This is a genomic window from Hahella sp. HN01, assembly GCF_018986435.1.
In the GTDB taxonomy this organism is placed as follows: domain Bacteria; phylum Pseudomonadota; class Gammaproteobacteria; order Pseudomonadales; family Oleiphilaceae; genus Hahella.
Window position 1 is genome coordinate 288,092 of the sequence record NZ_JAHMIN010000001.1, and the last position, 57,671, is coordinate 345,762.

Genomic DNA, 57,671 nt, shown 5'->3' on the forward strand with positions numbered 1-57,671 from the left:
GCTTTCGGGGCGCTTCGCCCCATCCCTTCCAGGCATGCCAAACAATACAAACCGCTTGAATAAAGTAAGACAATTCCCTGATTTTCCTTAGACTAATTTTCGTCTTAACTTACACTTTATAGTGGGCTCGCTTATACTGGCGCCACAACGGCGCAGAGCCCGTCTCTGTATTTAATCCGGCAAATTCCTCGCTGCCCGTTGCGGGCCGCCCTAAACGCGGATGTATGTCTATGCCTCAAGCGACCGAAAAAAGCACTGCCAAGGTCCGTATGCGCTCCATTGCGGAAGCGCTGGAAAGCGGTTCTTTGCAGCAGGTCGCGCGCATCCTGAACGGCGGCCTCTCCCCCAGCGACATCGCCCACTTGCTGGAATCGTCTCCGCCCAATGAACGGAAGTTACTCTGGCAGTTAGTCGATGACGAACTGGATGGCGAAGTCCTTCAGTACCTGAGCGATGAAATCCGTTCCGACTTCCTGAGTGAGATGAATGCTCAGGATGTTATCGAGATCGCCGAAGACTTCGAAGTCGACGACCTCGCCGACTTGTTACAGCAGTTGCCGGAAGCCGTCATCCAGGAAGTCCTGGAGACCATGGACGCTCAGGATCGACAACGCCTGGAAGAAGTCCTGGCCTACCCAGAGGACTCCGCCGGCGGCCTGATGAACACGGACATGATCACCGTGCGTCCGGACATTACTGTTGATGTTGTACTTCGCTATCTGCGCAGCCACAAAAGCCTGCCTAACATGACCGACAGCTTGCTGGTTGTGAACCGAAAAGATGATTTTATCGGCGTACTCCCCGTCACCACTCTGCTGGTGTCCAGCCTCAGCTCCACCGTACGCGAAATCATGCGCACGGACGTGGAGCCAATTCCTGCGACAGTTCCCGATAAAGAAGTCGCCACGCTGTTCGAACGCCACGACTTGGTGTCAGCCCCTGTTGTCAATGACAAAGGCAAACTCGTAGGCCGTATCACTATCGATGACGTGGTTGACGTTATCCGCGAAAACGCCGACCACGAAATCTTGAGCATGGCGGGTCTGGACGAAGAAGAAGATATGTTCGCCCCCATCATGAAGACGGCTAAAAGTCGCGCTGTCTGGCTGGGGATAAACCTGATCACCGCGTTTCTCGCCTCTGCGGTCATTGGTATTTTTGAAGCGACCATTGCAAAAGTAGTCGCCCTGGCCGTGTTGATGCCCATTGTCGCAAGCATGGGCGGCATTGCAGGCAGTCAGGCGCTCACACTGGTAATTAGAGGGATGGCTACAGGTAAGGTCAGCTCAAGCAATATTCGCTGGCTGATGAACCGTGAGTTTCTGGTGGGAGCCTTCAACGGCTTACTCTGGGCTTTCGTGGTGGCGACCGCCGCCATGGTCTGGTTCAACGACGTCACCATTGGCATTCTGATCGCCTCAGCGATGCTAATCAATCTGACCGTAGCCGCCATCGCCGGCACCGCTTTACCTCTGATACTAAAAACCCTGAAAATAGACCCCGCTCTGGCCGGAGGCGTTATCCTGACAACTGTTACGGACGTGGTTGGGTTCATGTCATTTCTGGGACTCGCCACAATCGCCTACGCCTGACTAGGCGCAAGGCGAATGCCTGTCTATTCTTATCTTATTTGAGCGCTGTGTTACCATTTTAGTTTCCGAGAGTTGATTCGAGCATTTCAATGAACCATTCACATCACGACGACGATTTCGAAGACGATTATTACGACGAAGAGGATCTGCCTCCCAGTAAATCCAGCCGCAAACGGGCGATGGAAGCGCTGCAGCAGCTAGGGAAGAGACTGACGGAACTTAAAGCAGACCAACTCAGCCAGCTTTCACTGACTGACCGCCTGCTGGATGCGATCCACACCTATAACAAAATCGGCAGCCATGAAGCCAAACGCCGTCAGCTGCAATTTATCGGCAAGTTGATGCGGGATGTGGACGAGGAGGAGCTTCGCTCATTTCTCGACAAGTTCGACCAGGGCTCCGTACAACAGGCTGCGGAGCATCATCGCCTGGAGCGCTGGCGGGAGTCCCTGATTTCAGAAGGGGATCAAGCGGTGACTGAATTTATGAATCAGTATCCGAATACCGAAGCGCAACACCTGCGTCAGCTGATCCGCGCAGCGCAAAAAGACATTACGGAAAACAAGAATCGCGGCGCCGCCAAAAAGCTGTATCGCTACTTGAAAGAAGTGGTCGACGACGCCTGATTGCAGAGCGCTACTTGAGTCTGCGATGAGTGAGTACGGGCATTCTGGCCCGTACCTCCTGCAGCTCGGCTTTATTCAGTGTGGAGAGAATAACGCCTTCTCCTTCTTCCAGCCCCGCCATAACTTTGCCCCAGGGATCGATAACCATGGAATGCCCGTAGGTGCGTCGGGACTCCGAATGAATTCCCCCCTGATTCGCGGCGGCGATAAACACCTGATTTTCTATCGCCCGGGCCCTCAATAGGGTCTCCCAGTGCGCTTCCCCCGTCACATAGGTAAATGCGGAAGGAACCGTCACCAACTCCGCCCCCTGTTCCGCCATCGCCCGGTATAGTTCGGGAAAGCGCAAATCATAGCAAATCGACAGGCCAACCCTGATCCACGGCGTATCAATCACCACCACCTTTTCACCAGGCTCAAATATGGCGGACTCACGATACGCGCCATAAGCGTCTTTCACATCCACATCAAACAGGTGGATCTTATCGTAACGGGCTACCGTGGCCCCGCTATCGTCGAACACCCAGCAGGCGGAGCGCACGCGCCCATCAATGGGAGCGCCGTCAGGGCGTTGCGCGCAAGGCAATGAGCCAGCAATAATCCAAACCCCGAAACGCTTCGCCAGTCCAGCGATAAATCCTCGTATAGGGCCCTCTGACTCCGCCTCCGCAGCGCCGATATCCAACGAACGCTTGCTTTCGAACAATGCAAAGTTCTCCGGCAGCAACACCAGCTGCGCGCCGCCGCCTGCCGCTTCCGCCACCCAGTGTTCCACTCGGGCCAGGTTCTGCTCTATATCACTGGTGCTGACCAACTGCACTATCGCCAGTGTGAACTCGCTCATCAATCCGCTCTCCTTCTCTGCGAAGCCGAACCGCCGCTGGTGTTATCAAAAATCTGCTGCAGGCTGACTTCAGGGTTTTCCAATGTTCCTTTGATTTTATATGTGGCGCTGGTCATCCGGCTGAGCGGATCGCCCAGTAGCTTGTCGATCAGAAACAATGCGCCTCCCACCTGGGGAGCCCCCACCAAAACCGCCGCCAGCGGCAGGTTTTTCGTTACTGGCAGCACGACCACCATTTGCATATCCAGAGTGTCATCAACCAGGCTGGTCTTGCCGGTAATCTTAAATCCACTGGAAAGAGTCTGGATCGCGAGCGGGCTCTCAAAGTTCATCACCCCCTCTTCAATGCGCGCCTCCCCTTCAATCTGGTCATAGGCCAAGCCTTTACGATACAAATCGGAAAAGTCCAAACGCAAACGCCGGGTAATTGAGTCCGTGTTCAAGATGCCGAACACCCGGAAAATATTGGCCGAGTTGGACGCTTCACGAAATACGCCATTACTCATTTTGAAACTGATTTGCCCCGTCACGTCCTTCCACTGAAATTCAGTAGGGCCGCCTTGCCAGACTATGCCTGTATTGAAGCTGTAATCTTCAGCGGTCAATGGGGCTTCTTCCGCCAGATTTTCATAAAAGCGATCGAAGTTAGCGCCTTTCAGGTCCCCAGTGAGAATCGAAGTCTGGTGACCGGTCTGCGGGTCCATCAGCCAACTTAGTCTTGCCGTCACTGTTGCACCGGCGAGACGCCCAAACATATTGCTGAAAACCACGCCATCTTCCCGAGGCTGCGTTACCCAGGCCCAGCTTCCAAGCTGTCTACCCCCCAAGCGCAGGTCTTCGATATCCACCTGCGCCAGAGGCACATCCGCAGGCGTCATACGCTTTTCCACCGCCGTGGCGGCGCTATCAGAGATATACAAACGCCGAAACTTCGCAAAGGGCGGCTTGCTGGCGTCATCATGGATAGACAACGTCCCCGTCAGCCTCTCACCGTCATCCAGCGAAACATCAAGCCCACCAGAACGACGCTGCAGCCGCACATCCACCTGACTGAACCACTCGCCAGCGACCTCCAGCTTCCCAACCTGCATCGACACGCGATTCAGCCAATCCGGCGCACTTGCTGGCGTATCTCCCATATCAGCGCCGAAGAACTCTTGCAGATAAGTGCGCCACTCTGACACCGATAACCGCGATAGTTGTCCCGACACATTGACGCCACGCGCCGGCAGCTCCAGCCCTTCGGGAGCGCCATCCCCCGTGACGAACGCCAGCGCGCCCCGGCTGACCGTTTCTTCACTGACTTCAAAACGCGCTTTCAGCAGATCTTTCACTGAGACAGACCAGTTTTCACGACTCCCCTCCGTTTCCCAGTCGCGCACGACTGACAGGGGAAAGCTATCCTGTATCGTCTTGCCGAAAGGGGCCGGAGCCCGTATGTCAGCGCCCAGCAGCTCGCTGTCCAGACGCAACCTGAAGCGGCTTTTATCAGTGTGATCGAGATCCAAAGCAAGGCGATAGGGTAGCTGGCCAGACAGCGGAACCTTCCGCTCGATCTTGAGCCAATCCAGCAGCGTAGATGTCTCAATTTTACTCGCCAGCTTTAACGCCAGCGTCTTGCGTTGTTCCGACCAGTTTGATGTCGTCACGTCCAGATTCGCAGGCTGTCCGAATATCGCCCCTTGCATGCCTGTCGCCCGAATGCCATCAACGGTGCTGAATGAAAGGTTGCCCCGTAAATCCGTCAACGCCAGGTCATTGCGCTCAGACTGCAAATTCAATCCAGCCGTTTTCAACTTGAGATCGATACGAGGGGCGCCCACCCCGACTGTGTCTAACGTCAAGTCCAGCACGCCAGAACTGGCGCCGCTGACAGACCAATCTTCCACAACCGGCGCAGTCACATTAGCGATGGGTGACTTCTTCAACCAATAATCCCAGTCGCTTTTCTGAGGCCGAATATTCGCGCTGATATGGAGCAGCGAGTCAGGCCCTTCTCCGCCGTCGCGCTTCACCTTCACCGAGCGAACCCGTGTGCCGGCGATTGTCCCCTCGCCGACAATTGCGCTCAACTCGCCTCCGATAATCGCAAGACGCGCATCAAAGTTTTCCAGCTCAGGCCAGCCGTCTGCGTAATGCAAACGCCCGTCTTTCAAATTGAAAAACATCTGCGAGCGATGATTGGTAGCGGTCGCCAAAGGGCCCACCACACCAGAATAGAAATAGCCGCCGGTCGTCACCTGACCGCCTTTTACCGCCTGCCGCAACCAGCGATTAAGCTCCTGCGGAATGATATGTCCCGGCACCAGCAGAGAAGCTACCCGCGCGTCTGCATTTTCAACGCCGATCGCCAGCTCCAGGTTAAGCTCACGGGTTTTGTCATGAGGCAACAGTATGCTAAAAGCGCCGCTTAGTTCCGCTCGCAGCCCATTAATCTCTTTCAGCCGCAGACCGTTTCCGAAAACATAGACATAATCATCGTTCCCTCGCCATTCAACACGCCCCTCGCCAGTGGTCAATGTCCACCCTGCGTGATACAGCTCTGGAAAGCTCAGCTGCATCTCTGCTCCCTTGAAGATGACCTTGCCGCCATGATTACGCACCTGCAGAAAGCCATCGATACCCGCGCCGCCAGGCGCCCCTCCATGAGCCGCAACCCTGACCTGATCGAGTTGCGCGAGCACCTCAAACTGCCCGTTCGCATCAAGGTTAAAGCCTATGTTGCGCAGCGCGCCCTCCGGCTGGTAACTGGCAAGACGCCTCGACGCATTTTCTGGTAAAACGCCAGCGGCGACGCTCAAACGCCCCAAAAGGCCCAGATTCAAATTATCCATGGCCATCCGGACCGCGCCTTCCGTATCAATATCCAGCAAAGCGCGCGCATCGCGCCAATTGTCACCCGCCCAATCCAGCCCAAGATCATAGGCGGTGACCTTCCAGCCGCCTTGTTCAGTCAGCGCGGCGTTGAATCGCGCCCTGATATTCTGCAGAGGCGCCAGGGTGGTTTGCTCATCCGCCCAAGCTAATCGGGGGATATCCAGATCCCCAGTCATATCGATGAGGCGATTGTCTTCCAGCGTCAGCCAAAGAGCCCCTGACGCTTCGATATCCGTAGCCTGTACGCCATGTTCGGAAATCAGATTTAACAGGGGATCCAACGCCTCCCCCCTACGCCAGCTCAGGTAAGCTTCGCCATTCAGCTTCCCCGAGTTAAGCAAGTCATGCGCATAACCGGAAAACAGCCCCAGATCCGCATGATCCTGCGCCCGTAAAATTCGGCCCGAGGCAGCCACGTCATTTTCCTCGACTTGAATTGTCAGCACCGGAATCAACCAACCCGCCACCTGGCTGTCGCGGTAACGCCAGTGCAAACGGATTTCTCGAAACTCCAGCACCGGCGAAGCCATATAATCCGCCAGTCGCCGCCAATCCAGGGCCCCGCCACTATTTGCTTTCTGATCTAGCCCCGGGAGTCTCCAGCCGCCGCTCAGACTTTGCTCCAGGTTAACGGAGACATCCCCGATTTCCACTCGACTCAAAGCCAGCTTCATCGAGAACAGTGATTTGACCATATCAGGCTGCACAACGAGGGAATCCAGCGTCATTGCGCTGTCGACTTTATTGAGGTCGGTTAGGGTCACGTTTTTGAGGGTAATAACGGGGTCGAAGCCGTCCCAGCTTCCTTCCAGCGCCTCCATTCTGACTGTTGCGCCCAGGGAAGCGGACAGGCGCAATTCAAGATCGTCCTTGAACACTGACACGGCGTCGAAGAAGTTACGCCCGATAGAAAGGTAGGTGGCGACCAGGACCAGCAATGCGATAGCCACATACCATATCCATTGCGTGATCTTGATTAACACGGACTTTATGGTCATGACTGAATCGGGCCGCCGGCGGTATACGTCTATGCTTAATGAGTCGGCGCCAGCGACAAAAACTCAGATTCGCCGCCGGCCGGTAATATCTACGGAAAGTGTGCGCTGCAATCTATTGCAGAACAACATCAAACTGCTCCTGGGTATACATCACCTCCACCTGAAAACGGATACGCTTGCCGATGAAAGTTTCCAGATCGGCGACGCTGTCGGACTGTTCATCCAGCAACAGATCCACCACAGCTTGCGCCGCCAACACCAGATAACCCTGCGCGTCATAGGTGCGGTTAATGCGCAAAATCTCACGAAAGATTTCGTAGCATACGGTTTGCGCCGTTTTGACCGTACCGCGGCCGTCACAGGCGGGACAGGGCTCACACAGCATCTGCCCCAGACTTTCGGTGGTGCGCTTGCGAGTCATTTCCACCAACCCCAGCTCGCTCACGCAGCTGATTTTGGTTTTGGCGTGGTCACGCTCCAGCATTTTTTCCAACATACGCAACACCTGACGCTTATGCTCCTCGTCCTCCATATCAATGAAGTCGATAATGATAATACCGCCCAGGTTTCGTAACCGCAGCTGTCGCGCAATGGCGCGCGCCGCCTCCAAGTTGGTTTTAAAGATGGTTTCTTCGAGGTTGCGATGACCAACAAAGGCCCCCGTATTGACGTCGATGGTCGTCATCGCTTCGGTCTGGTCGATAATCAGGTAGCCGCCAGACTTCAATTGCACCTTGCGACTCAGCGCTTTCTGCAGTTCATCTTCAACGCTGTACAAATCAAAAATCGGCCGCTCGCCGGGATAGTACTCCAGCTTATTGCGAATCTCAGAGACGAATTCATCAACAAACTTCAGCGCCTTATGGAAGCTTTCCCTGGAATCGATGCGTATTTTTTCAGTATAGGGGCGAACAAGATCGCGCAGAGTACGGATGTAGAGGGGCAGATCTTCATATATTGGCCCGGGAGCTGGCGAAGTTTTGATCTTCTCCCGTAAAGACAACCAAAGCTTTTGCAGGAACAGGATATCGGATTTCAACTCTTCCGAACCAACGCCCTCAGCGGCCGTGCGGATGATAAAACCAGCGCCATCAGCGGAACTAGCGTCTTCTGTGGTCACGCAAAGTTGAATGAGCTCCTTGAGGCGGTCACGCTCAGCGTCGTCTTCTATGCGTTGGGATATTCCGATGTGGTTGTTATCGGGCATATAAACCAGATAACGAGATGGTATTGATAACTGGGTGGTAAGACGCGCGCCCTTGGCTCCGATTGGATCTTTGGTGACTTGCACGACCAGAGACTGACCTTCCCGCAGCAAAGAGCTGATATCGGGATGCTTATTGCCGCCGTTGCGATCTTCTCCGGGGTTCACAGTGGTGACGTCCGAAGCATGAATGAAAGCCGCGCGCTCCAATCCGATATCAATAAACGCCGCTTCCATGCCAGGCAATACTCGGATGACTTTGCCTTTATAGATATTGCCGACAATGCCACGCCGCTGACTTCTTTCGATATAAACTTCCTGCAGCATGCCGTTCTCGACGACAGCGACGCGAGTTTCCACCGGAGTCACGTTGATTAAGATTTCTTCACTCATGCAGTTAGTCCGACCAGATCTTGATTCCGAATTCCTTTAACAGCACGACGGTCTCGCAAAGAGGCAACCCAACAATGGATGAATAGCTGCCTTCCACGCGCTCCACGAAACTCCCGGCCACCCCCTGAATGCCGTATGCGCCCGCTTTGTCGGCTGGCTCACCGGAATCCCAATAGCGCTGAATTTCCTGCTCGGACAACTCTCGAAATCGCACCCGACTCAAAGTCGTCGTCACCTTGCAACCTTCCTCCGCGACCAAGGCCACGGAGGTCAGCACCTCATGCCATGTCCCTGACAGCCTGCGCAGCATGGCCTGTGCGTCTTCAAAATCAACCGGTTTGCCGAGAATATCTCCTCCCGCCACAACCGTGGTGTCAGCGCCCAACACCACTATATCCTGTTGATCTTTACGCGCTTCAAATACTGTTTTCGCCTTCTCTCTGGCGAGGCGCTCCACATAATCCGCCGCTGCTTCAGAAGGCAGAACGCTTTCATCAATATCCGCACTGGCGATAGAAAACTCACACCCCAGCCCGGCGATCATTTCACGCCGACGCGGAGATCCCGACGCCAGCACAAGGCGCCGCCCACCAGGGTTACCGTCAAACATTTTCCAGTTTTTCCATTAGTAGCGAAAACAGCGGCCACAGCAGCGCAGAACTCAGAGCGCCCAATAAATACGCCATATCCGTCGCAGGCTGGGCGAGCATGCCATTAATCCAGCGAAACAGCATCAGCACAATGCCGACGATGATGAACACAACAAAAGACTGTTGAATCAAAGGGAACATTTGCAGTCGTTGCAACATCTTCAGCACCAGATAAGCCTGTAGCGCCAACGCCAGGGCATGCACTCCCAGTGTGCTTCCCATCAAGACATCCCACAACAGCCCCACACACCATCCGACCAGAATGCCGCAGGCGCCGGGATGCTTCAACGTCCAGTAAAACATCACCATACATATGGACTCGGGCCTAAAATAAGCAGCGTAACCACCCAGGGGAATCAGACTGACGCAAAACGCCAGGAACAGGGTGAATACGAACAAGACTGGGCGAAACTCATCTCTGGGCATAAGGCCTACTGAGTTTCTTCAGGCGAAGGTTCGTCGGAAACCCTGTCTCCCACCTCCGACGATTTCTTCTTGAATACTAACAAAACGTGTCTGCTGCGGTTTAATTCGGATAACGGATGCGCTTCGATTCGCGCAAAGGGTTCGCCCGGGTCATGCACCACCGCAGTCACTTTCGCAACGGGGTAGCCTGCCGGGAATTTTCCGCCCAAACCGGAACTCACCAACAAGTCGCCAGCAACAATATCAGCTGTATCGGGAACGTTTATCAGTTGTAGCCGGTCCAATACGCCGGAGCCGACGAGAATGCCGCGCACGCCGTTGCGATTAACCTGAATCGGCACGGCATGATTGCTATCGGAAATCAGAAGAACACGGGAGGTCAACGGCGACACTTGCGTCACCTGCCCCATTAACCCCTGCGAATCGAGCATGGGCTGCCCGACATAAACGCCATCGTCAGAACCTTTGTTGACGACCACCTCATGCATGTAAGGATCAGGGTTGATGCCGATGATCTCAGACACCAGCACAGAATCATCCACCACAGACGAAGCATTCAGCAATTCACGCAGACGATTAACTTCCGCAGTCAAAGACGCAAGACGCTGCGACTTTGCCTCAAGTATCAAAAGCCTGTTGCGTAGCGCGTCATTTTCCTGCTGTAAATCGCGGCGCGATTTAACCGCATCTTCAGTCCAGTCGACCACGTCGGAAGGAGCGCTGACAACCCATTGCACGGGGGCGACGAGAGTCGCCAGCGTTTCGCGTAACGAAGATAAGAGATTGAGGTGATAATCCGCAAATCCGATGGCGATGGAGAGCACAGCCACCAATATCATTCGTGCGCCTAAAAATGGGCCTTCAACGAAGATATTTTTAATGTCGCAATCTCCCCAACAGTCCGGAAAGGTATTTATCTACAAACACAGAAAGCTACCATAAAACATGGCGAAAACAAGTGGTCAACTCCGTTAAAGAGTTGTTATTCCATAAAGAATAGACCACTGCCGCGTTTGTCGATAACTTCCAGCGCACGACCGCCGCCCCTTGCGACACAGGTAAGCGGATCGTCAGCAACAATCACCGGCAAGCCGGTTTCTTCTGTCAGCAAACTGTCCAGGCCACGCAATAATGCGCCGCCGCCAGTCAATACAATCCCTCGCTCAGCGATATCAGACGCCAGTTCAGGCGGCGATTGCTCCAATGCGCTCTTAACCGCCTGTACGATGGTCGCCAGGGCTTCCTGCAGCGCTTCGAGGATTTCTTCGCTGTTCAAGGTAAAACTACGGGGAACCCCCTCTGCGAGGTTGCGGCCGCGCACGTCGATTTCACGCAGCTCCAGACCTTCGTATGCGCAGCCGATTTCCTGCTTGATCCGCTCTGCGGTGGCGTCGCCAATCAAACTACCGTAATTGCGACGCACATAAGCGGTAATCGCCTCGTCAAATTTGTCTCCGCCCACTCTTACCGAGTCGGCGTACACAATACCGTTCAGGGAGATAATGGCGATTTCAGTGGTTCCGCCACCGATATCCACCACCATGGAGCCGTTCGCCTCTTCAACAGGCAGACCGGCGCCAATCGCCGCAGCCATAGGCTCTTCAATCAAAAATACTTCTCTGGCGCCCGCGCCAAGGGCGGACTCTCGAATTGCTTTACGCTCAACCTGAGTGGATCGACTGGGGATACAAACCAGTACGCGAGGACTGGGGGTAATGAAACTGTTTTCATGCACTTTGTGGATGAAGTGCTGGAGCATCTTTTCAGTAACGTGAAAATCGGCGATGACGCCGTCTTTCAATGGTCGGATCGCGGTAATGTTGCCCGGCGTCCGTCCCAGCATCCTCTTCGCTTCGGCGCCTACCGCCGCAACGCTTTTCTGTGCGCCCTGGTTACGAATTGCGACCACAGAGGGCTCATTGAGCACAATTCCTCTTCCACGAACATAAATCAGTGTATTGGCGGTCCCCAGATCGATCGAAAGATCGCTGGAAAACAAACCACGTAATCGTTTAAACATTGAACGTTTGAATCCGTATTCTTTTTAGGGTTAGGCATGCTGCGGCAACTTTAACAGTGGCGAGGGGTCAGGGCAAGAATCATTTAGCCCCGCCCGGGCCTAGCCGCAAGCCATTAAAAAATTGTCATCAGAAAGGCCTGTTTTAGGGCGTTTTACAGGGAAAAAATCGCCAATTCATTTACAGACTGTACGCAAACCCTCTTATAATAGCCCTCTTTAGTTTCTGGTGCGATCAGGAGCGCTGCAATGGCGTTCACCAGCCCGGATTCAACATCGAATTATCGGATCAGGTCCGAATCAAGCCAACCGCAACGCCCAGCAGGAGAATAATGTGACTATCCAGTCGAAACAGTTGGAGACCATCGCCAAGCTAGCGAGATTGGAAACGCCCGGCGACCAAGTGGCGAAACTGACCCGCGATCTGGGACAGATTCTGGACTTCGTCGAACAGATGCAGAAAGTGGACACCAGCGCTGTAGAGCCTCTGTCCAACCCGCTGGAAATGACTCAGCGACTGCGTAAAGACGAAGTAACGGAAAGCAATCAGCGTGAAAAGTTTCAGGCCATCGCGCCAGCCACCGAAAATGGCTTGTATCTGGTTCCCAAAGTCATCGATTAAAACGACTGGAACGCCCGCCTCCCCAAGAACTTATTGCGAACGCCGTGCCGGCTATAGAAAAGTAAGAGATACGCATGTTGCCACATACTATTAGCGAGATCATAAGCGGACTCCGGGATAAGCAGTTTTCATCCCGTGAAATCACCCAGGATTACCTGACCAGAATCAAACGCCTCAATCCAGAATTGAATTGCTTCATCACCATTACTGAAGATCTGGCTCTCTCTCAGGCGGAACAAGCCGACGCTCGCCGCAATGCAGGAGAAGCCTCTATTCTGAATGGCGTACCTCTCGCGCACAAAGACGTCTTCTGCACAGAAGGCGTGACGACGACATGCGGCTCCAGAATGCTGGAAAAGTTTGTTCCGCCTTACGAGTCCACTGTCACCCGCAAGTTTATGGAGGCAGGCGCTGTCACATTGGGCAAGACCAACATGGACGAGTTCGCCATGGGCTCATCCAATGAGAACAGCTACTTTGGCCCGGTACGCAACCCTTGGGACACAGAGCGCGCTCCCGGCGGCTCTTCAGGCGGCTCCGCAGCAGCGGTTGCGGCCGGACTTTGCGCGGCGGCAACCGGTACGGACACAGGCGGATCGATTCGTCAGCCTGCCGCATTTTGCGGCCTGACCGGACTCAAGCCAACTTACGGACGCGTATCTCGCCTAGGCATGGTGGCTTTCGCATCGAGCCTGGATCAGGGCGGTCCTTTCGCCCGCACGGCGGAAGATGCGGCGCTGCTAATGAACGTCATGGCCGGACACGACCCCATGGACTCCACCAGCGCCCAGAACCCCACTGAAGATTACACTTCAGCGCTGGCGCAACCGCTGACTGGCTTCACTATCGGCTTGCCAAAAGAATACTTCAGCAGCCAGCTCAACGCCGAGCTTGAAAAAGCGTTGCAGGAAGCAATAAAAGTGTATGAGTCGCTGGGCGCTTCCTTTAAAGAGGTCTCCCTGCCCCATACAGAGCTGTCCGTACCCGCTTACTACGTTATCGCCCCCGCGGAGTGCTCGACCAACCTGTCGCGCTTCGACGGCGTTCGCTACGGCCATCGCTGCGAGAACCCCAAAGACCTCGAAGACCTGTATCAACGTTCTCGATCCGAAGGTTTCGGGGACGAAGTAAAGCGCCGCATTTTAATCGGAACCTATGCACTGTCTGCAGGCTACTACGACGCCTATTATCGACAGGCGCAAAAAATCCGCCGCCTGATCAAAAACGATTTCGTGTCCACGCTGAACGAAGTCGACGCGTTGTTATGCCCAACCACACCCGATGTCGCCTTCAAACTGGGCGAGAAAACGTCAGACCCCGTACAGATGTATCTTGAGGACATCTTTACTATCCCCGCCAGCTTGGCTGGTCTGCCTGCGCTTGGATTGCCTTGCGGCTTCAAGGGCGGCCTGCCTGTTGGAATGCAGTTGATCGGCAACTACTTTACTGAAGCCCGGTTATTGAACCTGGGCCATCAATATCAGTTGAACACTGACTGGCATAAACGCAGTCCGGCCCTGGGCGAATAAGCCCACCCGCACTACATAAAGATTACGCAACCATTAGCGAAGAGGTCAAATCATGGAATGGGAAGCGGTTATCGGGCTGGAAGTTCATGTTCAGCTCGCCACCAAATCCAAAATATTCTCCGGCGCAGCCACTACCTTTGGCGCAGAGCCAAACACTCAGGCTTGCGCTGTAGATCTGGCCATGCCTGGCATGTTGCCAGTCATGAACGAAGAAGCAGTGCGTATGGCGGTGATGTTCGGCCTGGCCATCGGCGCCGAAATCAACACACGCTCGGTCTTCGACCGCAAAAACTATTTCTACCCTGATCTGCCCAAGGGTTATCAAATCAGCCAGCTGGATCACCCTACCGTCAAGCAAGGCAAACTGGACATCCAGCTTGAAAATGGCGAGAAGAAGACAATTAATATCACTCGCGCCCACTTGGAAGAAGACGCCGGAAAAAGTCTGCATGAAGATTTTCATGGCATGACAGGCATCGACTTGAACCGCGCCGGTACGCCCCTGCTGGAAATTGTGTCCGAGCCGGAACTGCGCAGCGCCAAAGAAGCCGTCGCGTACTTGAAGAAGCTGCACTCTATCGTTACCTACCTGGGCATCTCCGACGGCGACATGTCCCAAGGGTCCATGCGCTGCGACTGCAACGTTTCCGTTCGCCCGAAAGGTCAGAAAGAGTTTGGCGTTCGCACCGAAATCAAAAACGTCAACTCCTTCCGTTTTGTCGAAAAGGCTATTCAAGGTGAAATTGAAAGGCAAATCGACTTAATAGAAGGCGGCCTTAAAGTCGAGCAAGAAACACGTCTATATGACGCCGACGATGACGACACCCGCCCCATGCGCAGCAAAGAATTCGCCAACGATTACCGTTACTTCCCCGACCCGGATCTGCTGCCGATTGAAATAGACGACGCCTATATTGAAGCGATCCGCAGCAAGCTTCCAGAGCTACCGGAACAAAAGCTGGCCCGCTTCTGTTCAGAGTACGGTTTGTCTGATTACGACGCTGGTGTGCTCGTCAGCTCCCGCGCGCAAGCGGACTACTTTGAAGTCGCAACAAGAATCGTCGGCGACGCCAAGCTGACAGCCAACTGGGTGATGGGAGAGCTAGCCAAACGCCTGAACCAGAATTCTCTGGATATATCTCAATCTCCCGTCCCGGCTGAAGGGCTTGGCAAGCTGCTGCTGCGCTTGAAAGACAACACTATCAACGGCAAAGCAGCTAAGGATGTGCTCGAGGCCATGTGGAATGGCGAAGGTGAGGCTGATGAGATTATTGAGAAGAAAGGCCTAAAGCAAGTTTCCGACACGGGCGCCATTGAAGCTATTGTTGATGAGGTCTTGGCGAATAACGCGGCTCAAGTCGAACAATATAAAGCCGCAGATGAAGCTAAACGCGGAAAATTGATCAGCTTCCTTGTCGGTCAGGCCATAAAAGCCTCCAAAGGCAAGGCCAACCCACAGCAAGTGAAGGCAATACTCGCCCAAAAGCTGAGCTAACCCCCAAAAAAAGAGCCCTAAACGGGCTCTTTTTCATACTGGCTGCATGCGCTAGTTATACTGGACGCCCCCATAAGTCATACTCATCCGCATCCTCTATCTCCACCGTAACCAGATCGCCCGGCTTCAGATGAGTTTGGTTGTCTAAAAACACTTGTCCGTCAATTTCCGGCGCATCCGCTTTGGAACGACAAACCGCTCCTTCTTCCACCACCTCATCCACGATCACGTCCATACGCTTGCCGATTTTCGCCTGCAAACGACTGGCGCTGATACGCTGCTGCACTTCCATAAAGCGCTCCCAGCGCTCTTGTTTGACCGCTTCTTCAACAGGATCAGGCAGCTCGTTCGCCGTCGCGCCTTCCACCGGAGAGTATTTGAAGCACCCAACACGATCCAACTGCGCCTCTTCAAGAAAGTCGAGCAGTGCCTGAAAGTCTTCTTCGGTTTCTCCGGGAAAGCCGACTATAAAGGTGGAACGCAGGGTGATATCCGGACACTGCTCACGCCATTTGCCAATTCTGTGCAGCACTTTCTCTGCATGGGCTGGACGACGCATATTTTTCAACACAGCAGGAGAGGCGTGCTGAAAAGGAATATCCAGATAAGGAAGAATTTTGCCCTCCGCCATCATCGGAATAACGTCATCGACATGAGGGTAAGGATAAACGTAGTGCAGTCGCACCCAAACGCCCATGCGCCCGAGCTCATCACAAAGCTCCTTCATACGCGTCTTAACCGGACGCCCTTCCCAGAAGCCGGTACGGTATTTGGTGTCTACCCCGTAAGCACTGGTGTCCTGAGAGATCACCAACAACTCTTTGACGCCGTTTTTCACTAGACGTTGCGCCTCGCCCAGCACATCACCGATAGGACGGCTCACCAAATCACCGCGGAAGGACGGAATTATGCAAAACGTACAACGGTGGTTACAGCCTTCAGATATCTTCAGATAGGCATAATGCTTGGGCGTGAGCTTAACCCCAGTATCGGGCACAAGGTTGAGGAAGGGGTTGTATTCAGGCTTCGGAGCCACTTGATGCACTTGGTTCATCACTTCCGAATAAGCGTGCGGGCCGCTTACCGCCAGCACCTTTGGATGCACTTCGCGGATCACATCTTCTTTGGCGCCAAGACACCCGGTCACGATAACTTTGCCGTTCTCACGCAACGCTTCGCCAATGGCGTCCAGGGACTCTTGCACAGCACTGTCGATGAAGCCGCAGGTGTTCACCAAAACGACATCCGCATCTTCATAGCTGGCCGATATCTCGTACCCCTCCGTACGCAGTTGCGTCAGAATACGCTCCGAGTCTACTGTGTTTTTGGGGCAGCCAAGGCTGACGAAACCCACTTTGCCGCTAGAAGAGGACATCTACCATCACCTGTCTATTCAGAAAAAGGCCGCCATTCTACCTAAGCTCAGCTCGAGAAAATAGATCAAATATCGCTCAAACTTCGACCAGCAACATAGATTACACTCCGTAACAAAATACCCACACTGTTACAAAAAAGTCGTGCTCTCTATGCCAAAAAGATTAATTTTAAATCAAATTCAATTTGGTACACTTAGCCTTCCATGTTGAATGTTAGTATCATTACTTAACCGACTATGATTCAAAGCAGTCCAACCGTCATGCAAAGAAATCTGAGGCATCATCTGCGCATTCCAACGGATTTCGTCGCTCATATCACCACACGCGACCAACGGGAATGCGACGCGGCCATCAACAACATTTCCAGAACGGGCCTCATGCTTGAGTGCGACCGCTGCATTCTGGAGACGTTGACGCCAAACGCCTTAAACTTCGCGCCATTACGGCCAGTCTGCATCAATATTCGCTTCACTCTGCCTCTGGGCAAGAAAGATGTTGTTGAAGTAGAGACAGAGATGCTGGTCATTTACACTCGTCGACTGGCTCGCAACGCCTTCCACGTAGGCCTACAATTCAAAGAATTGACGCCAGAGCAAACCCACCAACTTGAGCAGTATATCGCCGAGAATAAGCTGCGTTAGAAAATCGCCGCCGGATTTTCCAGGTTTTCATCTCAAGCTTTCTATTTGCGGCCTACGGCCCAAACAGGATGGAACCCCGGAAAATTCGCCAGAAACAGCCCGCTACAAGCAGCGCCGCTTAACTGCGTATATCAGAAGCTACTAAAAGGCCATAGAAAACTATATCCTCATAATAAAGTCTTCTAAAAGCCATTCTTCTTATAATCACCGAGTGTTTGGTATAGTAAGTGTAGTTTTTTAACCCAATCATCCTCGGACATCAGCCTTACCGGAGACCCCTTACTAAGGAGTGCAGTTGAAAAAATGACTGATTACAACCTCACCCATCTAAAACAGCTGGAAGCTGAAAGTATCCATATAATCAGAGAAGTCGCCGCCGAGTTCGAGCGCCCCGTCATGCTCTACTCCATCGGAAAAGACTCTTCGGTGATGCTGCATTTGGCGCGCAAAGCCTTCTTTCCCGGCAAACCGCCCTTTCCTTTGATGCACGTGGACACGACCTGGAAGTTCAAGGATATGATCACTTTCCGTGATCAGCAGGCGGCGAAATTTGGACTGGACTTGATCGTCCACATAAATGAAGAAGGCGTACGCCAGGGCATCGGCCCTTTCTCTCACGGCAGCGCCAAGCATACCGATGTCATGAAGACCGAGTCTTTGAAACAGGCTCTCAATAAATATAAGTTTGATGCAGCCTTCGGCGGCGCCCGTCGCGACGAGGAGAAATCTCGCGCGAAAGAGCGCGTCTACTCTTTCCGTGACTCCAACCACCGCTGGGACCCGAAAAATCAGCGCCCGGAGTTGTGGAACCTGTACAACGGAAAGATCAATAAAGGCGAGAGCATCCGGGTGTTTCCTCTGTCCAACTGGACCGAGCTGGACATCTGGCAATACATCTATCTGGAGAACATCGAGCTCGTCCCTCTTTACTTCTCCGCCAAGCGCCCAGTTGTCGAGCGCGACGGCACGATGATCATGGTGGACGATGACCGCATGCCTTTAAAGCCGGGCGAAACCCCGATGATAAAAGACGTGCGCTTCCGTACTCTGGGCTGCTACCCGCTGACTGGAGCTATCGAATCTACGGCGACCACATTGCCGGAAATTATTCAGGAAATGCTGCTAACCACCAGCTCTGAGCGTCAAGGTCGCGTTATCGACCACGACCAGGCTGGCTCGATGGAGCAAAAGAAACGCGAAGGCTACTTCTGATCCATTTGGAGAAGAAGCGCCTTCAGGGAAGCATTCATTTAGCAGAATTTAATTGAGTACGGTCCATGTCACATCAATCAAACCTAATCAGCGAAGACATTCTCGAATATCTGAAGCAGCACGAACACAAAGAGCTGCTTCGTCTTTTAACCTGCGGCAGCGTTGACGACGGCAAAAGCACCCTGATCGGTCGATTGCTGCACGACTCCAAGATGATCTATGAAGATCAACTTGAAGCCATCAAGAAAGACAGCGCTAAATCCGGCAATGCGGGCGAAAAGCTCGATTTATCCCTGCTGGTGGACGGTCTTCAGGCGGAGCGCGAGCAAGGCATCACGATTGACGTCGCCTATCGCTATTTCTCCACCGCCAAGAGAAAGTTCATCATCGCCGACACTCCTGGCCATGAGCAATACACGCGCAATATGGCCACCGGCGCCTCCACTGCGCAACTGGCCATCATTCTGATCGACGCACGTCACGGCGTACTGAAACAGACCAAGCGCCACACCTTCATCGCTTCACTGCTGGGCATTCAGCACATTCTGGTGGCGGTGAACAAAATGGACCTGGTGGACTACAGCGAGGAGCGTTACGAAGAGATCAAGCAGGAGTATCTGAGTTTCGCTAAGGGCCTGACTCTACACGACCTGAAGTTCGTACCGATTTCAGCGCTGGATGGCGACAACGTGGTCTCCAACTCACCGGCGATGCCCTGGTACAAAGACAAGCCGCTGATGGAAATCCTGGAGACAGTGGAAATCTCCCGCGACAAGAATCTGTCCGATTTCCGCATGCCCGTGCAGTACGTCAATCGTCCGAACCTGGACTTCCGCGGTTACAGCGGAACCGTGTCCTCGGGGATTATCCGCAAGGGCGATCCAGTCATGGCGCTGCCTTCCCGCAAAACCAGTACAGTCAAGTCCATCGTCACCTTCGAGGGCGAGCAGGAAGAAGCTTTCTCTGACCAGGCCGTGACGCTGACATTAGCCGACGAGATCGATATCAGCCGCGGCGACGTACTGGTTCGCCCAGACAATGTTCCCTGCGTATCCAACCGGATGCGGGCGCATATCGTCTGGATGAGCGAAGCGCCGCTACTACCTGGACGCCAATACTACATCAAGCAGGCTACGCATCTGGCGACCGGTTCTGTCAGCCGCATCCATCATCAGATCGATGTTAATACACTGGAGAAGAGCGAAACCGATACGCTGCAGTTAAATGAAATCGGCTCCTGTGAAGTCACGCTCAACCAGCCTTTGGTGTTTGACCCCTATTCACGCAACCGCACCACCGGCGCGTTTATCATCGTTGACCGATTGACTAACGTGACTATCGGCGCAGGCATGATCGAAAGCGCTGTAGACGATGCAGACATCGCTGCTTTCGCCCCCATTACTGACTCAGAACGTGAAGCCCGTAACGGCCACAAGCCTGGCCTGATTAAAGTCGAAGGCGAATTGGCGGATAAACTGGCTTACGCACTGGAACGCAACTTGTTTGAACGCGGTAAGTCGGTAGTGGTTGTAGAGGAAACTCTGGCTGAAGCCACATTAACCGCTCTGCTGAAAGCCGGTCTGCTGGTCATCGCCACCCAAGGCGTTGAGTCATACGAAGGTGAAGTCGCCGCGACGGTAAGCGCGACAGATGAGAAAGAGCTTTCAACACAGGTTAACCGTGTCATCGGTGAGCTGGTGGAAAAGCACTACTTCGTGTAAGGCTTTCTTAGTCTATTCAAAGGCTCCAGGGTGACTTTCGCCCTGGAGCCTTTTTTATTTCCCGTTACTTCAATGCCTGCAAGCATTCGCCCAAAGCGCTAACCGCGCGATTTGCACATTCTATCGTAGCGTTATTTCCCATTAGCCCAATACGCCAGATTTTCCCTTGCAGCGGCCCAAGCCCAGCGCCAATCTCCATGCTGTAATCCGTCAGCAGCTTAGTGCGCACCGCCGCTTCATCAACACCTTCCGGCACTTTAATCGCATTCAGCATCGGCAGACGGTAAGGCTCTTCCACCAGGAAGGATAGCCCCAGCGACTCCACGCCTCTCACCAAGGCCTCATGCGCAGCCTTATGCCTCGCCCAGCGATTCTCCAGCCCTTCGTCCAAAACCAGGCGCAGCGCCTCATGAATAGCGTACAGAGTATTGACCGGCGCGGTGTGGTGGTACGCCCGCTGCCCGCCTTCAGCCCAGTAAGCCATCACCAGACTCATATCCAGAAACCAGCTCTGCACGGGCTTAGTGCGGGAGCGAATGCGCTCCGCCGCCGCTTCACTGAATGACACTGGCGCAATGCCTGGCACCGCAGAAAGACACTTTTGCGCGCCACTGTATATCGCGTCGGCTTTCCAGCCGTCTACATCCACCTCTATACCGCACCAGGAAGTAACCATATCGACGACGGACAACACGCCACGCTCATGCGCAAGACGACACAAGGTCTCAGCATCGGAACGAGCGCCAGTGGACGTTTCCGCATGCACAAACGCCAATAGCCGCACATTGGGGTGCTCGTTCAGAACCTCCTCAATACGCTGCGGATCAACTGGGCTACCCCACTCAAACTCAACAACAATCGGTACGCCTCCCGCACGAACGACGTTTTCCACCATACGTTTGCCGAACACGCCATTGATCGCGACAATCGCCTGATCCCCCGGCTCCAGCAAATTAACCAGGCAGGTTTCCATACCAGCGGAGCCTGGCGCCGAAACAGGCATCGTCAATCTATTCTGCGCCTTGAATGTCGCCTGCAACATCTGTTTGATCTGATCCATCATATTGATAAAGACAGGGTCCAGATGACCGATGGTCGGTTGCGACATCGCCGCAAGCACACTGGCGGGCGTGTTCGAAGGTCCGGGCCCCAGCAGTAACCGGTTGGGAATAGTAAAGCCTGTACTCATGCTTGGTTCCTTGAATCATTGTTATGGATAAAGGAAGTCTACAAGACAACGCAACATATCTCACGGTTGCTGAGTAAAACTCAGAATGCCCGCACAGCAGCCTTGCACTCTTTACTGGGGCGATTACAATCCGCCTTTAACTAGGACACGGCTTCGTCCGGCGTCTCTCCGCACACTCAGGCTCGATTAAGGCTTACCTACTATGGCGATCAGCGAACTCAGCATTCAGGTACTGGAAAAATTCTCCGAAGACGACGCCAGCCAGACCCGAATTCCGCAACAACTGCCCAAGACAGGTGCGGACAATGAGGCTGTTTTTCATACTTTACGTCGATTGTTCGCAGCTAAGACAGGTAAGGCTTTTGGCCGTATCAACCTCCATGCGGAGGGTCAAAGTTTCGGTCCCAGGTTAAAAGATTGGTACGAAGGGAAAATGTCCTTCCAGCAGTTAACCGAAAAAGGCCTGGCCGATTTCAAAGAAAAACTGGACGTCATCCCCCTCACCACACAGAGCTATTTATTGTGGATTCACGACCAGCAGGGCGACGCCCGCACCCTTTATATTTTTGTCCTGGAAAGCAGCGTCACCAATGTCGTCACCAACGAATTGCAAATCGAGCCCATTGAGCACTTGGACCCGCAAGCCATCACTTTCGCCCTGCGTATCGAGCTAGACCCACTTTTCGCCAGCAATCAGCCTGACTGCGCCACCGTCTATCTACAACGCAACCTGCGCAAGATAGGCGAAGCGGGCTGCCATAGTTTTGGTTTCGCCACCCATGTGGACACCGCCAAAGAAACTGAAGTGGTGTTGAGCGGCCTGGAGCGCTTCGCGGAGTCACTGGACCCGAAAAGCGCAGCCAAGCTGAAGAAAAAGGCGGTTGAGTTCTGCTCAGACCAGGAGAAACTGGGGGAAGCGGTACAAATTGAAGAATTGTCCATCGCTATGGATGAACAAAACCCCGACAAGTTCGCCCACTTTATGCGTGAAGCCATACCAGAAGCTCCAGCCGCGCTGCGCCCTGACAGCCGCAAGCTAAAACAGCTCGTCCGCTTTGCAGGCAGAGGCTCTGGCATGAGCTTGTCGTTCTCTTCCGAAGCAATCAATGAAAGCATTATTTACGACAGCGAGAAAGACGCCCTCATTATCATGGAGATCCCCAAGTCTTTGAAAGCGCAGTTAAAACGCTATTTGAGCCCGCAAGATGAGCAAGAACAGAATCAGGACGACAACGCCGAATAAGCCGGGGATCAATACGCAAGTTTAAGAAGATAGCGGCAGCGCCGGGAATACGGCGCCGCCATCAGAGCTAGCGATCCGTTTTCACTGGGGGACGGGGAAAGCTGGCCACGGTCCCTCCGGACTTGCCGGAGGAGATCTTTGCTGTTCCCTGCTGCTCCACTTCGTCGATACGGATGATGGAGGTCATGGGAATAAAGGAACGGCTTACCCCTGCAAACTCCCCTTTGAGCTTCTCTTCCGCAGGATCGACCAGTAGCTGTGAGCGCTCACCGAACAACCAGTTCTCCACCTCAATAAACCCATACAGCTCGCTGGAATAGACTTTACTCGCGTACAGCTCGAATACCTCATCCTGATTAAAGTAAACGACCCGAAAAACTTTTTTACTCGTCTTATTCGACATAAACACACCTGTAAATTCAATCGCTCAACTATCCGTATCGCCCTCGTAAGCCTTGAGAACAAAGGGGAGACGCTGAAAACCGGCGCAATCATATCACAGCCTCCACCGGGCTCTGGAGTCCATACTGTTAACTTTTTGAACGCCCCCCTACACTAGAGCCCGCCTAAAACGTATAATACGCGGTCCCAATTTTTAAGTTCGCAGATTCTTCGGGTGGTTTTGAATGGCGCAAAAACTCTTTATTAAAACCTATGGCTGTCAGATGAACGAGTATGACTCCTCGCGCATGGCTGACTTATTAGGTGAGAGTCATAGCGTTGAGCTCACCGACAACCCCGATGAGGCGGACATTTTACTGCTGAACACCTGTTCTATCCGGGAAAAAGCCCAGGAGAAAGTGTTTCATCAGTTAGGCCGCTGGAGAACGCTTAAAGAAAAGAACCCTAATCTGCTGATTGGCGTCGGCGGCTGCGTCGCCAGCCAGGAAGGCGACGCCATTCGCGACCGCGCGCCTTACGTGGATATGGTGTTTGGCCCGCAGACCCTGCATCGTCTGCCGGAAATGGTCAACTCCGTCGCCCATCAAAAGATCCCGATGGTGGACGTCACATTCCCCGAGATTGAAAAGTTCGACCGCCTGCCCATGCCCAGCAGCGAGGGCGCCAGCGCCTTCGTCTCCATCATGGAAGGCTGCAGCAAATACTGCACATTCTGCGTAGTGCCCTACACTCGCGGCGAAGAAGTCAGCCGCCCTGTGGACGACGTCATTGCGGAAGTCGCGCATTTGGCCGGACAAGGCGTGCGTGAAGTCAACCTGCTCGGCCAGAACGTCAACGCATACCGGGGGCTGACCCACGACGGCGATTATATGGATCTGGCGGAACTGATCACTTATGTCGCCTCAATCGATGGCATTGATCGCATCCGCTACACCACTTCACACCCGGTCGAATTTTCCGACTCGCTTATCGAAGTCTACGCCAGCGTTCCCAAGCTGGTCAGCCACCTGCACTTACCCGTGCAAAGCGGCTCCGACCGTATACTGAACCTGATGAAGCGCGGCCACACTGTGGCGGAGTACACAGACAAACTGCGTCGCCTGCAAGAGATTCGTCCTGACATCAGCCTGTCCTCTGACTTCATTGTTGGCTTCCCCGGGGAAACTGACGCGGATTTCGAGGAAACCATGAATCTGATCAATGAGATAGGCTTTGACCACTCATTCAGCTTCGTTTACAGCGCTCGCCCGGGCACTCCCGCCGCGAACCTGGAAGACAACGTCTCCGAAGAAGCCAAGAAGCAGCGTCTGGCGATTCTGCAACAGCGCATCTTGCAGTTCGCACAGGACATCAGCCGCAAAATGGTCGGCTCCACCCAGCGTATTTTGGTGACTGGCGTATCCAAGAAAGACCCTGGCGAACTACAGGGACGCACCGAAAACAATCGTGTGGTGAACTTCCGTAGCGGCAGTCATGACATTATCGGGCGTTTTGTCGATGTCACCATCACTGCAGCCTTGCCCAACTCACTGCGCGGCGAACGCGTTGATGGCCTGGACTATTAAGTCACCGGCCCATATCACACTATCAGGCGATATGTTTTGAACGAACCAGCCATCAGCTTTAAGCTGGAACCTGCTGACCCCATCAGACTGCAAGCGCTATGCGGGCAGTTTGACGAGAACCTGCGCTTAATCGAACGCCGCCTGAAGGTGCGCGTCGCCTATCGTGGACATGCCTTCACTCTGTTTGGGGAAGAAAAGAACGCCCAGGCGGCGGCGGAAATCATCCGTCATATTTACCGTGAAACAGAAGCTTCCACGTCCATAGAACCCGATACAGTCCATCTGTTTATTCGTGAGTCCGGAGCAGAGGAAGAAGACGAAACAAGCAGCTCTTCCGGCGGCGTTGTCATCCGCACGCCCAAGCTACATATTCGGCCACGCGGTCAAAACCAGATTCACTATGTGAAGTCCGTCCTGCAGCACGACATCAACTTCGGCGTAGGCCCTGCAGGCACAGGCAAGACTTACTTGGCGGTCGCTTGCGCAGCACAAGCGCTGGCCGACGACCAGGTAAAACGAATTCTGTTGGTGCGCCCAGCGGTTGAAGCGGGAGAAAAACTAGGGTTCCTGCCCGGCGACCTGGCGCAAAAAGTCGACCCCTATCTGCGCCCTCTGTACGACGCGTTATACGAGATGTTTGGTTTCGAGCACGTCAATCGACTGCTGGAGAAAGGGCTGATCGAAATTGCGCCGCTGGCTTTCATGCGCGGCCGCACGCTGAACAACGCTTTTATCATCCTGGACGAAAGTCAGAACACCACGCCAGAGCAGATGAAGATGTTCCTGACCCGGATCGGCTTCGGCTCAACTGCGGTAGTTACTGGAGACCCCACCCAGGTCGACCTGCCGAAAGGCGTCCCATCCGGACTGGTTCAAGCATTGAAAGTACTGGAGGACGTCAAAGGCGTCAGCGTCACCAAATTCCTGAGCAAAGACGTCGTTCGTCACCCGCTTGTACAAAGAATTGTTGATGCGTACGAAGCATTTAACAAAAATTCCATTTGAAAATCGTCGCCGAAGCCCATATAAACGAAGCAAACGCATCTAAATAAAGCAGTTTATGAGTCTCGACGTCGATATCCAGATAGCCTCGGAAGAGGCTGACCTTCCAAGTGAAGAACAGCTGATTCTGTGGGCGCAAGCAGCCCTGCGCGAAACAGGCGACCATGAGGTGACCATCCGCATCGTTGACGCGGAGGAAAGCCAGGAGCTGAACGCGCAGTATCGCGGCAAAGACAAGCCGACCAATGTCCTGTCCTTCCCTTTTGAAAACCCGCCCGGATTAACTTTGCCCCTGCTGGGCGACTTGGTTATTTGCGCGCCGGTAGTGTTCAACGAAGCCGTTGAGCAACAAAAAACCGCCGCTGCGCACTGGGCTCATATGGTCATTCATGGGATGCTGCATTTACAGGGATACGACCATATAATTGACGAGGAAGCAGAGGTTATGGAAAGTCTCGAAACAGAACTGGTGACCAGTCTGGGCTTTCCCCCTCCCTACGCCACCAACAGTTCGTTAGCTGAAGGGTAACACAACATCAATGAGTGACGATCATTCGGGTAGCCAGCAAATCTCTCGCTCATGGCTTGACCGTATAACCCAGGCCTTTTCCGATGAACCGCAAAACAAGGAAGAACTCCTGCAGATTATGCGGGAGGCGGAAAACCGCAACATCATAGATCCCGACTCTCTAAGCCTGATTGAGGGCGCCATGCAGGTCACAGACATGCAGGTCAGGGAAATTATGATTCCTCGCGCTCAAATGAGCGTCGTCAAGGCTTCACAAAGCCCTCAGGAGTACATGGACGAGCTGCTTGAGTCCGCCCATTCCCGCTACCCTGTCATCGGTGAATCCAAAGACGAAGTCGTGGGCATTCTGCTGGCTAAAGACCTGCTTGGACTGGCGCTGAAAAACGAATTAAACAAAAGCAAAGTTCAGGACATTCTGCGTCCCGTATGGTTTATTCCTGAGAGTAAGCGTTTGAATCAGCTGCTGAAAGAGTTCAAGGAAAACCGCAATCACATGGCGATTGTGGTGGACGAATATGGCGGCGTGGCCGGTCTGGTGACCATCGAGGACGTGCTTGAGCAGATTGTTGGCGAAATCGAAGATGAACATGACTTCGATGAAGAAAGCCTCATCAAATGCACTGGCCACAACCAGTATGTCGTCAAAGCGCTGACCCCGGTGGAAGAGTTTAACGAATACTTCACCACCAACCTGGACGAAGAAGAGTTCGACACAATTGGCGGGCTGGTCATCAAGCAGTTTGGGCGCCTGCCCAAACGGGGTGAAACCGTCTCTTTTAACGGCTTCGACATCAAGATACTCAACGCGGACAGCCGCCAGATTCGCCTGATCCAGGTCAGCCGCACGGCATGAAGTCCGCTTTGCTGAGAAACTGGGTGGCTCCGGCCGCCGCAGGCGGGCTGTTCACCCTTGGTTTCGCCCCCTACAACCTGTGGTTCTGCGCCTTTCCCGCCGCCTTGATCCTGCTGAATGTATTTCAATTCGGCAAGATCAAACAGGCTCTGGCGCAAGGCTGGGCGTTTGGCCTCGGACTATTTGGCTCCGGCGCTTCCTGGGTTTACGTCAGCATCCATGAACATGGCAACGCCAGCGCAGTGCTGGCCTTTATCCTGACCGCCGCGTTTGTCGCCGGCATAGCCTTATTCCCCATGCTGCAATTTGCGATAACCGCCCGCCTGACCCGGAGACGCTTATCGCCGGGCCTGGAAGGGCTTGTTTTTATCGCCATGTGGGTTTTGTTCGAATGGGTCAGATCCTGGTTACTGACAGGCTTCCCCTGGCTGTTTCTGGGCGTCGCCTTTATCGAAACGCCATTATCCGGCTGGGCGCCGATACTGGGCGTCTATGGCGTGGCCTTTCTCTTATGGCTGACCTGCCACGCCTTAAACCTCAGCTATCGTAACCGCAAATCTTTGACTGGCCTGGCCTGCGCCGCAACCTTAATCGTCGGAGCCTGGGGCGGAGGGGCCTTATTACAGCAAATTGAATGGACGACTCCACGAGGCGAACCTATTCAGGTCAGCATGGTGCAGGCGAACATCGCACAGGAAGTAAAATGGCTTCGCGAAAATCGTGAGGTTATTACAGAGACTTATCTCACTCTCACCGAACCACTCTGGGACAGCGACCTGATTATCTGGCCGGAAACCGCACTCCCTTATTTCAGCAGTCAGGCGGGACCACTGCTCAAGCAGCTGGACAAGCAAGCAAAAGAAAACAACGCCGCCTTGATGATGGGCATTCTCAGCGCAGATAGAGGTGAAGACGCCAGGATAAATATTTACAACAGCTTTATCGCGCTGGGCCAAGGCGAAGGCTCATACAACAAGCAAAAGCTGGTGCCCTTTGGCGAATACGTGCCCTTGGAGTCATGGCTGCGCGGGCTTATCGACTTCTTTAATCTACCCATGTCCAGCATGCAAAAGGGCTCGCCGACACAAGCCCCAATTCGTTTTCGGGACGCCACCCTGATGCCTTTCATCTGCTACGAAGTCGTGTATCCAGACTTCGTGGCAAAGCTGGCGCAAGAGCCTGAGTTATTGGTGACGGTCAGCAATGATAGCTGGTTCGGGGCCTCTATTGGGCCACACCAGCATCTGCAAATCGCACAAATGAGAGCGCTGGAGAACGATAAGTTTATGCTGCGCTCCACCAATAACGGCATTACCGCCATCATTGACCCGCATGGCCGCATAGCCTCTCGCGCACCGCAGTTTCAAGCGACCACTCTAAGCGGCGAGGTAGAATTACGCCAAGGAACTACGCCCTTCTCACGGCTGGGATCCTGGCCAATTCTGATCATCGCGACGCTGTTACTGGCTGGCGCACTATTACTGGGACGGCGCGAGCAGACGGAAGCTCCCGCCGCCGCATTGGAGCAGGCGGGTTAGTCTTCGCCTTCTGGAGCGCCATCTCCTTCAAGCTCGGGTTCATAGGGCCAACGGGATGTAAGCCGCTGAAAATAGATGCCCTGGCACCGGTGACAGGTGTCGATATGCGACGTTTCCACCAGGCAGACCATTTTGCCGCACTGATCGCATTTAAGTACGCCCGGGCAAGCGACCTCGCCTGCGACATAGGTTCCCGGATCATGGTGCAGCTGGTAATCCAGCTTCTCCAAATCCACCAGGGTTTTATCCGCGATGGACAGTAGCGCGTCGCCGATGCGCTGCTCAATCAGGTCAATGTCCAGCCTCAGCCACTCGCGCAGCCCTTTACCCGTCTCCGCAACAAAGTGGTAAAGCTCTTTCATGTCGCGTTTGACGTAGGCCTCCAGGAGATTCCATTCCTCCTTGGTCAGCTTCGCCAGCCCCTGCTCAAACTCGACAGCCTGATCAATCTCCTGCTTAACGGTCTCCCATGTCTTTACTTCAACATCAGCGAGAGATTTCTCAACGCGCTGCAGAATATTGTTGTACGCCTGTACGACATGTTCAGGCGCTTTATCCTCCTGCTTCATACCTTAACCTCCCGGATATGCGAGATCTTGTTTTCAACCCTACTCCAACCCTATCTGTAGTCAACACTATTAGGTTAGAATAAACGGCTTTCATGGCGGAAAGTCCGCCATTAACCCATTGTGTTTACACGCCCCAGCGCCTTGCCGACGCAAAGTCCATCAGTAAGGATTATGTCACGCTTGCAAGCCGACGTTTTTGATCCGGGGCGATAAACCTTAATTAAAGCGATCAGGCGAAAAAAGACGACCGATGGAAGAACTGTACCACCCAAAAAAAGTTGAGCAGGAAGCGCAAAAGTTCTGGGAAGAAACCGATGCATTCAAAGTGGACGAGGAGCCAGGCAAAGAGAAGTTCTACTGCCTGTCCATGTTCCCCTACCCCAGCGGCAAGCTCCACATGGGCCATGTCCGTAACTACACCATCGGCGACGTCATCTCCCGCTACCAGCGGATGCAGGGTAAGAACGTTCTCCAACCCATGGGCTGGGACGCATTCGGTCTACCGGCGGAAAACGCCGCGTTGAAAAACAACGTTGCGCCGGCCAAGTGGACTTACGAAAACATCGCTTACATGAAAAACCAGTTGAAGCTGCTGGGCTTCGGTTATGACTGGAATCGCGAATTGGCCACTTGCCGCCCTGAATACTACAAATGGGAGCAATGGTTCTTCACCCGCCTTTACGAGAAAGGGCTGGTCTACAAAAAAATGTCCACGGTGAACTGGGACCCGGTGGACGAAACAGTATTAGCCAATGAGCAGGTTATCGACGGCAAGGGCTGGCGCTCCGGCGCGGTTGTGGAGCGTCGCGAAATCCCGCAATGGTTCATTAAGATTACGGACTACGCGGAGCAACTGCTCAATGATCTGGACCAGCTGGAGAATTGGCCTGAACAGGTCAAAACCATGCAGCGCAACTGGATCAACAAGTCTGAAGGGGTTGAGTTCCACTTCAGGCTGAAAGACCACGATGGCGACCTGCTGGTATACACCACGCGCCCTGACACCATCATGGGCGTCACTTACGTCGCTATCGCGCCACAACATCCGTTGGCGCTGGAAGCCGCCACCAATAATCCTGATCTGGCGAAATTCCTGGACGAGTGTAAAAACACCAAAGTCGCAGAAGCGGACATGGCCACGATGGAAAAGCGCGGCATGGACACCGGCTTCTTCGTCATCCACCCGCTTACAAACGAGCCTGCGCCGATCTGGGTCGCCAACTTTGTCCTGATGGACTATGGTTCTGGCGCAGTAATGTCCGTGCCCGGTCACGATGAGCGCGACCACGAGTTTGCGCTGAAGTACGGCTTGCCCGTCAAACAGGTTATTTCCGTCATCGACGCCGATGAGGCGGATATTCAGGAAAAAGCTATTACCGAGAAGGGCATCCTAGTCAACTCTGGCGAATTTACCGGCATGACGTCTCTGGAAGCGTTTGATGCGGTCGCCGAAAAGTTGACCTCAATGGGAATCGGTGAGAAAAAAGTCAACTATCGTCTGCGTGACTGGGGCGTATCCCGCCAACGTTACTGGGGCGCTCCAATCCCCATGATGACGCTGGAAGATGGCTCGGAAGTAACCGTTCCTTTGGCCGACCTCCCCGTGAGGTTACCTGAGGACGTGGAAATGGACGGCGTCAAGTCCCCTATAAAAGCAGATCCTAACTGGAGCAAGCGCAGCTATAACGGCCAGCCAGCCACCCAGGAAACTGACACTTTCGACACCTTCATGGAGTCCTCCTGGTATTACGCGCGCTTCTGCTGCCCTAACCTGGAATCCGCCATGCTGGACCCCGCAGCCGCCAATTACTGGCTGCCCGTAGACTACTACGTAGGCGGGATCGAGCACGCCATTCTGCACTTGTTGTACTCGCGCTTCTTCCACAAATTGCTGCGTGACGAAGGCTTAGTGGATAGCGACGAGCCATTCAAGAAGCTGTTGTGCCAGGGCATGGTGATCGCAGAAACCTTCTACCGCGAAGATCCATCCGGCAAGAAAACCTATTTCAATCCTAAAGACGTTCGCATTGATATTGATGCTCACGGCAACTCACCTAAGGCCTTCCTCAATGAAGATGGTCAGCCCGTTATCATTGGACCCAAGGAGAAAATGTCCAAGTCCAAGAACAACGGCGTTGATCCGCAAGAGCTGATTGACAAGTACGGCGCCGACACTGTTCGCCTGTTCACCATGTTTGCAGCGCCGCCTGAGCAATCACTGGAGTGGTCAGAGTCCGGCGTTGAAGGTCAACATCGTTTCCTGCGCCGCCTGTGGAAACTGGTGCACACGCACGTTGAGAAGAAAGGGGCTGCGCCGCTGAATGTGGCCGAACTGAATGAAGCTCAGCGCACACTGCGTCGCAAAACTCATGAAACCATCAAAAAGATGACGGATGAGTTTAATCAGCGCATGGCGATCAACACTGGCATCGCGATGGTGATGGAGCTGTTGAATGAGTTAAGCCGTTTTGAAGACGATTCGCCCCAAGGTTTGGCGGTTGTACAGGAAGCGCTTGAAACAGCCGTGCTAGTGCTGGCTCCGATTGTTCCCCACATTAGCCACGGACTGTGGCGCGAGCTGGGGCACAAAGACATCGTCATGAACGCTACCTGGCCAAAACTGGATGAAAAAGCGCTTGAGAAAGACAGTATAGAGCTGGTTGTTCAAGTGAACGGAAAATTGCGTGCACGCATCCAGGCGGCGGCAAGCGCCAGCAAAGACGAGCTTGAGAAAATGGCGTTCGATGACGAGAACGTTCAGCGCTTCATGGAAGACAAAACCGTCGTTAAAGTCATCGTTGTACCAGGTAAACTGGTCAACATCGTGGTGAAGTAAAGCGATGCGAATTGCCATAAGACTACTCTTGGCGGGGATGGCTGGCCTCCTCGTCAGCGGTTGCGGTTTTCATCTGCGCGGCCAGATGGAACTCCCCTCTTCTCTCCAGGCGCTCAATTTGAGCTGCCCGGAGGGCGACGCCAGAGTGCTCTGCGGAAAAGTGCGCGAAAGCCTGCAGCAAGCTTCTGTTCAGGTCAGCGAAGGAGGAGCTGATGCTCCCACCTTGGCGATCGGGGGCGTTGAAAACAGCCGCCGCGCCGTAAGTCTGGACAGTAGCGCCAACGCCGCCGAGTATGAGCTTTCCCGCAAAGTCACTTTCAGCCTGACCGACGCGCAGGGCGAGCCATTGATTCAACCAACGTCGCTACAGCAGTTCCAGTCTTATCAATATGACAAGTTCAGCGTGCTTGGCAAAGAGAAGGAAGAGAACAGCATTCGCGATGACCTGGACAAGCTGCTCGCTACAGAAATTCTCAATCGTCTGGCGGTATATAGCGAACGAGCTTCGGCGCCGGCGGCGAACTGAGCCTTTCTCATGCGCATTAAACCGGAGCAGCTGCAAAGCAACCTGAACAAACATCCCCCCGCCGTTTTTGTGGTGAGCGGGGATGAACCGCTGTTGCGCCAGGAAGCCTGTGACGAAATTCGCGCCTACAGCCGTAAGCAGGGGTTTAGCGAACGTATCGTCTTTCACACGCCCAAGAACTTTGACTGGAGCGCTCTTGATGAGCATACCCAGTCTTTCTCTCTCTTCGGCGAAAAGAAGCTACTGGAAATTCATCTGGATAGCCTGCCAAATGATGGCGGTAAAAAACGCCTCGCCGCTTTTAGTGAAAACCCACCCGAAGACTGCCTGATGCTGATCATCAGTGATCGCATTGAATCCTCCACCCTTAATACAAAGTGGTTCAAATCAATTGAGACACACAGCCTTCACGTTCAGGTATGGCCGATCAGCCATGACCAGTTGCCTAACTGGATAAACCAACGCCTACATAAATTAGGGTTCACGCCCACATCCGGCGCAGTGAAAGCATTATGCGATCATGTTGAGGGCAATTTACTGGCGGCCCGACAGGAGATGGAAAAACTGCGTCTATTGTCCGACGACGCCAATCTGGACGAAGAACAAGTCCTGCGCGGCATATCCAACAGCAACAAGTTCACCGTGTTCAATCTGGTGGACGCCTGTCTGGAGCGAAACCCCAAACAGGCGCTGAAAGTGCTGCAAACGCTGCAGGCGGAATCCTTCGAACCCACCATCGTGCTTTGGTCTCTGGCCCGCGAGGTGCGCCTGATCGCCAAACTCTACAAACATTCGCAAACCTCCCAGGGCCTGGAACAGGCGCTGCAAAAGGAAAGAGTTTTCAAGAATCGCTGGGCCTTATACAAACGCTTCATCCCGCGCTTTAACGCCGCACGGCTTCGAGATATTCACCAGGCCTGCCAGACCGCAGACAGATCCATAAAGGGCTTGGATAGCACTCCTGTTTGGTCTACCCTGACTTACGCCGCATTGGAGCTGGCGGGCGCAGGATTATCTACTTCCTAATTGATACCCCGTCACCGAAAAGCCACCTTCAGGTTGATGCAGATCAACCAGTTAACGCTGTTGCTGTCTATGATTAATGGAACTTAAATCATCGGGAGAGATGAAGCATGAGCACACTGCAAGACGAGATCAAAAGACTCAAAGACTCACTTAAACAGGAAAGGGACGAGTTGCGGCTACAGCTGAATCTGGCCAAAGCGGAAGTCCGGGACGAGTGGGAAGATCTTGAAAAAGACTGGGATAAGTTCGTCGGCAAACTGCAGCAGGCAGGCAAGGAAGCAGGTCAAACCGGCAAAGAAGTCAGCGAAACAGCCAAGAAAATGGGCGAAGAGTTACGCTCCGGCTACCAACGCATCAAAGATCGTCTCAAGTAATCCCTGGCCTGGGGTTAACTTCCTACGCTTAGCCGCCACAGCCCTCCTATCATAGGAAGCGGCCCTGTTTACACTGTACTTTGCTGACAATTTGTAATATAGGTGTAAATGGGTCCGCTTAGCCCTGACCATGTCAGCGGCCCTGCGAATCACCGAATAAAAACAATCAGATTACGGATCCGCAAATGAGGAACACAGTCACCGTCCTACTGGGTGTTTTTATGGCGTGCTTGCTTAACGTCACCCATGCCCAAACCAAATTCAACGATCCCAAACAGACACTCAAGGAAGAATTCTGGGGCAAACTGTACGCCAATGGCGGCAAGACGTTCTTTTGCAAAAAAGAGTTCAGCAAGAAAAGCATCCTGGTTACTGAAAGCTATATCTATTCATCGCTTTGGATCAGAGACAACCTGGAGTGCGGCACACCTCGACAATGCAGAGAGAACAACGAGGCATATCGCCGCATGGCGTCCGATTTGCACAACATCTACCCAGAAGACGCCCGTTTTGAACTGGAGCGCCGCGCGGCAAAATTTGAAGAGTTAGGTAATGAAGTCAAAGCCAATGAGTGCGGCATCCGTCAGGTATTCGGCATAATCGATCCTCCTGACGATATAAAAGGCGACATTGCTCGAAGCCTTCTTTACATGCACACCACTTACAACCTGCCTTTGTACGGCAATCTCGACCAATTAAAACGCTGGTCCCGCGCCGACCCTCCCACTCCAGAGGAGATCGCACGCGATGTACAGATTCGCGAGCTGCAGGGCAACAGCAACCCCTTTATCACCCATCCCGAGTCCGCCGACCAAGTCATGCTGAACCGCTGAGGTTTCTTTCAGCCTAGACGCGCATTTGACGTCAGACCGCCACAAAAAAAGCCCGCAATGCGGGCTTTTCAGGCTATTCCTCAGAGCAACTTAGAACTGCTCTACATCCAGCGCCATCATATCGCCGCTGCCGGATTTGATGGACTCAGCCAAAGAGACTGTACGCGGCAGAAGTCGGCGGAAGTAAAAGCGAGCGGTTTTCAGCTTGGCGTCATAGAAACCAGAGCTGTCGCCGACTTGTTTCTCAATCGCCACTTTCGCCATCATCGCCCAAACGTGCGCAAGTGCGACGTAGCCGAACAGATCCAGGTACTCAACACTGGCCGCGCCGACAGCGTTAGGGTCTTGCGTAACCGTCTCCAGCACATACTCCGTCACATCTGATAGACGTTCAAGGACACCCGCCAGCGGCTCTATAAACTCCTGCAGGTCGCTGCGATCGCGGTTAGCTTCAATAAAGTCGGCCACTTCGCCAGCGTACAGCTCGACGAATTTACCGTCGTTCATCGCAACTTTACGCCCCATCAGGTCGAGCGCCTGGATGCCGTTAGTACCCTCGTAGATCTGCGCAATGCGCACATCGCGCACCAGTTGTTCCTGGCCCCACTCGCGAATATAGCCGTGACCGCCAAACACCTGCTGACCAAGTACGGTGCTATCCAGGCCGCGATCCGTCAAAAACGCCTTGGCGACTGGCGTCAACAGAGCCACCATCGCTTCAGCGTGCTGCTTCGCAGCGGCGTCGTCAGAGTACTTGGAGATATCCAGATACTTCGCCACATAGGTGGAGAACGCCCGGCCGCCTTCAATCAGAGCGCGCATGGTCATTAACATCCGACGCACATCTGGATGCACAATAATAGGATCAGCCGCTTTTTCCTTGGCGACCACACCGGTGGCGGCACGTCCCTGAATACGGTCTTTCGCATACTCAACCGCGTTTTGATATGAGCGCTCCGCCGCCGCCAGGCCTTGTACGCCAACACCCAGACGCTCGTAGTTCATCATGGTGAACATGCAGGCCAAGCCTTTATTCGGCTCGCCGACCAACCAGCCTTGTGCGCCATCAAAGTTCATGACACAGGTAGCCGACGCTTTGATGCCCATCTTGTGCTCGATTGAACCACAAGACACCGCATTGCGCTCACCTGAGCCGCCGTCTTCCGTCACCTTGAATTTAGGCACCAGGAACAGAGAAATACCTCTTGAGCCCGCTGGAGCGTCAGGCAACTTCGCCAGCACCAGGTGAATGATGTTTTCACTCAGATCATGCTCGCCGCCGGTAATAAAAATCTTAGTGCCGCTGATTGCGTAAGAGCCGTCGCCGTTAGGTTCAGCCTTGGTTCTGATGATGCCAAGGTCCGTACCGGAGTGCGGCTCGGTCAGACACATGGAGCCAGCCCATACGCCGGAATATAAATTAGGCAGATAAGTCTGCTTAAGCTCTTCGCTTGCGTGCGCGTCAATCGCCAAACATGCGCCCGCCGTCAACATAGGGTACAAGCCAAAAGAAATGTTCGCGGATTGCACCATCTCTTCGACCTGGGCGCCCAGCATCTTCGGCATGCCCATGCCGCCGAAGTCAGGATTACCGCCCAACCCACACCAACCACCTTCGATAAAGGTGTTATAGGCCTCCTTGAAGCCCTTTGGCGTTGTCACTACTCCCTCATTCCATTGGCAACCTTCTTCATCTCCGCTCCGGTTGAGAGGCGCCAGCAAGGAAGACGCTATTTTGGCGGCCTCTTCCAATATGGCGTCCGCAGTATCCGGGTCAACCGTGTCGCGCGCGCCCGGCAAGCTGAGCCAAAGTTTATCGGCTTCAAACACTTCTTTGAGTAGAAACTGCATGTCACGAAGCGGCGCAGAATAATCAGCCATGGTTACTCCCTCGAGCTAAATCGCTTTGTCTGAATGAATGTCTTTCTGTTTGTGCTTATTGTCGCGCTATTATCTGGCTATTACGAATCCGGCTACATACCGGTTCGCATCGGTATGTAAAAAAGCCCGCAACAGCGGGCTTATTTTGTCCCTATATGGAATCAGAACGCAAAGTTTTCAACTTCCATATCCATCATGCAGTTAGCGCCGTTGAGTGCGGACTGTGCATGAGACAGAGTGCGAGGCAGGATGCGCTTAAAGTAGAAACGCGCAGTTTGCAGTTTCGCCGTATAGAAGCCAGTTTCAGTGGTCCCTTCCGCCAGCTTCTGCTGCGCCACCAGCGCCATGCGCGCCCAGAAATACGCCAGCACGGCGTAACCGGAATACATCAAGTAGTCCACAGAGGCGCCGCCCACTTCGTCGCGGTTCTTCATCGCCGCCATACCAATCTTCATAGTGAGATCGCCCCACTCTTTATTCAGCTTGGCCAACGGCTCGACGAACTCGTTCATGTCCGCATTTTCCGCCTGTTCTTTACAGAACACGTGAACCAGTTTGGTGAAGCGCTTCAGAGATTCGCCCTGAGTCATCAGGATTTTACGACCCAGCAGATCAAGCGCCTGAATACCAGTGGTGCCCTCGTACATCAACGCGATACGCGTATCGCGCACGATTTGCTCCATTCCCCACTCGGAAATAAAGCCGTGGCCGCCATAAACCTGCATACCCAAGTTAGCGGATTCATAACCGATTTCGGTCAGGAATGCTTTGGCGATAGGAGTCAGGAAGCCCATCAATTCATCCGCTTCGTTGCGAACTTCTTCAGTCGCGCCGTGGTGAACGAAATCGCCTTGCACTGCGGTGTAATAAATCAATGCGCGTGAACCTTCCGTAAACGCCTTTTGCGTCAACAACATACGACGTACGTCAGGGTGCACGATGATAGGATCGGCAGGACCATTCGGATTCTTCACGCCAGACAAAGAACGCATCGCCAAACGGTCTTTCGCATAGGCCAAAGCGCCCTGGAAGGACAGCTCAGACGCGCTCAGGCCTTGAATAGCGGTTCCCAGACGAGCAAAGTTCATAAATGTGAACATGCACGCCAAACCTTTGTTTTCTGGGCCGATCAGATAACCTTTGGCGCCATCGAAGTTCATGACGCACGTAGAGTTGCCATGAATCCCCATTTTATGTTCGATAGAACCGCAAGAAACGCTGTTACGCTCTCCCAGGCTACCGTCTTCATTCACCAGGAACTTGGGAACGATGAACAGAGAAATGCCTTTGGTGCCTTGCGGAGCGTCTGGTAAACGCGCCAAACAGATATGAACGATGTTTTCCGCCATGTCATGTTCGCCAGCGGAAATAAAAATCTTGGTTCCAGTGATGCTGTAGCTGCCGTCGGCATTAGGCTCAGCTTTTGAGCGCAGAATACCCAGGTCAGAGCCACAGTGCGGCTCGGTCAGACACATGGTGCCAGTCCACTCGCCGCTCACCAGTTTGGGCAGGTACGCAGCTTTCTGCGCTTCAGAGCCGTGCAAAATAACGGTGTTCACCGCGCCATGGCTCAAGCCGGGATACATACCCCAAGCCCAGTTGGATGAGCCAACCATTTCACTCATAACCAGACCGAGAGACTCTGGCAGGCCTTGGCCACCGAAATCTTCTGGCGCAGTCATTGAAGGCCAGCCGCCTTCCACGTATTGCTTATAAGCTTCTTTGAAACCGGTAGGTGTGGTTACGCCGTCTTCACTCCATGTACAACCTTCCTCGTCTCCCACCCGATTAAGGGGAGACAGGACCTGCTCACAGAACTTTGCTCCTTCCTGGATTATTGCGTCCACCATGTCTGGGGTCGTCATTTCCGCACTCGGTAATTCCCCGTAATGAGACTGCACATTCAGCAGTTCATCCATCACAAACCTGATATCGCGTAAAGGAGCTTTATATTCCGGCATAAGTTTACCTCAATCTCTACTCGGCGCAGCAACACGAGGCCGCCACCTTTTTATTCCATGTTCTGGATTTTTTTTCACAGCGAGCCACAATACTCACCGATATATCAAACAAGTGTTTGAAACATACGTTTGCTTACGGGGATTGTCAAGAACGATTAGAGTTAAAGTTCCAATTTTTAATAGCCGTTCATCGAAGGGTACGCAACAATACTTACCATTGAATTTTAAACCCTTTAAAAACAAAAGGTTAATAACAGCCAAAAACAGAAAGAAACACAAGACAGGAATTGATAAATGAGTAAAATTTTGTAAGTAACAGCCTTTGCCTAAGCGGCGCAAACAAGCGCTCGGCAAGGTTAAGAATCAGTAAAGAGGGTCTAGATCACTTCGTCCAATTGAATGCTGGGTTGCAGTCCCTGCTCGAAAGCCTGCCCAATGCGGATCAGGTCAAGATAGGTGCGAATGGCTTCGCTTTCACGCTCGCTGGAAGAACCGCGGCTTTCCTCTTCCTGCTGCCGCTGCTCACGCTCCTGTTGTTGCTCAGCCCGTAACTCCGCGCGTCCATCCGACTGCTGCTGCACAAGCTCAGAGCGCGCCTGCAAAATGGCCTGAGTCGCACGCGCTGCGACAGACCGATCCTGAGACGAAGGTTCCGCCGGCGCCAGCGCCGCCCTTCGGACCTGCTCCATCTTCCTTATCGTCGCCTCGGGATTACCGGGCACTGACGACACGTCAATAGGCACTTCGCCGCCAACGGCGTATGAGCGCCCATCAGGTCCACGCGAGTAGGAATATTGTGGAGCCCCCGCATAGAGGCCGCCAACAGCGACATGCGCCTGCTCATGCTGCCGCACCTCAAGATCCCGTTGCGACAATTGGGAGATTGCCGCTAAATCACTCTCACTCAGTCCGCCACCAGAGTCGCTGGGAGCCGACCGCTTGGGCTGCTCAGTCTGACTCGGCGCAGCAGGCGCCCCACCTTCATCGCCACCTTCCTGAATAACTCCAGACGCCCCTTCAATTACACCTTCAATCGCGTCTCCGCCATTTCCATTTTGCGTTACAGGCGCGGTCTCTACGGCAGGAACTTCCTGACCCGTAACCGCCACCCCATCCGCCTCCGTGGGTGTAGGCTGAACTACCTGAGGCGTAACGCTTGAGGTCTGCGCAAAGCGATTGTAGATAACAGTAGGAAAAGAGTTGGTGGAGGAAGAGGGCGCACTCGGTTCCAAGGGCTGGACCGGAGGCAGAGTGGATTCCAGGTCGGAAATAGCGACAGCAGAGCTGCTCACCTTCGTGGGAGGCGAGTATGGGGTAACAGAACTGATGGCGGGTTGTCCCGCTCCGGCTACCTGCACCTTATGCTCCCGTTCACCTCGCTAAGCCTTGTCGCGGCCGCAACTACTCAGGCTTTGATATCCAGTAGCGTTCCCAGGGTTTCGTCGGCGCTTTTAATGACTTTCGCCGAAGCTTTAACGCCATTTTCGTACAGCTTAAGATCCACGATGGACTCTACGACATCGTCCACTGTACGCAGCTCACCGGACTCTTCGGCGGGCTGACCTACTTTGGCGATTTCAGTCGCCGCTTTTTCCATTCCCTGGAGATTTTGCTTTACACCTTGCACACCACTTTGCAAAACGCTTGAAATCATCGCATTACCACTCGGCGATCAGACTGATTCAGTTTTGATTGTACCCACCAATTCGCTCAATTTTCAACCAGTCGCAAAATTTCTTCACAAAGTCACAACCCAAACGTAACTTCTGACTTGCCCGCGCATCAATCAAACAAGGACGCCAACCGCAGGGAAGCCTGAACATTGGAACTATCCGGCGCTTCCGCTCTGGGAACCACTCCCAGGCAGGGCGCAGAAATTCTGGCGCTCAAGGTTTCAAGGTTATCCGCCAGTTGAGGCATGGCTTCCGCTGACAACTGATTCGCCACCCACCCCGCCAACCTCAAGCGTCGGCCGCGCAGCGCCTCCACAGTCAGTAAAGCGTGATTGATGCAACCTAAACGCATACCCACCACAAGAATGACAGGAATATCCAACATGGCGGCGAGGTCGCTTAAATATTCACGCGGATTCAACGGCGTCAACCAACCGCCCGCGCCCTCCACCAAAGAAAAGTCATGAGGCGTCATTAACGCGCCGCGACACAGCCCGGCCAATCGAGGAGCGGATAATGTGCGCCCCGCCTGCTGCGCGGCGATATGAGGCGCTATCGCAGGCTCTAGAGCAATGGGATTTACCTGAGCATACGGAAGCTTCACTGTGGCGTACCGCAGCAACGCCAGTGCGTCTTCATTTCGCAGCCCATCAGGGGTCTGCTCGCAACCGGATGCAACCGGCTTCAAGCCCAGCGTACGTTTCCCCTGGGCCCCGGCCGCATGCAGTAACGCAGCGGATACAAAGGTCTTTCCAACCTCTGTATCCGTCCCTGTTACAAAAAAAGTCTTCGCCATGAATTAGATCCTGCTATATACGCAGACCCCAACATGATAGGTGGCGGGCACCCCTTTTTCCTGTCTGCATTTTTCATATTTTTCAATCACCTGCCGCAGCCGTCGCTTGCCGGTCAGGCCTTGCGGGCGCTCCGATTGAATATTGTGGGCGCCAATGCCTTTAAGCTCTTTCATAACACCGAGTGCGGAGTCATGAAAACGCACATGCAGGGATTCTCGACATTCTCCTTGTAAACCGCAGGAAACCGCCGCCTCAGCGACCTGTTCCGCGCTCAGAAAACGATTGACGTGCCGATCTCCGTCCACTCCAGTCCATGCCTGCTCCAGCTCAAACAAGGTCTGCGTCAGCAATGTGGAGCAAATCAGTCGCCCTCCCGGCCGAAGCACTCTGCTCGCTTCAGCAAACCAAACACGAGGATCGTCCAGCCACTGCATCGCCATATTACTGAACACAAGGTCCTGGCTTGCATCCGCCACAGGCAGCGACTCCATATCAGCGACAGCCCAAAGCGCCGCCACATCATCGTGATGCAAGCGGGCGTACTCAATCATCCCCGGGGATAAGTCATAGGCGCACAATCTCGCTTCCGGAAAGCTGTTTTTCAGGCGGTGAGTTAACCATCCCGTACCACACCCCACATCGATAATATCCTGCGGAGAACTTTCTCGACTGAGCGACACCAAGCTTTCGCCCACCTCTTTCTGCATGCCGGCCAGATGGTCATAGGTCGCAGCCGCGGCGCTAAACGACTCAGCCACTTTGGATTTATCCATGACGCCACGCTCCAAATCTGCAAGAGAGGAAGTCGACACAATGGATTTAAACGTTACTGCATGATTCATCGAGTTGGTCCACGCTTTTTCATCCTGACTGCAGACATTCCGTAATGAAGCGGCTTGCCTCTGCATCAGGGAAATGGCTCATGCCACCGATTATTTCCACTCGGTGGGCGGGGTAGTTTTGCTGAAGAGGTTGCTCCAGTTCTACTGGGGCAATCGCGTCCGCCGCCCCTAGAAAATGAACGACCGGGAAATCAAGGCATGCCAATTCATCACGCAGATCCCAGCTCCGCAACCACTCTAGAGATGCGCTCAACTGTTGATCCGACCAAGACTCAATCTCAGAGGCGAAGCCTAAGGTCTGTCGAGCCTGGGCTCGCGCCGCCGCTGCGCCTTGGGTCTGCAACAGATTAAAGCGCCTCAGTAAGCGTCCACGATCCGCCTTCAAGTCTTCCGCGAAGCTGTCGAGCAATTCATGGCCGACGCCAGGCCAACTACTGTCACCAGGAAAAAATGGATTGCTAGCTACCAACGCTAAACCCGCCACCTTCCGGCCATCCTCAGCCAATCTGCGAATCGCCAAAGAGCCGCCTAACGACCATCCCACGATAAGGGTTCGTTCATTCCACTGGGCGGATAGCCGTGGTGCAAGCGCTGCATACGAATCACTCAGCGTCCAGGTCGTAACGGCTGAATCGCCGCTAAATGCCTGCGCCAGTGGCTCAAGCGCCGACTGCGGCTGCGCCCAGCCGCCAATCAGATGAACCGAATCAAAGCGTCCGTCAAGCATTCACCGCTCCAGCGATATTGGCGGCGCCACGATATTTATGGAGGACTTCCAATAATTGGCTCAGGTCATCGTCCGTATGAGCGGCGCTAAAGGTCACGCGCAGTCGCGATGTGTTTGCCGGAACCGTTGGAGGACGAATTGCCGTTATCAAAATGCCTTCTTTGCGTAACGCCTGACTCAGCTCCATTGCTGTAGCCGCGTCGCCAATGAAAATGGGTTGTATCGGAGTGGAAGAGGCCGCCAGCTGATAACCCATTCCCGCGGCTTCTTTACGGAAGCGCGCCACCAATTCATTCAATCGCTCGCGACGCCAGGATTCTTCCCGACTGATACGCAAGCTGACACGCGCCGCAGCCGCGACCGCCGGGGGCATGGAAGTGGTGTAAATATAGGTTCTGGCGAATTGCACCAGTGTTTCAATCAGTTCTTCCGAGCCGGCGACAAAGGCCCCGGCAGCGCCATAGGACTTGCCGAGAGTTCCCATCAGTATTGGTACATCGCTCTGGTTCAACCCAAAATGCTCAGCACAGCCTCCGCCGTTGGCGCCCAGAACGCCAAAGCCGTGCGCGTCATCCACCATCAGCATGGCGTCTTTGCTATGGCATATCTGGGCTATATCGTCTAACGGAGCAATATCGCCGTCCATGCTGAACACGCCGTCCGTGATCACCAAGGCCCGACTGTCGCGCGCATCATCCAACCGCGACGCCAGATGTTCAGAGTCCGAATGGCGATAGCGCAACAGCTTTGCGCCAGACAAGATCCCCGCATCCAATAGCGAAGCATGGTTGAGCTTGTCCTCAATGACGTAGTCGCCCCTGCCCAACAATGCAGACGCCACGCCAAGGTTAGCCATATAACCGGTTGAAAATAACAAGGCGCGATCACGCCCGGTGAATTCGGCCAGATCCAACTCCAGCTCATGATGAGCGCGATGGTGGCCTATAACAAGGTGGGACGCGCCGCCGCCAAGGCCATATTCATTCAGAGCCTGCTGCGCGGCGGCGATAACGCGAGGGTCGTTGGCCAGCCCTAAATAATCATTGCTGCAGAAGGCGAGATACTCTCGCCCTTCAATCATGACCCGAGGCGCTTGTGGGCTGTCTATCGTCAAGCGGCTGCGATAAAGGTCCTGCTGTTTCCGCGCCGCCAGCGTCTGCGCAAGATGCCCCCATTTAGACATGATGTTTACGCAGTTTTTGTCGCGTCGTAGAACATGTTTTCCATGCGTTGTTGCTGGTCATGCGCCTGAATAGCGTCATGCAGATACGCTTCCTGCTGATCTTCCGAATGCGCTTGTTCGCGCTGCTCAGGACGAATGCCCAGTTTCTTGAACAGCATCATATCCTTATCTGCTTCGGGATTAGGCGTAGTCAGCAGTTTCTCGCCATAGAAAATAGAATTGGCGCCAGCCAGGAAGCACATCGCCTGCATCTGCTCATTCATGTCCTCACGCCCTGCGGACAAACGCACGTGAGACTTGGGCATGAGAATCCGCGCAACGGCGATAGTGCGAATGAAATCGAAAGGATCTATGTCCTCCTGCACTTCGAGAGGCGTACCTTGCACTTTGACCAGCATATTGATCGGAACACTTTCAGGATGGCTGGGCAAGTTCGCCAGCTGGGCGAGCAAAGCGGCGCGATCGCGGGCGCTTTCACCCATGCCCATTATGCCGCCGCAGCAGACTTTCATACCGGCGTCTCTGACGTTTTGCAGCGTTTCCAGACGATCGGAGTAAGTACGCGTGGTGATAATCTCACCGTAGTAATTCTCAGAGGTATCCAGGTTATGGTTGTAGTAATCCAAACCTGCGCCAGCAAGCTCCAACGCCTGATCCGCCGTCAGCATGCCCAGAGTCATGCAGGTTTCCATCCCCAGAGATTTAACCTGTTTGACCATCTCAAGGACATATGGCATGTCTTTGGCGCGAGGATTCCTCCAAGCCGCTCCCATACAAAAACGGCTGGCGCCTTTTTCTTTGGCGGCCTTAGCTTCATTCACCACCTTTTCCACTTCCAGCAGCTTCTCTTTCTCAAGCCCTGTGTTGTAGTGGCCACTTTGAGGGCAGTATTTACAGTCTTCAGGGCAAGCGCCGGTCTTGATGGAAAGCAGAGTGCTGACCTGCACTTCATTCGGATCGAAGTTCTGCCTGTGCATGACTTGCGCCTGAAATAGTAAGTCATTGAAAGACATAGCGAAGAGAGCTTCGACTTCTTCCAGAGACCAGTCATGGCGGATGGGTGATTGCATGGTTGCTGTCATATCAAACTCTTGCTGTTATACAAAACTAGCCGGGGCCTGAGATATAATCCGCCTCGACACAGGAATGTGGACCCAAAAACGAGAGAAGTTCATGGAAGACATAATAAGCCGGGCCAAAAAGCTGTCAACCTTTCTCAGAGAAAAGGTTAACGGCTTACAACTAAAGCATTGTCTGCTTTGCCTTGAAACGGGGTGCGCCACTCATATTTGCTCCGCCTGCGCCGCAGATTTAACCGCCCCAAAACATCCCTGCCCCCGTTGCGGAATCAGTCGGGTGGCCCCCGATACAGCCCCTTGTGGACGCTGTCTTCGTCAACCGCCGTACTTCGACGTCAGCACTAGCGCTTTCGACTATTCCTTCCCATTGAATCAAGTCATTGGACAGTTGAAGTATGGCGATAAACGATATTGGGCCAGGGCGCTCGCACAGGCGGCTCTCCCTGCGTTTGAACAAGCCTGTGCGCACATTTCAGCCCCCGTGCTGGTACCGGTTCCTATGCATAAGAGCAAGCAGCGTAAACGCGGATTCAATCAAGCGGAACTGCTGGCGCGAAGTCTGGCCCGCTACGCCGATGTAGCGTTCAGCAATAAGCTGTGCAAGAGGATAAAGGCGTCTCCGCCTCAAACTGGGCTGAATCGAAAAAACAGGCGCAGCAACGTGAAGAATGGCTTTGCAGTGTCATCCAAACTCCCTCAACAACCGCTGATTATTATTGACGATGTCGTCACTACAGGCAGCACGGTGGATGAGCTGGCGCGCACGCTGAAACAAGCCGGTGCGCTTGAGGTTTACATTTTCAGTATTGCAAGACGCTCAATGAATTGAGCCCCTTAACCATTTAATACCCGCTTCTCCACCACCTCCGCCAGTGCAAGCGAGGCAGTCAGTCCAGGCGACTCAATGCCGAACAGGTTATACCAGCCTGCAACTCCATTCTCTTCAGGCGTATCGATGACAAAGTCCTCTGCGCGCGCGCCTTGCGGCGACAACTTGGGGCGAACGCCCGCATACGCCGGCTGCAGCTTACCCTCAGGCAATGCAGGCCAGTAATTGCGTATAGCCTGAGCGAACTTAGCCATCCGTTGCGGGTCTACACTGAACTCCGGCTTATCTATCCACTCAACATCTGGACCGAATCGCGCCTGTCCTCCGATATCCAGAGTCAAGTGCACTCCCAGCCCGCCATCTTCCGGCACAGGGTATATCAAGCGCTGAAAAGGACTGCGCCCCGAGAGAGAAAAGTAGCTCCCTTTGGCGAAATAGGTAGGCGGAATTCCAGCCACTGGATAGCCCTCCACATTGGCGAGCACCCCCATCGCATCCAACCCAGCGCAATTCACAACTACTTCCGCTTGCACCTGACAGGGCGCCGCGCCGCCAACGTTCAAGGTTGCTGACTTTGTATCAATGCGCCCACCCAACAGAGGCGCATTAAGCACTGTCATTCCGCCCGCTCGCTCAAAATCACCCTGCAAGGACAACATATACTGATGGCTGTCGATAATGCCGGTGGAAGGAGAATATAACGCGCCAACAGATCTTAGCTCAGGCTCCATCGCCAAGGCTTGAGCCTGGGTCAACCACTGTAAGTCCGTCACGCCATTGGCGGCGGCCGCCTCATATATTTGCTGCAGGGCATCCATCTGTTCAGGATGGGTTGCAACAATGAGCTTTCCGCAACGCTTATGAGGAATCCCCCGAGAAACGCAGTATTCATACAACAGCGCCTTACCTCTTACACAGGTTTCGGCCTTCAGACTGCCCCGCGGGTAGTAGATGCCAGCATGAATCACTTCACTATTGCGAGATGATATGCCGGAACCAATTAGACTCTCGCGCTCCAGTAGAAGCACATCCCGCCCACCTTCAGCCAACGCTTTGGCTACGCTTAGCCCCACGACGCCAGCGCCAATCACAACAATGGATGTTTCAAAAAGCTCCATAACAAGTTCGTCGTTCTCATCTGCTTAATGATTGATATAAACGGAAAAATTGGCCGAGCAGATAGAATTTATCCTAGAATTGGAGGCCCCGGAAGCCCTAATAACAGGGCCCGGCGTTCTCCCGCCTTGCCAGCAACTCAAAAGGACCCGCGCAGTGAGCGACGTCAATACCTCTGATTCACTCTTTTTTCGAATAGCGCCTTACTTAGGATTGGCGGGAACATCCTTATTTTGGGCGGGCAATGCTCTGGTGGCGCGCGGTTTTAATGACAGCATCCCTCCGCTGGCGCTGTCTTTCTACCGCTGGTTGGTTTGTGCGCTCCTCATCTCACCATTTATTTTGCGAGCGTTCCTGCGCCATAAAAACACCATAAAGCAGCATTGGCTCAAGATTAACGCGCTCGCTTTTCTTGGCGTGGCGACCTACAACTCACTGCTTTATACCTCCGCGCAATTCACCTCTGCGCTCAATATCACGCTTGTGAACTCGCTGTTGCCGGTAGCCACCCTGGTTTTAGCGATGCCTTTGCTTGGTCAGCGCCTGAATCTTAAAAGCGGGGTCGGCGTGTTGTTCGCCTTCCTCGGCGCGTTATACGTAATACTGCATGGAGAGCCAAGCGCCCTGCTCTCTTTGCAGATGAACGCTGGCGACAGCATCATGGCGGCGGCGATGGTTATTTGGTCACTGTATTCAGTGTTGTTGAGAAAATGGGCGATTCCCATCCCAGGCTTCGACTTGTTCGCTATTTTGCTGGGATTGGGGCTACCGATGATCCTGCCCTTTTACGCTTTGGAGCACCATTTTAAAGGTGGATTTGAGTGGAGCTATGACTTGGCGGCGGTTATCGCTTACGTCGCGATATTCCCGTCGCTCTGCGCATACCTGTTGTGGAACTACGGCGTCACTAAAACATCTCCCAGCACCGCCGCTTTATTCGCTTATTTGACGCCGCTGCTCACCGCCCTGTTATCCATCCCGTTTCTTGGCGAACATCCAGAAACCTACCACCTTATCGGCGGTGGAGCGATTTTGGCTGGATTATGGCTCTCTCAGGATATGGGCAAAAGCGTCAAGCCGCCGATTCCAAAACCTCGAACTTGACGCCTCTTTGCTGCAATCGATCCATCAATGGACGCCCCATCGCCATGACCGGGGTGATTACGCCGTATGATTTCGGTAATTTGCGTCGATCAAGCGCCAGGCACAAACCGCTTTCCGCCAGCATTTTTGAGGTTTCTCCATACCCAGGATCGCCGCCGCTAACTTGCGTCTTTATCTGACGACCATCACAGGAACCAATAAACACCACCTTAAACCAGCCCCTGCTGCGCTGCTCAGGCGTGGGCCCCTGCCCTGCGGGCTTAAGGCTTAAAAGCCAATTACGCGTAGGCTTGAGTTGAGCCAACGCAAACACGCCGCCGACAAACGCTGCGCCTGCGATAACCCGGGGCAGCTTCTTCACCTGGATATAATGGCCATATATGAATTCCTGACCATATTGCTCAAGCGCCCTGGCGCTGCGCTTCACCACTTGTGGGTCAATGGTAGGGAAAGGACATGCCCAAGCGTTGATGTCCTTGCGAAAGCGCAGACTGAAATCCACACTGCCGACTTTACGGGGAGATTCTGACTTATGAGGTTTATTGCGCTTATCAGCCCGCGCCTGCCGTGCTCTCGAAAATGCATGCACGGCGGAATGCCAGGTTCCGCCGGAAAAAGCGCCGCCAGCGCGGACAAACCCTTCCAGCTTAACGGGGTTGGCGGCCAATACGTCTGCAGACACGCCCTGGGTTAATTCAGTCACCGTATAATAGGCGCCCAGGTCATGGGGAATACTGTCAAAGCCACAACAGTTTACGATTCGGACTTTATTGCGCTTGGCGACCTCATCGTATTGACTGATCATGGCGTCTACGAACTCAGGCTCTCCTGTGAGGTCTGCGTAATCTGCGCCCTGGGTAACACAAGCCTTGATGACAGGCTCGCCGAACTTGATATAAGGGCCGACCGTATTGATCACCGCTTTCGCGTCTTTCGCCATCGCATCCAGACTGGCCTGATCTTCGATATCCGCTTGAATCACATGCAGACGACTACGCACATCAGGATTGACAGAGCACAGGCGCTTCTTTAATCGTTCCAGCTTTTCCAGACTGCGTCCGGCAATCGCCCAAACGAAGTCCTCCCGCATCATCGCCCTCGCCAGATACTCGGCGGTCAACTCTCCTGTGTATCCCGTCGCACCAAATAGAACCAGATCATAAATTTTCTTGTTCACCATGTGGAATATCCTTGTACCGACTTGACAGTATGCCTAGCGCCACGCGTTAATAAGCCGTTCGACCTAGGACGCGAGAATCCGTCAATTCTCACCCGAATGCAAATACATACATTAATAATCCGGTTATAATACCCCCCGCCCAAGGTAAAACAACAGACAATCCGGGGGCTTAACGCTAATGAAACTTGGAATAGAATTACCGACATGTCGGATAAAAAACAATTTGCCATAGTGATGCTGGTATCGGCGCTGTTTGTATTATGGATTTTATACGGCAGCCTGGAGATAGTTTTCATAAACGACGAGCTCAAAGAAGACCCCGTACTATCAAAGTACCCCTATCATTTCAGGGTTATAGAGAAAGATGGCCGCGTCGCCGTCATGGGCACCCTGCATTCCAACCAGAAAACGCTATCGAAAGCGTTGCGCATTGTGTTCCCAGAGCTAAAAGACGAGCGGGACAACTCACGCGCCTTGCTACAGGCGGAAAAAGATTTCGCCAGAATGCAGGCTTATGCGCAGGATCTTGTGTTGAAGAATGAAGCTTTCGACTTTGTTCGGTGGGAGCTTGATGAAAATTGGCTTCGAGTTCAGGGCATACCTTTTGAAATGAAAGGCCCTGACTCTGCTTCTCCCATGGCTGACGCCAACGCCAACTAGGCACGCATACGAAAAACGCCCCAGATGGGGCGTTTTTTTATATCTCGCAAAAAGGGGCTAAGCGCCCCTTTGAATTATGCTGAGAAAGGATGTCTCAATGTGATCGTCTCATTACGATCCGGGCCAGTGGAAATAACATCGATTGGCGCTTCAATCTGCTTCTCCAGGAAGGCGATATAGTCTTGCGCGTTCTTGGGTAGATCCTCTACACGCTTAACGCCAAAAGTGCTCTCTTTCCAGCCTGGCAGCTCTTCGTAAACTGGCTCTACTTCACCAAACGCTTCGCAATCGATTGGCGGACGCGTAATTTCAACGCCATCCGCAGTGCGATAGCCAACGCACACTTTCACAACATCCAGACCATCCAGAACGTCCAGCTTGGTCAGACAGATTCCAGAAACACTGTTGATTTGGATAGCGTGGCGCAGAGCAACCGCATCAAACCAGCCACAACGACGAGGACGACCAGTCGTTGCGCCAAACTCATTGCCTTTCTTCGCCAAATAGGCGCCAACGTCATCGAACAGTTCCGTTGGGAATGGGCCTGAGCCTACGCGCGTTGCATAAGCCTTGGTGATGCCCAACACATAATCCAGATACATCGGACCAAAACCACTACCAGTCGCAGTACCGCCCGCGGTGGTGTTGGATGAGGTAACGAAGGGGTATGTGCCCAGGTCGATATCTAGCAAGGAACCCTGAGCGCCCTCAAATAGAACATTCTCGCCGCGCTTTCTGAACTCGTGCAGCATATCGGTAACGTCCGCCATCATCGGCAGCAACTCTTCCGCCATTTTCAGCGTTTCGTCGAGTGTTTTCTGATAATCGATCGGAGCGACCTTGTAGTAGTGCTCCAGAACAAAGTTCTGGTACTGCATGATTTCCTTCAGCTTCTCAGCAAAACGCTCAGGCTTCGCCAAATCGCCAAGACGCACGCCGCGACGCGCCACTTTGTCTTCATAGGCGGGACCAATGCCCCGACCAGTCGTGCCAATTTTCGCAGCGCCTAAACGCTCTTCCCGCGCCAAATCCAGAGCCTTGTGGTAAGGCAGAATCAGAGGACATGCAGGGCTCAGGAACAGACGCTGACGAACAGGCACGCCTTTATCTTCCAGGGTCTTGATCTCAGACAGCAACGCATCCGGCGCCAACACCACGCCATTACCGATAAGGCAGGCGACATTGCTGCGCAAAATCCCAGAGGGAATCAGGTGCAGAACGGTTTTCTGTCCGTCTATCACTAAAGTGTGCCCGGCATTGTGCCCGCCTTGGAATCGAGCCACCGCAGCGACTTCTTCCGTCAGCAGATCCACAATCTTACCTTTGCCCTCGTCACCCCATTGAGTGCCGAGAATGACCACATTTTTGCCCATGATGATTAAATCTCTATTTAACTTGATTAGGATTGAATTCGGTTAAGGGCGTTACGATCCATTGCCCCGACTCGTCCCGTACGATTTGGCGATCGCAGTGGGAGGCCCAGTGGTCGGCTTCCTCACCGGGCATCAGTTGTATAACTCTGTCGCTCCGCCGCAACTGCCTGATAAGCTCCCATAACTCTGCATCCTGACCGTTTGGAGCTAAAATAGCGCCCGCCGGCTGCGCCCATTCACGCTTGCCCATGCGGTATAAAGCTTTCAAATCCACGCTGAAGCCCATTGCAGGGCGTCCCCGCCCGAAATCGCGCCCTACTTCGTCATAACGCCCGCCTTTCGCCACAGCCTGTCCCAGGCCTTCGGTATATGCAGCGAACACCAGACCGGTGTAGTACTTGTAGCCGCGCATTTCACAGAAATCGAAGTAAATCTCCACTTCCGGGTAACGCTCGCCTATAACTGCGGCGACCTGGCTCATTTCGTCCAGCGCGTATTCAATATCTGGATTGCCCGCAAAAATTCTGCGCGCTTCTTTCATTTTCTCTTTGCCGCCCGCCAGTCTTGGCAGCGCCATGACTTTTTGACGAATCGCTTTATCTGGAATAGTCGCGGCTATCTCGTCAACTTCAGGAATAGCCTTCCTGCGCAACGCCTCAAACAGCTCATCAGACTGAATCTTGGAAAGCTTCGCTTCCGCCAGTATCGCCTGATAGACGCCCACATGAGCAATATCCATGTGCAGCGGACTGATCTTAGCCAGATTCAGCGTTTCCAGCATCAGAGAGATAATCTCAATATCGGCGGCTGACCCCACTACGCCATAAAGCTCACACCCAGTCTGAATTGGCGTGCGCGAAGAAAACATACTGGGAGATTTTGTGCGTAAAACGCTGCCGATGTAACAGAATCGACTGGCGACATCATGGGATCGACGTGAGTCTATACGAGCCACTTGAGGCGTCATATCCGCTCTAATTCCCATCATGCGTCCAGTAAGCTGATCCGTCACTTTGAACATCTCCAGCTCCAGATCGCGCCCGACGCCGATAAGCAGAGAGTCCAGGAATTCCAACAGGGGCGGTACGATCATTTCGTAACCCCAAGAGTGGTACAGGTCCAGCAACTGTCGTCTCAGTTCCTCAATGCGTTTGGCCTCTGGCGGCAATAACTCTTCCACGCCATCAGGGAGAAGCCATAAATCAGATTCGGACATTGACTGCGTATCGCCAAACATTCATTTCACCTTTTGGTGCGCAACGTTTTGTGTGAGCGGAAGATCACTACCCGATCAGGTATAAAAGGGCGGTCCCCACAAGCATGCTTACAAGACCGGCCAGCCGCATGGTTCCATCATCGACCTGCGCCAACCTGACCACCATGTTTCGCCAGCGTCGCGGATACAGAAAAGGAAGGACGTCTTCCAATACCAACATCAGACAGAGCGCAATTCCCAGTTCCCGCCACATTGGGATCCCTCATCGCCTCGCTTAGCACCGTTTAAATCAGGGCGCAAAGCCACACAAAATATATACAGTTGCCAGTATTTAATCACAAAAAAACCGGGATAGTTCCCGGTTGCAGAATATTACCACTATTTCGGCGGCTTCCCAATGCTTTTTAGGCTGGGTTAATTCCCCTGGGGAGCGCCTTGTGGTTGTTTCAGGTACCTAAGAAACTCGCTATCCGGTTGCAGAATCAGCAAGTCTCCCTTACTGGAGAAGGTCTGCTCATAAGCGCCCATGCTCCGGTAGAAAGAGTAAAACTCAGGGTTTTTACTAAAAGCGTCAGCGTAGATTCTGGAAGCGACGGAATCGCCTTCGCCTCGAATCTGCTCTGCTTCTTTATACGCATTTGCGTCGATAACTGTTCTTTCAGCATCCGCCGCCGCGCGTACGGCTTCGGCTTGCTCTTCACCTTGCGAACGATGTTGCTGAGCAATTTTTAGACGCTCGGACTCCATCCGCTCGTAAACAGAGTCGCTGACGCGAGTTGGCAGCTCAATCGCACGAACGCGGATATCGTTAATTTCAATACCAAACTCTGTGCGAGCAATCTGATCCAGGCTCTTGGTCAGCTCTTCCATCAGCTCTTCCCGCTCACCTGCCACGACTTCATGCATTGTGCGACGGCCAAACTGATCGCGCAGACCGTTATCGATACGCGACTCCAGCAGGCGCACGGCATTATTTTCATCGCCGGCAGTGGAACGATAGAACTGCCCCACATTTACTATGCGCCATGTTGCATATGAGTCGACATCCAGCGGCTTTTGCTCACCGGTAAGGTAACTCTTGGTTGGCAAGTCCATGACCAGTACACGGATATCAAACTTACGAGCCACATCCACAAAAGGAATTTTGAAGTGAAGCCCAGCTCCGATATCGGATTCGACCATACCACCAAAGCGCAGCAATACGGCTCGGTGAGTTTCTGGAACAATGTATACGCCTTGCATGACGACAATGATGGCCAGCAAGATAGCGCCGAGAGAAATTGCAAATCTTGTAGTCATTATTGGCCCCTGCTTCTGCTCAGAATTTCGTTACGGGAACGGAAATCCTCCACCGCACGGGAAGAGCCGCTGGAGCCCGTATCGACATTACGCGGAATAATAGCGCCCGCTGCGGGAGCCGCATCTGCGCGATTCAGCATCTTATCCAATGGAAGATACATGATGTTGTTCCCTTGCCCTTGATCCACCAACACTTTGCTGCTGCCGGACAGAACTTTCTCCATCGTATCGATATATAAACGCTCGCGAGTTACCGCTGGCGCACTCTCATAGATCTCAAGCACCTTCAAGAAACGCTGGGTTTCACCTTCAGCCTGTGCGATTACCTGATCCCGATAAGCTTTAGCTTCTTCAATAACCCGTTGCGCCTTACCTCTTGCTTCAGGCACGACCTGATTCTTGTAGGCCTGCGCTCGGTTGATAACCTTCTGCTCATCCTCTTTCGCGCGTTGAACTTCTTCAAACGCGGACTTAACTGCGGCAGGAGGCTGCGCGGCGTTGATGTTGACCTTCTTCACCTCAATGCCAGAGCCATAGAAATCAAGGTAACGCTGCAAACGGTCTTGCACGTTAATCGCCAAAATCGCACGTCCTTCGGTCAGAACCTTATCCATTGACTCGGAACCAACCTCGTGACGCAGGGCGCTGTCAATGGCGAAGTCCAAGGTCGTAACGGGGTCGCGCATCACCAGAGTATATTTACGCAAGTCGCCAATGACGTACTGAACGGTCAGATCAATATCAACGATATTTTCATCTTCCGTCAGCATGTGACCTTTTTTCTTCTGATTGCGAACCGAGGTGACTTCCTCGATAAAGACTTGGTCGATCAGGGGGATTTTAAATTGCAGACCAGGCTGGCGCGTATCCAGATACTTACCAAAGCGCAGCACAATTGCGTTTTCTTTTTCATCTACGCGGAAAACGGAACTGGAGGCAGCAAGCAGCACCAAGACAACGATGATAATCGCCACCACGCCGCCAGAAACTCCGCCGCCACCGGAAGAGCCGCCTCGAGGCTTACCGCCAAACAATCCACCGACTTTCTCCAGACCTTTGCGAATGACTTCATCCAGATCCGGCGGTCCGTCATTTTTGTTGCCGCGACGGCCTGAGCCCCATGGGTCCTGATTATTATTTCCGCCTGGTTCATTCCAAGCCATTTTATTCCCCTTCGTTGTGAAGATTTAAAGCTTGCGCGTAATACTATTTATCTATGTCTCGATCGGCAAGGTTCTGAAATGTAATTAAGATAACGCCGACATACAATGCAGCGCGCCCAGATAGTCGATACGCACAACTTCTGAGCTTAGCAGACATGTCCGGTAAGCTGCTCAAGTTTGACGCCTTCCTTATGCGCTATTTGCAGCCAGTCGGTTTTCGGCATCTTTATATGCACAGAAAAGGAGCCGTCCTCCCTCMCCTCTTCCGATAACACCGCCTCTCTTTCATACAGCTTGGCTCGCAACCTGCCCAACGCAGGAGGAATGCAAAGCGTCTCGTCGACCATGTCAGCGCCTAATAACTTTCCGGTCGCCTGCTCCAGCAGCTCAAGACCGTCTCCGGTAACTGCGGAAACCCAAACACGAACTGGCTCGCCATTTTCATTTAGCTCCAGGCGAGGCTCAGCAGCCTCCAGCCGATCCACTTTGTTGAAGACAAAGAGAGAAGGAATATCGTCAGCGCCGATCTCCTTTAAAACATCCTCAACTTGCTCGATATTTTCCCTGCGCTTTGGATCACTCGCATCCACGACGTGGAGCAACAACGAAGCATTGCACGTCTCTTCCAATGTCGCGCGAAACGCGTCGACCAACTTGTGAGGAAGATGCCGGATAAACCCGACCGTATCGGCCAAAACCACAGGGCCGTAGTTTTCCAGGTTTATACGCCGCAGAGTCGGATCAAGAGTTGCGAACAACTGATCCGCGGCATAAACATCGGACAAGGACATACGATTAAAGAGGGTGGATTTGCCGGCGTTTGTGTAGCCGACGAGAGAAATGGTGGGCACTTCCGCCCTACGACGCGCGCGCCGGCCTTGTTCGCGCTGCTTGCGAACCTTTTCCAAGCGCTTGTGTATAGATTTGATACGACCACGAATGAGTCGTCTGTCAGTTTCGAGCTGGGTCTCACCCGGCCCGCGCAAACCGATACCGCCTTTCTGACGCTCAAGGTGGGTCCAACCCCGCACCAGTCGCGTAGACAAGTGCTCAAGCTGAGCCAGCTCCACCTGAAGCTTACCTTCATGAGTGCGCGCTCGCTGGGCGAAAATATCCAGTATCAGGCCAGTCCTATCCAGAACCCGCACTTGCAGATCCTTTTCCAGGTTTCGTTCCTGACTAGGAGTAAGAGAATGATTGAACAGTACGACTTCCGCTTCGTGCTCAATTACCGCCGCCCTGACTTCCTCCAGCTTACCACTGCCGACAAAATAGCGCGGACTGGGCTGATTACGGGTTCCGGTGACCAGCGCAACAGGCTCTGCGCCGGCCGATAAAGCTAATTCCGTAAGCTCGCGAGGGTCTTCTCGATCTTTTTCTTCCAGCATATCCAAGTGAACAAGTACAGCCCGCTCACCCGCTTTAGGACGCTCAAACAATCAGGCGCTGCTCCGCATTAAGCGTTAGATGCTTCGTTCTCTCCTTCGCCTTGAGCGGCGATACGTACGTTCCGGGCAGGGACGACGGTGGAGATAGCGTGCTTGTAAACCATTTGGCTAACGGTGTTTTTCAACAGAATTACAAACTGATCGAACGATTCAATTTGTCCCTGCAGTTTGATGCCGTTTACCAGGAATATGGATACCGGGATGCGTTCCTTCCGTAGCGCATTTAAATAAGGGTCTTGTAAAGATTGCCCTTTTGACATTGGAATTCTCCTACTTTTAGTTCTAATTATCGGTGATTAAATTACTAACTCGTGTATGTATTATCACCAGGGACGGTTTGCCAGCACTTTTGACAGCATTGCGTAATAGTATAGCGCTAACCTGCGATCTGACCTATAGTGGATTACACGATTGTAACCGTTGTGAAATCAGTCGCATAGCGGCTTCGACTAATTGTATATCATCTGCAGACAGCCAATTTATCTCAGGCCAGGAACGCAACCAGGTCATTTGTCTTTTCGCCAGCTGACGAGTTGCCGCAGTCGCTTTTTCCACCATTTCTTCCCGGCCAAACTCACCTTCGAGATAAGACCACACCTGACGATAGCCTACCGCCCTGATTGAGGGCAGTTCTACATTCAAATCGCCACGCTGACGCAACTGCTCCACTTCATCCAACAACCCCTGCTCCAGCATGATCTGAAAGCGTTTGGCGATACGGGCATGCAAATCTTCTCGCTTAACGGGCGCCAGAGCTAAGTTTAGCGCATTGTAAGGCAAAGCTGCGCCATTCACACTGTCCCAGTTGAGCTCATTTTCCGGATTCGCTCCATCCGCCGCCCAATAATGCGAGAGCGGCCTCCCTGTCAGTCGATACACTTCCAAAGCACGCTGAATACGCTGACGGTTATTCGGGTGAATTTTAGCCGCCGCTATTGGATCAACCTGGCGCAGCTGCTCATGCAGCGCCGGCCAGCCAATCTGTTCGGCCTCAGCCAATATCTCTCCCCTTACACTCTCGTCTGCGCTGGGCATATCACCCAACCCTTGGCACAAAGCTTTATAGTACATAATAGTGCCGCCTACCAGCAGAGGGATGCGTCCGGCATTAACGCTTTGCTCCATCAGGCGCAAGGCGTCAGTGCGAAACTCTGCGGCGGAATAAGGTTCAGCCGGGTCGCGAATATCAATCAAATGATGAGGGTAGCGCGCCAACGTTTCAGGATCAGGCTTAGCGGAGCCAATATCCATGCCGCGATACACCATGACAGAGTCAACGCTAATTAAGTCACAGGGCAGACGCTCGCTCAGGGCCATAGCAAGGTCCGTTTTACCAGAAGCGGTTGGCCCCATTAAAAGTATGGCAGGCGGAAGCGCCTTTTTATCCGACACTATCGACCCCGCAAAAACAGTTTATCCAACTCAGACATCG

At 53.4% G+C, this 57,671-nt stretch carries 53 protein-coding genes (1 of these 53 cut by a window edge); 22 read left to right on the forward strand and 31 right to left on the reverse strand.

The genetic code is table 11. The features are described from left to right. The first annotated feature begins 230 nt into the window (after positions 1-230). Positions 231-1,592 carry a magnesium transporter gene (mgtE, locus tag KP814_RS01375; RefSeq protein ID WP_216735059.1) on the forward strand — a complete coding sequence of 454 codons (1,362 nt, stop codon included), beginning with the start codon at positions 231-233 and terminating at the stop codon, positions 1,590-1,592. Between the two features lie 89 nt (positions 1,593-1,681). After that, a complete protein-coding gene (gene yjgA, locus KP814_RS01380; RefSeq protein WP_216735060.1) occupies positions 1,682-2,218 on the forward strand; it encodes a ribosome biogenesis factor YjgA in 537 nt (178 codons plus the stop codon). Between the two features lie 10 nt (positions 2,219-2,228). Here yjgA and KP814_RS01385 read toward each other — a convergent pair whose 3' ends face one another. From KP814_RS01385 to KP814_RS01415, 7 genes are all read right to left on the reverse strand, one after another. Beyond that, on the reverse strand, positions 2,229-3,062 hold the full coding sequence (locus KP814_RS01385) for a carbon-nitrogen hydrolase family protein (protein ID WP_216735061.1): 834 nt from the start codon (positions 3,060-3,062) through the stop codon (positions 2,229-2,231). After that, positions 3,062-6,937, reverse strand: coding sequence for a YhdP family protein (locus KP814_RS01390; protein WP_216735062.1), 3,876 nt, complete (start codon positions 6,935-6,937; stop codon positions 3,062-3,064). The genes KP814_RS01385 and KP814_RS01390 overlap by 1 nt, the downstream gene beginning before the upstream one ends. A gap of 112 nt (positions 6,938-7,049) precedes the next feature. Then, on the reverse strand, positions 7,050-8,534 hold the full coding sequence (gene rng / locus KP814_RS01395; RefSeq protein WP_216735063.1) for a ribonuclease G: 1,485 nt from the start codon (positions 8,532-8,534) through the stop codon (positions 7,050-7,052). Between the two features lie 4 nt (positions 8,535-8,538). After that, positions 8,539-9,144 (reverse strand): nucleoside triphosphate pyrophosphatase, encoded by a 606-nt coding sequence (locus KP814_RS01400; protein ID WP_216735064.1) that lies wholly within the window; start codon positions 9,142-9,144, stop codon positions 8,539-8,541. Beyond that, positions 9,137-9,610, reverse strand: coding sequence for a rod shape-determining protein MreD (mreD, locus tag KP814_RS01405; RefSeq protein WP_216735065.1), 474 nt, complete (start codon positions 9,608-9,610; stop codon positions 9,137-9,139). Before mreD ends, KP814_RS01400 begins: the two co-directional genes overlap by 8 nt. Before the next feature lie 5 nt (positions 9,611-9,615). Then, positions 9,616-10,527, reverse strand: coding sequence for a rod shape-determining protein MreC (mreC, locus tag KP814_RS01410; RefSeq protein ID WP_371824022.1), 912 nt, complete (start codon positions 10,525-10,527; stop codon positions 9,616-9,618). Between the two features lie 65 nt (positions 10,528-10,592). Beyond that, entirely contained in the window at positions 10,593-11,630 is a 1,038-nt protein-coding gene (locus tag KP814_RS01415) for a rod shape-determining protein (RefSeq protein WP_011399070.1), read from the reverse strand. 331 nt (positions 11,631-11,961) lie between these two features. On the opposite strand from KP814_RS01415, the gene gatC reads away from it, so the two are divergent. The 3 genes from gatC (at position 11,962) to gatB (ending at position 15,273) form a co-directional block, all read left to right on the forward strand. Continuing rightward, positions 11,962-12,249 carry an Asp-tRNA(Asn)/Glu-tRNA(Gln) amidotransferase subunit GatC gene (gene gatC, locus KP814_RS01420; protein ID WP_216735067.1) on the forward strand — a complete coding sequence of 96 codons (288 nt, stop codon included), beginning with the start codon at positions 11,962-11,964 and terminating at the stop codon, positions 12,247-12,249. 74 nt (positions 12,250-12,323) lie between these two features. Then, a complete protein-coding gene (gatA, locus tag KP814_RS01425) occupies positions 12,324-13,778 on the forward strand; it encodes an Asp-tRNA(Asn)/Glu-tRNA(Gln) amidotransferase subunit GatA (protein WP_216735068.1) in 1,455 nt (484 codons plus the stop codon). A 52-nt stretch (positions 13,779-13,830) separates the two neighbouring features. Continuing rightward, positions 13,831-15,273 carry an Asp-tRNA(Asn)/Glu-tRNA(Gln) amidotransferase subunit GatB gene (gatB, locus tag KP814_RS01430; protein ID WP_216735069.1) on the forward strand — a complete coding sequence of 481 codons (1,443 nt, stop codon included), beginning with the start codon at positions 13,831-13,833 and terminating at the stop codon, positions 15,271-15,273. 55 nt (positions 15,274-15,328) lie between these two features. Here gatB and rimO read toward each other — a convergent pair whose 3' ends face one another. Further along, a complete protein-coding gene (rimO, locus tag KP814_RS01435) occupies positions 15,329-16,648 on the reverse strand; it encodes a 30S ribosomal protein S12 methylthiotransferase RimO (protein WP_216735070.1) in 1,320 nt (439 codons plus the stop codon). Positions 16,649-16,909: 261 nt separating this feature from the next. Here rimO and KP814_RS01440 point away from each other — a divergent pair, with 261 nt between their 5' ends. From KP814_RS01440 to cysN, 3 genes are all read left to right on the forward strand, one after another. Then, positions 16,910-17,290 carry a PilZ domain-containing protein gene (locus KP814_RS01440; RefSeq protein WP_253938085.1) on the forward strand — a complete coding sequence of 127 codons (381 nt, stop codon included), beginning with the start codon at positions 16,910-16,912 and terminating at the stop codon, positions 17,288-17,290. A 303-nt stretch (positions 17,291-17,593) separates the two neighbouring features. After that, on the forward strand, positions 17,594-18,502 hold the full coding sequence (gene cysD, locus KP814_RS01445) for a sulfate adenylyltransferase subunit CysD (RefSeq protein ID WP_216735072.1): 909 nt from the start codon (positions 17,594-17,596) through the stop codon (positions 18,500-18,502). A gap of 65 nt (positions 18,503-18,567) precedes the next feature. Further along, on the forward strand, positions 18,568-20,223 hold the full coding sequence (cysN, locus tag KP814_RS01450; protein WP_216735073.1) for a sulfate adenylyltransferase subunit CysN: 1,656 nt from the start codon (positions 18,568-18,570) through the stop codon (positions 20,221-20,223). 64 nt (positions 20,224-20,287) lie between these two features. On the opposite strand, the gene KP814_RS01455 is transcribed toward cysN, so the two are convergent. Further along, positions 20,288-21,412, reverse strand: a complete 1,125-nt coding sequence (locus KP814_RS01455; RefSeq protein ID WP_216735074.1) for an alanine--glyoxylate aminotransferase family protein — start codon at positions 21,410-21,412, stop codon at positions 20,288-20,290. A 202-nt stretch (positions 21,413-21,614) separates the two neighbouring features. Here KP814_RS01455 and KP814_RS01460 point away from each other — a divergent pair, with 202 nt between their 5' ends. Then, entirely contained in the window at positions 21,615-22,655 is a 1,041-nt protein-coding gene (locus KP814_RS01460) for a nucleoid-associated protein (protein WP_216735075.1), read from the forward strand. Positions 22,656-22,722: 67 nt separating this feature from the next. Here KP814_RS01460 and KP814_RS01465 read toward each other — a convergent pair whose 3' ends face one another. Beyond that, complete coding sequence (locus KP814_RS01465) at positions 22,723-23,058, reverse strand: DUF1820 family protein (protein ID WP_011399083.1); 336 nt, start codon at positions 23,056-23,058, stop codon at positions 22,723-22,725. 223 nt (positions 23,059-23,281) lie between these two features. On the opposite strand from KP814_RS01465, the gene miaB reads away from it, so the two are divergent. Genes miaB through lnt form a run of 5 tightly spaced genes read left to right on the forward strand, consistent with a single transcriptional unit; the run spans position 23,282 to position 28,544 of the window. Then, positions 23,282-24,622: a tRNA (N6-isopentenyl adenosine(37)-C2)-methylthiotransferase MiaB gene (miaB, locus tag KP814_RS01470; RefSeq protein WP_216735076.1), complete on the forward strand. Its 1,341-nt coding sequence runs from the start codon at positions 23,282-23,284 to the stop codon at positions 24,620-24,622. A 36-nt stretch (positions 24,623-24,658) separates the two neighbouring features. Continuing rightward, a complete protein-coding gene (locus tag KP814_RS01475; RefSeq protein ID WP_216735077.1) occupies positions 24,659-25,627 on the forward strand; it encodes a PhoH family protein in 969 nt (322 codons plus the stop codon). Between the two features lie 55 nt (positions 25,628-25,682). Then, positions 25,683-26,153 (forward strand): rRNA maturation RNase YbeY, encoded by a 471-nt coding sequence (ybeY, locus tag KP814_RS01480; protein ID WP_216735078.1) that lies wholly within the window; start codon positions 25,683-25,685, stop codon positions 26,151-26,153. 10 nt (positions 26,154-26,163) lie between these two features. Continuing rightward, complete coding sequence (locus KP814_RS01485) at positions 26,164-27,006, forward strand: HlyC/CorC family transporter (protein ID WP_216735079.1); 843 nt, start codon at positions 26,164-26,166, stop codon at positions 27,004-27,006. Further along, positions 27,003-28,544: an apolipoprotein N-acyltransferase gene (gene lnt / locus KP814_RS01490; protein ID WP_216735080.1), complete on the forward strand. Its 1,542-nt coding sequence runs from the start codon at positions 27,003-27,005 to the stop codon at positions 28,542-28,544. The genes KP814_RS01485 and lnt overlap by 4 nt, the downstream gene beginning before the upstream one ends. Here lnt and KP814_RS01495 read toward each other — a convergent pair. After that, positions 28,541-29,113 (reverse strand): zinc ribbon-containing protein, encoded by a 573-nt coding sequence (locus tag KP814_RS01495; RefSeq protein ID WP_216735081.1) that lies wholly within the window; start codon positions 29,111-29,113, stop codon positions 28,541-28,543. The two genes, lnt and KP814_RS01495, sit on opposite strands and share 4 nt — an antisense overlap. Positions 29,114-29,363: 250 nt before the next feature. Here KP814_RS01495 and leuS point away from each other — a divergent pair, with 250 nt between their 5' ends. The 5 genes from leuS to KP814_RS01520 all read left to right on the forward strand — a co-directional run bounded on the left by leuS (position 29,364) and on the right by KP814_RS01520 (position 34,708). Further along, positions 29,364-31,949 carry a leucine--tRNA ligase gene (gene leuS / locus KP814_RS01500; protein WP_216735082.1) on the forward strand — a complete coding sequence of 862 codons (2,586 nt, stop codon included), beginning with the start codon at positions 29,364-29,366 and terminating at the stop codon, positions 31,947-31,949. Positions 31,950-31,953: 4 nt separating this feature from the next. Further along, positions 31,954-32,475, forward strand: a complete 522-nt coding sequence (gene lptE / locus KP814_RS01505; protein WP_216735083.1) for an LPS assembly lipoprotein LptE — start codon at positions 31,954-31,956, stop codon at positions 32,473-32,475. A 9-nt stretch (positions 32,476-32,484) separates the two neighbouring features. Further along, positions 32,485-33,501: a DNA polymerase III subunit delta gene (holA, locus tag KP814_RS01510; RefSeq protein WP_216735084.1), complete on the forward strand. Its 1,017-nt coding sequence runs from the start codon at positions 32,485-32,487 to the stop codon at positions 33,499-33,501. A 107-nt stretch (positions 33,502-33,608) separates the two neighbouring features. After that, positions 33,609-33,875 carry a hypothetical protein gene (locus KP814_RS01515; protein ID WP_127968955.1) on the forward strand — a complete coding sequence of 89 codons (267 nt, stop codon included), beginning with the start codon at positions 33,609-33,611 and terminating at the stop codon, positions 33,873-33,875. Between the two features lie 221 nt (positions 33,876-34,096). Beyond that, positions 34,097-34,708 (forward strand): endonuclease, encoded by a 612-nt coding sequence (locus KP814_RS01520; protein WP_216735085.1) that lies wholly within the window; start codon positions 34,097-34,099, stop codon positions 34,706-34,708. Between the two features lie 90 nt (positions 34,709-34,798). Here the strand turns inward: KP814_RS01520 and KP814_RS01525 are convergent, their stop codons facing one another. The 9 genes from KP814_RS01525 to bioB form a co-directional block, all read right to left on the reverse strand. Next, the gene (locus KP814_RS01525; protein ID WP_216735086.1) at positions 34,799-36,589 is read right to left on the reverse strand and encodes an acyl-CoA dehydrogenase C-terminal domain-containing protein; all 1,791 of its coding nucleotides are present in this window, start codon (positions 36,587-36,589) and stop codon (positions 34,799-34,801) included. A gap of 161 nt (positions 36,590-36,750) precedes the next feature. Next, positions 36,751-38,550, reverse strand: coding sequence for an acyl-CoA dehydrogenase C-terminal domain-containing protein (locus tag KP814_RS01530; protein ID WP_216735087.1), 1,800 nt, complete (start codon positions 38,548-38,550; stop codon positions 36,751-36,753). A 377-nt stretch (positions 38,551-38,927) separates the two neighbouring features. Continuing rightward, entirely contained in the window at positions 38,928-39,908 is a 981-nt protein-coding gene (locus KP814_RS01535) for a putative metalloprotease CJM1_0395 family protein (RefSeq protein WP_216735088.1), read from the reverse strand. A gap of 47 nt (positions 39,909-39,955) precedes the next feature. Then, positions 39,956-40,204, reverse strand: coding sequence for a flagellar biosynthesis protein FlgE (locus KP814_RS01540; RefSeq protein ID WP_216735089.1), 249 nt, complete (start codon positions 40,202-40,204; stop codon positions 39,956-39,958). A 128-nt stretch (positions 40,205-40,332) separates the two neighbouring features. After that, positions 40,333-41,019, reverse strand: a complete 687-nt coding sequence (gene bioD / locus KP814_RS01545) for a dethiobiotin synthase (RefSeq protein WP_216735090.1) — start codon at positions 41,017-41,019, stop codon at positions 40,333-40,335. Positions 41,020-41,022: 3 nt separating this feature from the next. Continuing rightward, positions 41,023-41,862, reverse strand: a complete 840-nt coding sequence (bioC, locus tag KP814_RS01550) for a malonyl-ACP O-methyltransferase BioC (protein WP_216735091.1) — start codon at positions 41,860-41,862, stop codon at positions 41,023-41,025. A gap of 19 nt (positions 41,863-41,881) precedes the next feature. Further along, entirely contained in the window at positions 41,882-42,589 is a 708-nt protein-coding gene (locus KP814_RS01555; RefSeq protein ID WP_216735092.1) for an alpha/beta fold hydrolase, read from the reverse strand. Next, a complete protein-coding gene (gene bioF / locus KP814_RS01560) occupies positions 42,582-43,772 on the reverse strand; it encodes an 8-amino-7-oxononanoate synthase (RefSeq protein WP_216735093.1) in 1,191 nt (396 codons plus the stop codon). The genes KP814_RS01555 and bioF overlap by 8 nt, the downstream gene beginning before the upstream one ends. A 5-nt stretch (positions 43,773-43,777) precedes the next feature. Continuing rightward, the gene (bioB, locus tag KP814_RS01565) at positions 43,778-44,854 is read right to left on the reverse strand and encodes a biotin synthase BioB (protein WP_216735094.1); all 1,077 of its coding nucleotides are present in this window, start codon (positions 44,852-44,854) and stop codon (positions 43,778-43,780) included. 496 nt (positions 44,855-45,350) lie between these two features. Here bioB and KP814_RS01570 point away from each other — a divergent pair, with 496 nt between their 5' ends. Then, a complete protein-coding gene (locus KP814_RS01570) occupies positions 45,351-45,680 on the forward strand; it encodes a ComF family protein (RefSeq protein WP_216735095.1) in 330 nt (109 codons plus the stop codon). Between the two features lie 5 nt (positions 45,681-45,685). Here KP814_RS01570 and KP814_RS01575 read toward each other — a convergent pair whose 3' ends face one another. Next, a complete protein-coding gene (locus tag KP814_RS01575) occupies positions 45,686-46,798 on the reverse strand; it encodes an NAD(P)/FAD-dependent oxidoreductase (RefSeq protein ID WP_216735096.1) in 1,113 nt (370 codons plus the stop codon). A gap of 154 nt (positions 46,799-46,952) precedes the next feature. On the opposite strand from KP814_RS01575, the gene KP814_RS01580 reads away from it, so the two are divergent. Next, positions 46,953-47,900 (forward strand): DMT family transporter, encoded by a 948-nt coding sequence (locus KP814_RS01580; protein WP_216735097.1) that lies wholly within the window; start codon positions 46,953-46,955, stop codon positions 47,898-47,900. Here KP814_RS01580 and KP814_RS01585 read toward each other — a convergent pair. Beyond that, positions 47,869-49,080 carry a trans-acting enoyl reductase family protein gene (locus KP814_RS01585; RefSeq protein WP_216735098.1) on the reverse strand — a complete coding sequence of 404 codons (1,212 nt, stop codon included), beginning with the start codon at positions 49,078-49,080 and terminating at the stop codon, positions 47,869-47,871. The genes KP814_RS01580 and KP814_RS01585 overlap by 32 nt on opposite strands. A 204-nt stretch (positions 49,081-49,284) precedes the next feature. Here KP814_RS01585 and KP814_RS01590 point away from each other — a divergent pair, with 204 nt between their 5' ends. Next, on the forward strand, positions 49,285-49,740 hold the full coding sequence (locus KP814_RS01590) for a hypothetical protein (RefSeq protein WP_216735099.1): 456 nt from the start codon (positions 49,285-49,287) through the stop codon (positions 49,738-49,740). A gap of 74 nt (positions 49,741-49,814) precedes the next feature. Here KP814_RS01590 and KP814_RS01595 read toward each other — a convergent pair whose 3' ends face one another. From KP814_RS01595 to mutL, 9 genes are all read right to left on the reverse strand, one after another. Continuing rightward, positions 49,815-51,113: an adenylosuccinate synthase gene (locus KP814_RS01595; RefSeq protein WP_216735100.1), complete on the reverse strand. Its 1,299-nt coding sequence runs from the start codon at positions 51,111-51,113 to the stop codon at positions 49,815-49,817. A 13-nt stretch (positions 51,114-51,126) separates the two neighbouring features. After that, on the reverse strand, positions 51,127-52,329 hold the full coding sequence (locus KP814_RS01600) for an ATP phosphoribosyltransferase regulatory subunit (RefSeq protein WP_253938086.1): 1,203 nt from the start codon (positions 52,327-52,329) through the stop codon (positions 51,127-51,129). Positions 52,330-52,396: 67 nt separating this feature from the next. After that, complete coding sequence (locus KP814_RS01605; RefSeq protein ID WP_216735102.1) at positions 52,397-52,582, reverse strand: DUF2065 domain-containing protein; 186 nt, start codon at positions 52,580-52,582, stop codon at positions 52,397-52,399. Between the two features lie 161 nt (positions 52,583-52,743). Further along, positions 52,744-53,628, reverse strand: a complete 885-nt coding sequence (gene hflC, locus KP814_RS01610; protein ID WP_216735103.1) for a protease modulator HflC — start codon at positions 53,626-53,628, stop codon at positions 52,744-52,746. Beyond that, positions 53,628-54,791 (reverse strand): FtsH protease activity modulator HflK, encoded by a 1,164-nt coding sequence (gene hflK / locus KP814_RS01615; protein ID WP_216735104.1) that lies wholly within the window; start codon positions 54,789-54,791, stop codon positions 53,628-53,630. Before hflK ends, hflC begins: the two co-directional genes overlap by 1 nt. A gap of 146 nt (positions 54,792-54,937) precedes the next feature. Then, positions 54,938-56,230 carry a ribosome rescue GTPase HflX gene (gene hflX / locus KP814_RS01620; RefSeq protein WP_216735105.1) on the reverse strand — a complete coding sequence of 431 codons (1,293 nt, stop codon included), beginning with the start codon at positions 56,228-56,230 and terminating at the stop codon, positions 54,938-54,940. 17 nt (positions 56,231-56,247) lie between these two features. Continuing rightward, entirely contained in the window at positions 56,248-56,499 is a 252-nt protein-coding gene (gene hfq, locus KP814_RS01625; protein WP_011399116.1) for an RNA chaperone Hfq, read from the reverse strand. Positions 56,500-56,632: 133 nt separating this feature from the next. Continuing rightward, the gene (gene miaA / locus KP814_RS01630) at positions 56,633-57,631 is read right to left on the reverse strand and encodes a tRNA (adenosine(37)-N6)-dimethylallyltransferase MiaA (RefSeq protein ID WP_216735106.1); all 999 of its coding nucleotides are present in this window, start codon (positions 57,629-57,631) and stop codon (positions 56,633-56,635) included. Then, positions 57,631-57,671 carry the end of a DNA mismatch repair endonuclease MutL gene (gene mutL, locus KP814_RS01635; protein ID WP_216735107.1) on the reverse strand. It continues 1,804 nt past the right edge of the window, so only the last 41 of its 1,845 coding nucleotides appear in the window; the start codon falls outside the window, past its right edge; its stop codon occupies positions 57,631-57,633. Before mutL ends, miaA begins: the two co-directional genes overlap by 1 nt.

Excerpts from the sequence above, each read along its gene's own strand:
- mgtE (WP_216735059.1), top strand. The coding sequence starts at position 231 with ATGCCTCAAGCGACCGAAAAAAGCACTGCCAAGGTCCGTATGCGCTCC.
- yjgA (WP_216735060.1), top strand. The coding sequence starts at position 1,682 with ATGAACCATTCACATCACGACGACGATTTCGAAGACGATTATTACGAC.
- KP814_RS01385 (WP_216735061.1), bottom strand. The coding sequence starts at position 3,062 with ATGAGCGAGTTCACACTGGCGATAGTGCAGTTGGTCAGCACCAGTGAT.
- KP814_RS01390 (WP_216735062.1), bottom strand. The coding sequence starts at position 6,937 with ATGACCATAAAGTCCGTGTTAATCAAGATCACGCAATGGATATGGTAT.
- rng (WP_216735063.1), bottom strand. The coding sequence starts at position 8,534 with ATGAGTGAAGAAATCTTAATCAACGTGACTCCGGTGGAAACTCGCGTC.
- KP814_RS01400 (WP_216735064.1), bottom strand. The coding sequence starts at position 9,144 with ATGTTTGACGGTAACCCTGGTGGGCGGCGCCTTGTGCTGGCGTCGGGA.
- mreD (WP_216735065.1), bottom strand. The coding sequence starts at position 9,610 with ATGCCCAGAGATGAGTTTCGCCCAGTCTTGTTCGTATTCACCCTGTTC.
- KP814_RS01415 (WP_011399070.1), bottom strand. The coding sequence starts at position 11,630 with ATGTTTAAACGATTACGTGGTTTGTTTTCCAGCGATCTTTCGATCGAT.
- gatA (WP_216735068.1), top strand. The coding sequence starts at position 12,324 with ATGTTGCCACATACTATTAGCGAGATCATAAGCGGACTCCGGGATAAG.
- gatB (WP_216735069.1), top strand. The coding sequence starts at position 13,831 with ATGGAATGGGAAGCGGTTATCGGGCTGGAAGTTCATGTTCAGCTCGCC.
- rimO (WP_216735070.1), bottom strand. The coding sequence starts at position 16,648 with ATGTCCTCTTCTAGCGGCAAAGTGGGTTTCGTCAGCCTTGGCTGCCCC.
- KP814_RS01440 (WP_253938085.1), top strand. The coding sequence starts at position 16,910 with ATGCAAAGAAATCTGAGGCATCATCTGCGCATTCCAACGGATTTCGTC.
- cysD (WP_216735072.1), top strand. The coding sequence starts at position 17,594 with ATGACTGATTACAACCTCACCCATCTAAAACAGCTGGAAGCTGAAAGT.
- cysN (WP_216735073.1), top strand. The coding sequence starts at position 18,568 with ATGTCACATCAATCAAACCTAATCAGCGAAGACATTCTCGAATATCTG.
- KP814_RS01455 (WP_216735074.1), bottom strand. The coding sequence starts at position 21,412 with ATGAGTACAGGCTTTACTATTCCCAACCGGTTACTGCTGGGGCCCGGA.
- KP814_RS01460 (WP_216735075.1), top strand. The coding sequence starts at position 21,615 with ATGGCGATCAGCGAACTCAGCATTCAGGTACTGGAAAAATTCTCCGAA.
- KP814_RS01465 (WP_011399083.1), bottom strand. The coding sequence starts at position 23,058 with ATGTCGAATAAGACGAGTAAAAAAGTTTTTCGGGTCGTTTACTTTAAT.
- miaB (WP_216735076.1), top strand. The coding sequence starts at position 23,282 with ATGGCGCAAAAACTCTTTATTAAAACCTATGGCTGTCAGATGAACGAG.
- ybeY (WP_216735078.1), top strand. The coding sequence starts at position 25,683 with ATGAGTCTCGACGTCGATATCCAGATAGCCTCGGAAGAGGCTGACCTT.
- KP814_RS01485 (WP_216735079.1), top strand. The coding sequence starts at position 26,164 with ATGAGTGACGATCATTCGGGTAGCCAGCAAATCTCTCGCTCATGGCTT.
- lnt (WP_216735080.1), top strand. The coding sequence starts at position 27,003 with ATGAAGTCCGCTTTGCTGAGAAACTGGGTGGCTCCGGCCGCCGCAGGC.
- KP814_RS01495 (WP_216735081.1), bottom strand. The coding sequence starts at position 29,113 with ATGAAGCAGGAGGATAAAGCGCCTGAACATGTCGTACAGGCGTACAAC.
- leuS (WP_216735082.1), top strand. The coding sequence starts at position 29,364 with ATGGAAGAACTGTACCACCCAAAAAAAGTTGAGCAGGAAGCGCAAAAG.
- lptE (WP_216735083.1), top strand. The coding sequence starts at position 31,954 with ATGCGAATTGCCATAAGACTACTCTTGGCGGGGATGGCTGGCCTCCTC.
- holA (WP_216735084.1), top strand. The coding sequence starts at position 32,485 with ATGCGCATTAAACCGGAGCAGCTGCAAAGCAACCTGAACAAACATCCC.
- KP814_RS01515 (WP_127968955.1), top strand. The coding sequence starts at position 33,609 with ATGAGCACACTGCAAGACGAGATCAAAAGACTCAAAGACTCACTTAAA.
- KP814_RS01520 (WP_216735085.1), top strand. The coding sequence starts at position 34,097 with ATGGCGTGCTTGCTTAACGTCACCCATGCCCAAACCAAATTCAACGAT.
- KP814_RS01525 (WP_216735086.1), bottom strand. The coding sequence starts at position 36,589 with ATGGCTGATTATTCTGCGCCGCTTCGTGACATGCAGTTTCTACTCAAA.
- KP814_RS01530 (WP_216735087.1), bottom strand. The coding sequence starts at position 38,550 with ATGCCGGAATATAAAGCTCCTTTACGCGATATCAGGTTTGTGATGGAT.
- KP814_RS01540 (WP_216735089.1), bottom strand. The coding sequence starts at position 40,204 with ATGATTTCAAGCGTTTTGCAAAGTGGTGTGCAAGGTGTAAAGCAAAAT.
- bioD (WP_216735090.1), bottom strand. The coding sequence starts at position 41,019 with ATGGCGAAGACTTTTTTTGTAACAGGGACGGATACAGAGGTTGGAAAG.
- bioC (WP_216735091.1), bottom strand. The coding sequence starts at position 41,862 with ATGAATCATGCAGTAACGTTTAAATCCATTGTGTCGACTTCCTCTCTT.
- KP814_RS01555 (WP_216735092.1), bottom strand. The coding sequence starts at position 42,589 with ATGCTTGACGGACGCTTTGATTCGGTTCATCTGATTGGCGGCTGGGCG.
- bioF (WP_216735093.1), bottom strand. The coding sequence starts at position 43,772 with ATGTCTAAATGGGGGCATCTTGCGCAGACGCTGGCGGCGCGGAAACAG.
- bioB (WP_216735094.1), bottom strand. The coding sequence starts at position 44,854 with ATGACAGCAACCATGCAATCACCCATCCGCCATGACTGGTCTCTGGAA.
- KP814_RS01570 (WP_216735095.1), top strand. The coding sequence starts at position 45,351 with ATGCATAAGAGCAAGCAGCGTAAACGCGGATTCAATCAAGCGGAACTG.
- KP814_RS01575 (WP_216735096.1), bottom strand. The coding sequence starts at position 46,798 with ATGGAGCTTTTTGAAACATCCATTGTTGTGATTGGCGCTGGCGTCGTG.
- KP814_RS01585 (WP_216735098.1), bottom strand. The coding sequence starts at position 49,080 with ATGGTGAACAAGAAAATTTATGATCTGGTTCTATTTGGTGCGACGGGA.
- KP814_RS01590 (WP_216735099.1), top strand. The coding sequence starts at position 49,285 with ATGTCGGATAAAAAACAATTTGCCATAGTGATGCTGGTATCGGCGCTG.
- KP814_RS01595 (WP_216735100.1), bottom strand. The coding sequence starts at position 51,113 with ATGGGCAAAAATGTGGTCATTCTCGGCACTCAATGGGGTGACGAGGGC.
- KP814_RS01600 (WP_253938086.1), bottom strand. The coding sequence starts at position 52,329 with ATGTCCGAATCTGATTTATGGCTTCTCCCTGATGGCGTGGAAGAGTTA.
- KP814_RS01605 (WP_216735102.1), bottom strand. The coding sequence starts at position 52,582 with ATGTGGCGGGAACTGGGAATTGCGCTCTGTCTGATGTTGGTATTGGAA.
- hflC (WP_216735103.1), bottom strand. The coding sequence starts at position 53,628 with ATGACTACAAGATTTGCAATTTCTCTCGGCGCTATCTTGCTGGCCATC.
- hflK (WP_216735104.1), bottom strand. The coding sequence starts at position 54,791 with ATGGCTTGGAATGAACCAGGCGGAAATAATAATCAGGACCCATGGGGC.
- hfq (WP_011399116.1), bottom strand. The coding sequence starts at position 56,499 with ATGTCAAAAGGGCAATCTTTACAAGACCCTTATTTAAATGCGCTACGG.